This is a genomic window from Streptomyces geranii (genome assembly GCF_002954775.1).
Taxonomy (GTDB): domain Bacteria; phylum Actinomycetota; class Actinomycetes; order Streptomycetales; family Streptomycetaceae; genus Streptomyces; species Streptomyces geranii.
Window position 1 is genome coordinate 114,000 of sequence record NZ_KZ672952.1, and the last position, 57,671, is coordinate 171,670.

At 70.9% G+C, this 57,671-nt stretch carries 39 protein-coding genes and 2 pseudogenes (3 of these 41 running past the window's edge); 12 read left to right on the forward strand and 29 right to left on the reverse strand.

The genetic code is table 11. The annotated features are described in order from the left end of the window. Window positions 1-252, forward strand: partial view of a hypothetical protein gene (locus CW359_RS00535; RefSeq protein WP_105967663.1) — the final stretch only. The gene continues 732 nt to the left of window position 1, outside the view; the window shows 252 of its 984 coding nt (coding positions 733-984); the start codon falls outside the window, past its left edge; the stop codon is at window positions 250-252. 56 nt (window positions 253-308) lie between these two features. On the opposite strand, the gene CW359_RS00540 is transcribed toward CW359_RS00535, so the two are convergent. Continuing rightward, window positions 309-476 carry a hypothetical protein gene (locus tag CW359_RS00540; RefSeq protein ID WP_232838137.1) on the reverse strand — a complete coding sequence of 56 codons (168 nt, stop codon included), beginning with the start codon at window positions 474-476 and terminating at the stop codon, window positions 309-311. A 229-nt stretch (window positions 477-705) separates the two neighbouring features. Between CW359_RS00540 and CW359_RS00545 the strand changes: the two genes are divergently transcribed. Further along, complete coding sequence (locus tag CW359_RS00545; protein ID WP_105967665.1) at window positions 706-1,170, forward strand: Crp/Fnr family transcriptional regulator; 465 nt, start codon at window positions 706-708, stop codon at window positions 1,168-1,170. Window positions 1,171-1,242: 72 nt separating this feature from the next. Continuing rightward, on the forward strand, window positions 1,243-1,971 hold the full coding sequence (locus CW359_RS00550; protein ID WP_105967666.1) for a CBS domain-containing protein: 729 nt from the start codon (window positions 1,243-1,245) through the stop codon (window positions 1,969-1,971). A 212-nt stretch (window positions 1,972-2,183) separates the two neighbouring features. On the opposite strand, the gene CW359_RS00555 is transcribed toward CW359_RS00550, so the two are convergent. Continuing rightward, the gene (locus CW359_RS00555; RefSeq protein ID WP_105967667.1) at window positions 2,184-2,825 is read right to left on the reverse strand and encodes an AlbA family DNA-binding domain-containing protein; all 642 of its coding nucleotides are present in this window, start codon (window positions 2,823-2,825) and stop codon (window positions 2,184-2,186) included. A 396-nt stretch (window positions 2,826-3,221) separates the two neighbouring features. On the opposite strand from CW359_RS00555, the gene CW359_RS00560 reads away from it, so the two are divergent. The 5 genes and pseudogenes from CW359_RS00560 to CW359_RS00585 all read left to right on the forward strand — a co-directional run. Further along, on the forward strand, window positions 3,222-3,923 hold the full coding sequence (locus tag CW359_RS00560; protein ID WP_105967668.1) for a response regulator: 702 nt from the start codon (window positions 3,222-3,224) through the stop codon (window positions 3,921-3,923). 133 nt (window positions 3,924-4,056) lie between these two features. After that, a complete protein-coding gene (locus CW359_RS47260; RefSeq protein WP_332874951.1) occupies window positions 4,057-4,614 on the forward strand; it encodes a nitroreductase family protein in 558 nt (185 codons plus the stop codon). Between the two features lie 41 nt (window positions 4,615-4,655). Then, window positions 4,656-6,464, forward strand: coding sequence for a hypothetical protein (locus CW359_RS47265; protein WP_332874952.1), 1,809 nt, complete (start codon window positions 4,656-4,658; stop codon window positions 6,462-6,464). Between the two features lie 46 nt (window positions 6,465-6,510). Further along, a complete protein-coding gene (locus tag CW359_RS00575; protein WP_232838138.1) occupies window positions 6,511-7,020 on the forward strand; it encodes a hypothetical protein in 510 nt (169 codons plus the stop codon). 372 nt (window positions 7,021-7,392) lie between these two features. Further along, window positions 7,393-7,659 (forward strand): annotated as a pseudogene (locus tag CW359_RS00585) (short-chain dehydrogenase/reductase); the annotation flags it as partial. A gap of 234 nt (window positions 7,660-7,893) precedes the next feature. On the opposite strand, the gene CW359_RS00590 reads toward CW359_RS00585, so the two are convergent. The 13 genes and pseudogenes from CW359_RS00590 to CW359_RS00655 form a co-directional block, all read right to left on the reverse strand. Continuing rightward, window positions 7,894-9,078, reverse strand: coding sequence for a 3-deoxy-7-phosphoheptulonate synthase (locus CW359_RS00590; protein ID WP_105967670.1), 1,185 nt, complete (start codon window positions 9,076-9,078; stop codon window positions 7,894-7,896). A 34-nt stretch (window positions 9,079-9,112) separates the two neighbouring features. Next, window positions 9,113-9,601: a PhzA/PhzB family protein gene (locus CW359_RS00595; RefSeq protein WP_105967671.1), complete on the reverse strand. Its 489-nt coding sequence runs from the start codon at window positions 9,599-9,601 to the stop codon at window positions 9,113-9,115. A 140-nt stretch (window positions 9,602-9,741) separates the two neighbouring features. Then, entirely contained in the window at window positions 9,742-11,598 is a 1,857-nt protein-coding gene (gene asnB / locus CW359_RS00600; RefSeq protein WP_105967672.1) for an asparagine synthase (glutamine-hydrolyzing), read from the reverse strand. Window positions 11,599-11,778: 180 nt separating this feature from the next. After that, on the reverse strand, window positions 11,779-12,417 hold the full coding sequence (gene phzG, locus CW359_RS00605; protein WP_105967673.1) for a phenazine biosynthesis FMN-dependent oxidase PhzG: 639 nt from the start codon (window positions 12,415-12,417) through the stop codon (window positions 11,779-11,781). Window positions 12,418-12,438: 21 nt separating this feature from the next. Next, on the reverse strand, window positions 12,439-13,269 hold the full coding sequence (locus CW359_RS00610; RefSeq protein WP_105967674.1) for a PhzF family phenazine biosynthesis protein: 831 nt from the start codon (window positions 13,267-13,269) through the stop codon (window positions 12,439-12,441). A 28-nt stretch (window positions 13,270-13,297) separates the two neighbouring features. After that, window positions 13,298-13,627, reverse strand: a complete 330-nt coding sequence (locus CW359_RS00615) for a hypothetical protein (RefSeq protein ID WP_105967675.1) — start codon at window positions 13,625-13,627, stop codon at window positions 13,298-13,300. Next, window positions 13,617-15,536, reverse strand: a complete 1,920-nt coding sequence (locus CW359_RS00620) for an anthranilate synthase family protein (protein WP_105967676.1) — start codon at window positions 15,534-15,536, stop codon at window positions 13,617-13,619. The genes CW359_RS00615 and CW359_RS00620 overlap by 11 nt, the downstream gene beginning before the upstream one ends. Then, window positions 15,533-16,159, reverse strand: coding sequence for an isochorismatase family protein (locus CW359_RS00625; RefSeq protein WP_105967677.1), 627 nt, complete (start codon window positions 16,157-16,159; stop codon window positions 15,533-15,535). Before CW359_RS00625 ends, CW359_RS00620 begins: the two co-directional genes overlap by 4 nt. Before the next feature lie 356 nt (window positions 16,160-16,515). Continuing rightward, complete coding sequence (locus CW359_RS00630) at window positions 16,516-17,523, reverse strand: methyltransferase (protein WP_105967678.1); 1,008 nt, start codon at window positions 17,521-17,523, stop codon at window positions 16,516-16,518. 567 nt (window positions 17,524-18,090) lie between these two features. Next, window positions 18,091-18,825 (reverse strand): 4'-phosphopantetheinyl transferase family protein, encoded by a 735-nt coding sequence (locus CW359_RS00640; protein WP_105967680.1) that lies wholly within the window; start codon window positions 18,823-18,825, stop codon window positions 18,091-18,093. Beyond that, complete coding sequence (locus tag CW359_RS47460; RefSeq protein ID WP_107503100.1) at window positions 18,773-19,336, reverse strand: FAD-dependent monooxygenase; 564 nt, start codon at window positions 19,334-19,336, stop codon at window positions 18,773-18,775. The genes CW359_RS00640 and CW359_RS47460 overlap by 53 nt, the downstream gene beginning before the upstream one ends. 883 nt (window positions 19,337-20,219) lie before the next feature. Continuing rightward, window positions 20,220-20,526: pseudogene (locus tag CW359_RS47785) on the reverse strand (acyltransferase domain-containing protein); the annotation flags it as partial. A 531-nt stretch (window positions 20,527-21,057) separates the two neighbouring features. Continuing rightward, window positions 21,058-21,663: an acyl carrier protein gene (locus CW359_RS00655; RefSeq protein ID WP_105967682.1), complete on the reverse strand. Its 606-nt coding sequence runs from the start codon at window positions 21,661-21,663 to the stop codon at window positions 21,058-21,060. A gap of 672 nt (window positions 21,664-22,335) precedes the next feature. Between CW359_RS00655 and CW359_RS45065 the strand changes: the two genes are divergently transcribed. Together CW359_RS45065 and CW359_RS00660 are read left to right on the forward strand one after the other, a co-directional pair. After that, window positions 22,336-22,551 (forward strand): hypothetical protein, encoded by a 216-nt coding sequence (locus CW359_RS45065; protein WP_157968443.1) that lies wholly within the window; start codon window positions 22,336-22,338, stop codon window positions 22,549-22,551. Between the two features lie 287 nt (window positions 22,552-22,838). Continuing rightward, complete coding sequence (locus CW359_RS00660; RefSeq protein ID WP_105967683.1) at window positions 22,839-23,816, forward strand: aldo/keto reductase; 978 nt, start codon at window positions 22,839-22,841, stop codon at window positions 23,814-23,816. Between the two features lies 1 nt (window position 23,817). On the opposite strand, the gene CW359_RS00665 is transcribed toward CW359_RS00660, so the two are convergent. The 3 genes from CW359_RS00665 to CW359_RS00675 form a co-directional block, all read right to left on the reverse strand. After that, window positions 23,818-24,492, reverse strand: a complete 675-nt coding sequence (locus tag CW359_RS00665; protein WP_232838139.1) for a response regulator — start codon at window positions 24,490-24,492, stop codon at window positions 23,818-23,820. Between the two features lie 29 nt (window positions 24,493-24,521). Further along, window positions 24,522-25,622 carry a sensor histidine kinase gene (locus CW359_RS00670; protein ID WP_105967684.1) on the reverse strand — a complete coding sequence of 367 codons (1,101 nt, stop codon included), beginning with the start codon at window positions 25,620-25,622 and terminating at the stop codon, window positions 24,522-24,524. Window positions 25,623-25,813: 191 nt separating this feature from the next. After that, window positions 25,814-26,683: a UbiA family prenyltransferase gene (locus CW359_RS00675; protein ID WP_105967685.1), complete on the reverse strand. Its 870-nt coding sequence runs from the start codon at window positions 26,681-26,683 to the stop codon at window positions 25,814-25,816. A gap of 382 nt (window positions 26,684-27,065) precedes the next feature. Between CW359_RS00675 and CW359_RS46180 the strand changes: the two genes are divergently transcribed. After that, window positions 27,066-27,335: a response regulator transcription factor gene (locus CW359_RS46180; RefSeq protein WP_232838140.1), complete on the forward strand. Its 270-nt coding sequence runs from the start codon at window positions 27,066-27,068 to the stop codon at window positions 27,333-27,335. Between the two features lie 196 nt (window positions 27,336-27,531). On the opposite strand, the gene CW359_RS00685 is transcribed toward CW359_RS46180, so the two are convergent. From CW359_RS00685 to CW359_RS47270, 6 genes are read right to left on the reverse strand one after another with little or no spacing between them, the layout of a single operon-like run. Beyond that, window positions 27,532-32,178 carry a type I polyketide synthase gene (locus CW359_RS00685; RefSeq protein WP_232838141.1) on the reverse strand — a complete coding sequence of 1,549 codons (4,647 nt, stop codon included), beginning with the start codon at window positions 32,176-32,178 and terminating at the stop codon, window positions 27,532-27,534. A gap of 5 nt (window positions 32,179-32,183) precedes the next feature. Beyond that, complete coding sequence (locus tag CW359_RS00690; protein WP_105967687.1) at window positions 32,184-47,420, reverse strand: type I polyketide synthase; 15,237 nt, start codon at window positions 47,418-47,420, stop codon at window positions 32,184-32,186. Further along, a complete protein-coding gene (locus tag CW359_RS00695; protein WP_105967688.1) occupies window positions 47,417-48,700 on the reverse strand; it encodes a methylaspartate mutase in 1,284 nt (427 codons plus the stop codon). Before CW359_RS00695 ends, CW359_RS00690 begins: the two co-directional genes overlap by 4 nt. Further along, entirely contained in the window at window positions 48,687-49,154 is a 468-nt protein-coding gene (locus tag CW359_RS00700) for a cobalamin B12-binding domain-containing protein (RefSeq protein ID WP_105967689.1), read from the reverse strand. The genes CW359_RS00695 and CW359_RS00700 overlap by 14 nt, the downstream gene beginning before the upstream one ends. Next, window positions 49,151-50,389, reverse strand: coding sequence for a type III PLP-dependent enzyme domain-containing protein (locus CW359_RS00705; protein WP_105967690.1), 1,239 nt, complete (start codon window positions 50,387-50,389; stop codon window positions 49,151-49,153). The genes CW359_RS00700 and CW359_RS00705 overlap by 4 nt, the downstream gene beginning before the upstream one ends. Continuing rightward, window positions 50,386-53,391 carry an AMP-binding protein gene (locus CW359_RS47270; RefSeq protein ID WP_105967691.1) on the reverse strand — a complete coding sequence of 1,002 codons (3,006 nt, stop codon included), beginning with the start codon at window positions 53,389-53,391 and terminating at the stop codon, window positions 50,386-50,388. The genes CW359_RS00705 and CW359_RS47270 overlap by 4 nt, the downstream gene beginning before the upstream one ends. A 75-nt stretch (window positions 53,392-53,466) precedes the next feature. Between CW359_RS47270 and CW359_RS00715 the strand changes: the two genes are divergently transcribed. After that, the gene (locus CW359_RS00715; protein WP_105968179.1) at window positions 53,467-53,721 is read left to right on the forward strand and encodes an acyl carrier protein; all 255 of its coding nucleotides are present in this window, start codon (window positions 53,467-53,469) and stop codon (window positions 53,719-53,721) included. Here CW359_RS00715 and CW359_RS00720 read toward each other — a convergent pair. Next, window positions 53,707-54,639, reverse strand: a complete 933-nt coding sequence (locus CW359_RS00720) for an ACP S-malonyltransferase (RefSeq protein WP_105967692.1) — start codon at window positions 54,637-54,639, stop codon at window positions 53,707-53,709. The two genes, CW359_RS00715 and CW359_RS00720, sit on opposite strands and share 15 nt — an antisense overlap. Window positions 54,640-54,643: 4 nt before the next feature. Continuing rightward, window positions 54,644-55,546, reverse strand: a complete 903-nt coding sequence (locus tag CW359_RS00725; protein ID WP_105967693.1) for a proline iminopeptidase-family hydrolase — start codon at window positions 55,544-55,546, stop codon at window positions 54,644-54,646. 43 nt (window positions 55,547-55,589) lie between these two features. Further along, window positions 55,590-56,348 carry a thioesterase II family protein gene (locus tag CW359_RS00730; protein ID WP_105967694.1) on the reverse strand — a complete coding sequence of 253 codons (759 nt, stop codon included), beginning with the start codon at window positions 56,346-56,348 and terminating at the stop codon, window positions 55,590-55,592. 78 nt (window positions 56,349-56,426) lie between these two features. Then, a protein-coding gene (locus CW359_RS00735) for a cytochrome P450 (protein ID WP_105967695.1) crosses the window boundary here: on the reverse strand, window positions 56,427-57,671 show its 3' portion. It continues 9 nt past the right edge of the window; only the last 1,245 of its 1,254 coding nucleotides appear in the window; its start codon lies beyond the right edge, outside the window — the gene reads right to left on this strand; its stop codon occupies window positions 56,427-56,429. Then, window positions 57,670-57,671, reverse strand: partial view of an FAD-dependent oxidoreductase gene (locus CW359_RS00740; RefSeq protein ID WP_105967696.1) — a 2-nt sliver only. It continues 1,528 nt past the right edge of the window; only 2 of the gene's 1,530 nt are visible here; its start codon lies off the right edge, out of view; the stop codon is cut by the window's right edge — 2 of its three bases fall inside, at window positions 57,670-57,671. The genes CW359_RS00735 and CW359_RS00740 overlap by 11 nt, the downstream gene beginning before the upstream one ends.

Below are 57,671 nucleotides of genomic sequence, written 5' to 3' on the forward strand. Positions count from 1 at the left end.
AGGCAGGCTGCCGGTGCCACCGCCGAGATCGGCACCTTCGTCGAGGATCTCGGCGAGCCCGGACCCGCCCTCATCAAGGCGACCGACCTGCTCCTCACCCGTGTGGGACGCCGATTCGGTCAGGTGGAATCGCCCTACACGGCCTCCGACGGAACGGTGATCAGGGACGAGCGGACCCCGCACTTCCCCGGCGAGCTGTACCGGTGGGCCGAGCAGCTGGGCCTCCCCGTGCAAGCGCGCAGCCCCCGCTGACCGGGAGCGGAGCGACGCGGCCCCCTGGAAGCAGGGGGCCGCGTCGCTCCGTGCCCTCAGTGGTGCAGCAGGGGCCGGCGGGACTCGCGAGGCGCCGTGGCTGTCCGGCCGGTGGACACCGGGCGCCGCCGACGGCGTTGCCGCAGCCGTACGACGAGCGTGTCCAGCACGGCACTCACCACGAAGGTGGCCGCGGCGGAGATCACCAGTAGGACAGCGAACATCCTCCAGAAGTCGGGCGTCAGTGAGGTACCCACAGTGCTCACCCCCTCCGACGGGCTGGTCGTCTCACACCTTCAGAAAACAGCAGGCCAGGCGTGACCGCAGGGTGCCGGAGGTCTCCTCGTGGGAGCCGAGCGGCCCGGCGGGAGGACCGAACGGCCCATGGCCCGCCGCCGGGCATCGGGCACACGCTGGTGATGGCAGTTCCCACACCCGTCAGGGAGGCCCGCCGTGATCACCACCCCCACCCCCAGCATGCTGCGAGCCCTGCCCGCGGAGCACCGGCAGCGGCTCCTGCGCCTCGCCCGAGAGGTCTCCGTCCCCCAGGGGACGCGCCTGTTCGAGGAGGGAGCCAAGGCCGACCGGTTCTGGATCATCCGCACCGGCACCGTCGAACTCGACATGCACGTGCCCGGCCGCCGCGCAGCGGTCGTCGAGACCCTCCACCACAACGAACTCGTCGGCTGGTCCTGGCTGTTCGGGCCGCACGTCTGGCACATGGGTGCCGAGGCGACGACCCCGGTGCGGGCATACGAGTTCGACGCCACGGCCGTCCGGCTGATGTGCCAGGAGGATCCGGCCCTGGGCAGCACCATCGCCCAGTGGGTCGGCGACGTGCTCGCCCACCGCCTGCGCTCCGCCCGGACCCGGCTCCTGGACCTGTACGCCCCCTACGGCGCCGGCCCCCACACCTGAGACCGGCAAAGCACCAAGCACCAAGCACCGAGAGCCGGGGACCGAGAAACGAGAAACGAGGAGGGAGCCACGATGCACGGCACCCCGCACATCGTCAGCGACGTCATGACCCACATGGTCACCGCGGTCGGCCGCGAGGACACCTTCAAGGAGATCGTGCGGATCATGCAGGACTGGAAGGTGAGCGCCCTGCCCGTCCTGGAGGGTGATGGCCGCGTCGTGGGCCTCGTCTCCGAGGCCGACCTGCTGCCCAAGGAGGAGTTCCGCGACAGCGACCCCAACCGGTACACCCAGCTGCGCCGCCTGTCCGACCTGGCGAAGGCCGGAGGCGTGCGGGCGGAGGATCTGATGACCGCCCCCGCACTCACCACCCGCCCCGGCGCCACGCTCGCCGAAGCCGCGCGGACCATGGCACGGGCCAGGGTCAAGCGACTGCCGGTGGTCAACGAACTGGGCATGCTGGAGGGCATCGTCAGCAGGTCCGACCTCCTCAAGGTCTTCCTGCGCGACGACGAGGACCTCGCCGAGGAGGTCCGCCGCGAGGTCGTGTCCTACCTCTTCCCGCTGCCGGAATCGTCGGTCCGTGTCCAGGTGCACGACGGCGTGGTGAAGCTGGCCGGCCGGGTCCGGGACACCTCGCTGGTCCCCGTGGCGGCCCGCCTGGCGCGCGCCGTCGAAGGCGTGGTGGACGTGGACTTCGAGTTGGAGGACCGGGAGGGATCGGAGAACTCGCCAGCTCCGAATCCGAACCCGGGAACCACGACCACAGGGGTCAGGGATTCGGCGTCGGGTGCTCGGTGAGCCAGCGGCGTGCCACGGTCAGACGGGGAGCCAGTACGTCGTACTCGAAGGTGTAGGTCGGGGCCGACTGGCCGTCTCCGTTCCAGGGGGCGGGGTGCCGTGGCCCGGAGGGCTTCCAGTGGCGCCAGGGGTCGTGCCGGGGAGGTGGGCGACGAAGGCGTCGGCCACGTCGTAGACGACCTGGACGAGCGCCATCCCGACTCCGCCAGGGATCAGCGCGCGGTGGTCGGTGCGTTTGCGCGGGTCGCGAGCCCGCATCCCGGTGCCGGGCAGGAACAGCAGACAGTGCGGATCCAATGGGAGCAGGATGTCGGCGTGCGCGGCGGCGGCCAGCTGGTCGTCGGCATCGGGAACATTGCTCGCAGTCCGCTGTTCACCAACTGGTACACGGTGTCCGGAGGCAGATACCGCGTGTCGTCGCCGTGGCGCTTCGGGATCGCGACCCCGCCATTGGCGAGCTTTCCGTCCTGGTTCAGGGTCTTGGTGACCAGCGCCCAGCGGGCGTTCTCCGGGAGCGCCGGCACTTCGATCACCAGACAGCCGAGGCCAGGGTCATCGGGATCGTCGTGCCAGGAGAACTCGACGCCGATGGACGGGCGCACGAGATCGGCGATGACCGCCTTGTACCGCTCGGTGTTGACCAGCCTCTTCGCGAAGGGGGTCTTCTTCACCACGGCCTCGTGGAGGTCGGTCGGCCGCCTAGTCGCCTTGAACCCGCACACCAGAAGACCACCAGCCGCGTTGGCGAACGCCGCGACGTCCTTGGCCAGTTCGTACTTCTTCGACTCGAGGCTGAGGTCGTACGGTCCCTCGCGCCCCACGCCCTTGAAATCCACCCACTCGGACTCCCGCATCCCCACGATGGCTCCGGGCCGCTGCTACCGAGCGTTCAAGCCGGTCACCGATGCCCGATCTCGCGGCCGGACCCGCACCGGGTGCCGGACGGTCCCGACACCGGCCATTCCGACGCCTGCCGTGACTCCCGCCGAATTGCCGGTACCGGCCTCACCGTGGCCCCGTCCGTCCGCTGCCGTACCGGCGCCACTGTCGTGTGGCCGGTCCGAGGGAAGCCGCCCGCGGCTTGGCACGAGAGCCCGGCAGAGGCCACTCGCCCCTGACCACACCGGCGACAGGGGCCCATCCAGAAGCCCAGTAGGGCCGGTCGGCCCTAGTGCATCCGGCCCCGGCGAGCGATGATCGTCGGCACGGGCGACCCGCAGCCCGTACGCCACCGGGGACGAGGGGCCGTCATGACCGAGACACGCACCTTCACGGAACAGAACCCGATCCGTGTCTTCCTGCTCGACGACCACGAGGTCGTACGACGCGGCATCACCGACCTCCTCGACGCCGAACCGGACATCTCCGTGATCGGCGACGCGGACTCCGTCGAGCACGCCCTCGTCCGCGCTCCGGCGCTGCGTCCGGACGTCGCGGTGCTGGACGTACGTCTCCCCGACGGCGACGGCATCACGGTCTGCCGGGAGCTGCGCAGCCGGATGCCGGAGCTGGCCTGTCTGATGCTGACGTCGTTCGACGAGGAAGACGCCCTGCTGGACGCGATCATGGCCGGGGCCTCCGGTTACGTCCTCAAGCAGATCAGGGGCTCGGACCTGGTCTCGGCGGTCCGCACGGTCGCCTCGGGCCAGTCGATGCTGGACCCGGCGACGACGGCCCGGCTGATGCGCTCGCTGCGCGCCGATCCCGTGGAGACACCGGCGCTGTCGCCCGAGCTGGCGAGCCTGTCGCCCCGCGAGCGGGACATCCTGGCCCTGATCGGCGACGGCCTCACCAACCGCGAGATCGGCAAGAAGCTCTACCTCTCCGAGAAAACCGTCAAGAACCACATCTCCCGCCTGCTGGCCAAGCTCGGCGTCCAGCGCCGCGTCCAGGCCGCGGTCCTCGCCTCCCAGCTGGAGCAGCCGGACACCGGCGGACACCCCGCGAGGTGAGCGGCGGCGAGGGCCGTCCGGAGCCGTGGTGGGGCCGTACGGCCCCTGCCCCGCCTCTCGCGCCGGAAGCCACCCTGGTCCGGTCACCCAATGCCCCGCCACACCATGGACGCGGGGCGGGCAGGAGGCTCCGATGCGCACCGCGGTCCTCGACGGCACCACCCTGGAAACGCTGCTCTCCGCGGCCGTGGCCGCCCCGTCGATCCACAACACCCAGCCCTGGCGCTTCCGGCTCGACCCGGACACGCTCACCCTGGAGATCCGAGCCGCCACACACCGCGGCCTGCGCCACACCGACCCCACCGGACGGGCCCTGCACCTGTCCGTCGGCTGCGCCGTCCTGAACCTGCGGATCGCGGTCGAACGCTTCGGCTGGACACCGGTGACCCGCCTGCTCCCGCGCCCCGACGAGCCGGACCTCCTCGCCACGGTCCGTCTCGCCGACACCACCCGACCGACCACCACCCACCCCGCCCTGTACGACACCGTCTGGCGCCGGCACAGCAGCCGCCTCCCCTTCCTGGAACGACCGCTGCCCACCCCCGTCCTCACCGAACTCACCGAGGCGGCCCACACCGAAGGCGCCCTGCTCCACCACCTTCCTCCCGCCCGCACCGACACCGTGCTGCGCCTCACCCGGGAAGCCGAGCACCACAACACCACCGAGCCGCGGAGAGCCGCCGCCGGCTGACCGGGCCGGACACCGGCACCGGCGTCAGCACCGGCCTGGGCATGCCGCCCGAGTCGCTCCGCCCCCAGGACTTCCTGGACCACATCCCGATGCGGGACTTCGGCGCCCACCGCCACCCGGACACGCTCCCCGCCCGCCCCTTCGAGAAACGGCCCTCCATCTCCGTACTGACCACCACGCACGACCGCCGCACCGACTGGCTCCGCGCGGGCCAGGCCCTCGAACATGTCCTGCTGACCGCCACGGCCCACAGCGTCCGCATCTCCCTCCTGCACCAAGCGCTCGAATGGCCCGACCTGCGCGAACGCCTCATGCCCCCGACCGGCCCCCGCACCTGCCACCCACAGATGGTGCTCCGCCTCGCATATGGCCCCGAGGGCCCGGCCACGCCCCGCAGCGGCCACACCTGCGCCGGCTGCCTCCGCGGCCGGTCTCTGAAGTGGGGATACTGCCGTCTGTGCCGGTGCCAGGCTCGGATCAACGGAAGAACCGCCGAGGCCGACGTGAGGGCCCGACTGGGCGCCATCCGACACCATCAGCTGTTCTTCATGGGTCTGCACTACCGCAGAGGATCTGCACCCGTCGTCGCGCGACGCGGAGGAGGGCGGGGAGCCATCCGGAAGCCGCCACCCGCGCCGGCCTGGCGGCCGAGTCCCGGCTGGAGGCAACTGCCGCTGTTCGGGCAGGTCCCGCGTGATTACGGCCGCCTCGACCCGACCGCCGCCGATCTGGCCAGCCCGTGGTTGGCCTGGGCGAAGTACCTCGCCTACCAACTCGCCGAGGCGCGGGGCTGGGGACGCGGCATCCGCATCGCCGTCAACCGTGGCCTGGCCATCGTGTTCACCGAGTACGTCGATGGCGACGTCATCCGCCATAGCGAGATCTTCACCCCGCTCAGGGCCCTCGATCTGCGGTTCGGACACACCGCCACGGTCCTTGAGGAGATGGGGATCTTCCTGGACGACAGCAAGCCCTCCTCCGAACGCTGGTTTGCCGAGCGCCTGGAGGGCCTCGTCCCGGGCATCGCGGCGGAGGCCGAGCGCTGGATCCGGGTTCTGCATGGCGGAAGCCCACGCAGCCTGCCCCGGCAGCAGAGCACGGTCTGGTTCTACCTCAACGGGGCCCGCCCGGCACTGCTGGGCTGGTCGGACCGATACGACCACCTGCGGGAGGTGACCCGCGAGGACGTCCTCACCCACCTGAAGACCCTGCACGGCCACCACCGCCGACACCAACTCGGGTCCCTGCGTTTGTTGTTCGCCTGGGCCAAGCGTTCCGGCCTGATCTTCCGCAACCCCACCAGTCGCATCAAGGTCGGCCAGAACGAGTACAGCGTGCTCCAACCGCTCGCGCCTGCCCAGATCGACCGCTCCGTCGCAGCGACCGCTACCTCCGCCGCGCGACTGATCCTCGCCCTCGCCGCGGTTCACGCCGCCCGGGTCGCCCAGATAGGAACCCTCCTGCTCGACGACCTCGACATCGGCAACCGTCGGCTGACGATCGCCGGACGAGCACGCCCGCTCGATGACCTCACCCTGAAACTGCTGCTGGCCCGGCTGGAACACCGGCGACGCCGGTGGCCGAACACGGCCAACCTCCACCTGCTGATCAACAACCAGACTGCGACGAAGACCAACCGCGCCGGCAACCACTGGATCAGCGCGCCCCTGCGCGGACAGGACGCGACGCTGGAGCGGCTCCGCGTCGACCGGCAGCTCGAAGAGGCCCTCACCCACGGGCCCGGCCCCCTCCACCTCGCCGAGGTGTTCGGACTCGACGAGAAGACCGCCATGCGCTACGCGGACTCCGCACGAGCCCTGCTGGAACAGAGCGCTGAACAGCAACTTTGATGAAACCGGCTCGACCGGGACGCACCATGAAGGGAATCATGGGCGAGTGACGTCGACCGAAACAGCAGCACTCGCCCTACAGGACCATGCCGCCCTCTGGAGCATGGGCGAGATCCGTGCAACCGATGTCGTCTCTGGCGCCTGCAATGCGCTCGTCGCCGGCCTCGACAGTCCCGCCCTGCGGATGCTGGCCGCATGCACACGCGCGGAGGCGGACTACGACGTCCACGACCTCCTTCCCCCAGCACTCGACGAACTGGGCCTCACCTTCTACCCGGTGGGCAGCGTTGCCGGACAGGAAGCCGCCGCACGAGCACTTGCCGCCCGGATGCTGGCCGGCGAACTGACGTCACGCGAGCTGGTCTTTCGGATCCACCAGCGCTTCGGGCACGAACTGCCCTTGGCCGAGCGACTCGCCAACCTGGACGACGAGTACGACATCCTCGAATACGGCGACAGGACATCGGCACAGGTCGACGCCGACGTTCTGGCCGAAGCTCTTCGGCTCACTCAGCATCCTCGTGTTCCACCCGAACCCACGGATCCACTGAGTTGAAGCACACTGGTGGACCCGTCGGCTCGCACTGAAGAGACTTCGGTTTCCGTGAATCCACGGGGCTCTCGGGGGTCGAGGAACATCGGAACGAAAACCGGCGCTCAGGATCTGTCGGCCCTGGTGGGCGGCTGACGGAGTGTCGGCGGTCGGACCCGTCTGAAGTCGTCCCGCAGATAACGCCCTAATTATCTGCGGCATCGCTTATCACGGCCTGCGGCGACGTTCTCGGGGCTGTGCATGAAGCGGCCCCGTTATCTGTGGCAAGGGGGGAAGTGGTGCCCGCCGTCGTACGACTTCCTGCCGGGAGGGCGTTGACCGTCCGCGCGGCAACCGACGTGTTCCTCGACTCGCTCGACAACGCGAACACGCTCCGGTGTGCGGGCGAAGACGGTCGAACCGGGCGCCTGCCTGACGACGAACTTCGCGGACAACGCGACGAAGGGCGCCTCGCTGGACGAGCTGGTCCCGGCGCCCTACGCACCATGGGCGAAGAAGGCCATGGGTGACTTCACGGGCCAGGACCTGTTCACCAAGGAGAGCGACCTCGCCGAGACAGTGTGGCGAGCCGTGCACGACACGACCGGCCAGCTGCGATTCCCCGCCGGTCCCGACGCGGTCTCGCTCTCCCAGGCGAAGTGATCAGCCAGCAGGCAAGGTCACGCCGCACTGATGCCAGGAGCCGGCCCCGCGCCCACGCACCGGGGCGGTTCAGTCCGCGTTCTTCGTCGCTCATATCGCCCGCCTGCGCGGTACAGCGGGCCGGGATGCCGAGTTCGGCGTAAGGATATGCCAGTCAAGGCTCCTGTTCCTGGTTGATGCGCGGGTGCCTCGTACACAGGAGAGCGGGGAGAAAGAGGCGGAGAAGCCGCCGGTTCAGGCGGTGCCGGCGGTCCAGGACGAGACCACCGCGAGGGCCTGCGACGGGTTGAGGCGAGGGTCGCAGAAGGATGTGTAGCGGTCCCCGACGGAGTCGAGATCGGCCTCGGTGAAGGCGCACTCGGTGACGTCGTCCGGCGTCGTCTCCAGGTGCAGTCCGCCGGCCACGCCGCCCGCGGCGCGCACTGCGTGGACGAAGCGGGAGACCTCCAGCGAGACGGTCTCCACGAGCCGTGTCTTGTAACCGCCTGGCGCGGTCACGGTGTTGCCGTGCACGGGGTCGCTGAGCCAGACGACGGGGTGACCCGCGCCGCGTACGGCTTCCACCAGGCGGGGCAGCCGGTCGCCGACGGCGTCGGCTCCCATTCGCGCGATGAGGGTGAGCCGTCCGGGGTCGCGCCACGGGTCGAGCTTCTCGCACAGGGCGAGCAGTTCGCCGGGTTCCATCGTGGGGCCGACCTTGCACGCCACGGGGTTGCTCACCTCGGCGAGCAGGGCGACGTGGGCGCCGTCGACCTGGCGGGTGCGCTCGCCGATCCACGGCCAGTGGGTCGAGCCCAAGAACATCCGGCCCTTGTCGTCCATGCGCAGCATGGGTATCTCGTAGTCGAGCAGCAGTGCCTCGTGGCTGGTCCACACCAGCGGCTCCGCGAACTCGCGTCCCGTGGCGCGGTCGCGCCAGCCCAGGTGCTCGACGATGTCGCAGGCGGCCATGTAGCCGGTGAGGATGCGCAGTGGATCGGGCCGGCGCCTTTCGGGGTCGGGCTCCGGGCCGTTGACCATGTGCCCCCGGAAGACCGGGAGTTCGGCGCCGTCGATCACTTCGGTGGGCTTGGAACGGGGCTTGGCGAACTGCCCCCCGATACGTCCTGCCCGCAGGACGGGTTTGCCGGTGATCAGGCCGAGCGACCCGGCGAGCAGGTCGAGCAGTGCGATCTTCCGTGCGACATGGTGGCGTGTGCATTCCCGCGGGTCTTCGGCGCAGTCACCGGACTGCAGCACCATGGCTTCGCCGAGCGCCACCCTGCCCAGCAGAGTCCGCAGCGTGGCAAGGTCGTCGGCCTGTACGAGAGTGGGGCGTGTGGCGAGTGACTCGCCTACCCGGCCGGCCTGTGCGAGGTCGCTCCATTCGGGTTGCTGCAATGCCCCGCGTATACGAATATCCCGCTTCACGTCTTCCAAGACGTACTCCGATCCAGCGGTGTTGTTGTACCTGTCAGGCCGGTATTCCGGTGCGCTTGATTTCCGGAACCGGAATACCCAGAGCCCGCAACTGCTGGAACGGATTCATGAACTCCCGCTCCCGCTTGATCTTGCCGTTCTCCAGCTCGAACGAGTGCAGGAAGTGATTCTCGTAGTACCCCTCCGGGTAGTCGCCGAAGAGAATTTTGCCGCGTCCGTCGCACTCCACCCAGAAATGGTTGGGGTCCTGGGTCCCGAAGATCCGGATGTTGTACCACTCCCAGTCCGGGAAGCACTTCAGCGACCAGACGGCGTGCTCGGCCAGCCGGTCCCTGCCCCGGGTGGCGACGGGTTCACCGGTGTCGGTGGTCCACAGACCGCCGATGCCGTCCTCGGTGAACAGCTCGTACCGACGCAGCCGGTCCTGGCCTTTGGTGTTCATGTACCGCTCGACGGTGGCGCGGTTGATGCGACGCAGTTCGGCCTCGTCGCTGAATCCCTGAGAATTGACGGATTCGGACACAACGTTCCTCCTGTAGTGGCTGTGGATACTGACGCGGTGAATGCGGCCGGCCGGCCGCTGCCTGCGATCGTGTCCGTGTCCGTTCGCAGACAGCGGCGGCGCTGTCCCCTGGGCCGTCCGCAGTCGACCGGAACCCGGTGTCAGATGCGGAGTTCGGGGCGGTAGATGTCCAGCCAGGTGCTCAGGTCGAGCACGCGCTCCATGCCGTTGCGGACGTGGACCGGCATGGAGGCCGAGTCCTGCTGTGTGATGTCCTGCAGCCAGCCGCGGTCGACCAGGCCGAAGACCGGGTCGTCGGTCGTGAGCAGTTCCTTGGACTGCTGCAGCAGCGCGCTGTTGTAGTGCGGGTCCAGGGTGGCGGGGTAGGAGCTCTTCACCCGGTTCAGCACCGATTCGGGCAGCAGGTCGGCCGTCGCGGCGCGGAGCAGGCTCTTCTCCCGGCCGTCGAAGGTCTTGAACGACCACGGGGTGTTGTAGACGTACTCCACGAGGCGGTGGTCGCAGAACGGGACCCGGACCTCAAGACCGACGGCCATGCTGATCCGGTCCTTGCGCTCCAGGAGCATCCGGACGAACCGCGTCAGGTGCAGGTGGCACATCACCCGCATCCGCATCTCGTGGTCGCTCTCGCCCTCGGCCCTCTCGACCTCGCCGACCGCGTCGGAGTAGCAGTCACGTATGTAGGCGGGCAGGTCGAGGGCGGCGGTGATGTCGGCGTTGAACCGGTCCGACGACTGGGCCTGCGGGCCGGTGACGAAGACGTCCATCCAGGGGAAGGTCTGCGCGGCCTGGACCTCCGGCTGATGGAACCACTGGTACCCGCCGAAGACTTCGTCGGCGGACTCGCCGGACAGGGCGACCGTGGACTGCTGCCGGACGGCCTGGAACAGCTGGTAGAGCGAGGTGTCCACGTTCCCGAAGCTGAACGGACTGTCCCGTGCGGTGATGACGGCGCGGCGCACGTCCGGGTCGGCGATCGAGGCGTGGTCGAGCGCGATGGTCTCGTGCTGCGAGCCGACGTGCGCGGCCACCTCGAGCGCGTACGGGGCGTCCATCGTGCCACGCGATACCTCGGCGACGAAGTGGTCCTTCCGCCCGACGAAGTCCACCGAGAAGCTGCGCACCTTCTCACCGGGCTCGCCGTGCTCCCCCGGCCGGCCCAGCTTGGCGGCGGCCAGCGCGGTGATCGCGCTGGAGTCCAGACCGCCGGAGAGCAGGGTGCAGCGCGGGACGTCGGAGACCAGCTGGCGGCTGACGATGTCCTCGAGCAGTTCGCGCACGGTGGCGACGGTGGTCTTTAGGTCGTCGGTGTGCGGACGGGTGGGCAGCGTCCAGTAGCGGTGCTCTCGCAGACCGGAGCGGTCGACGGTGACCAGGCCGCCCGGGAGCACCTCGCGCATTCCGCACCACAACGCGCTGCCCGGCGTCTGGGTGAGGCTGATCAGCTCCCGCAGGCCGGCGAGGTCGACGGCGCGGTCCGACAGCGGGTTGGCGAGGATCGTCTTCGGCTCGGAGCCGAACATCACCCCGTCGTCGGTGCTGGAGTAGTAGAGCGGCTTGACGCCCATCCGGTCGCGGATCATCACGAGCTTCTCGACCCTGGAGTCCCAGACGGCGAACGCGAACATGCCGTTGAGGCGTTCGGCGACCGCTTCGCCCCACTCCAGGTAGCCGTAGAGCACGACCTCGGTGTCGCTGCGGGTCTCGAACCGGTGGCCCCGGCGGATCAACTCGTTCCTGAGTTCGGTGTAGTTGTAGACCTCACCGCTGTAGGTGAGCGCCACCGGGCCGTCATCGGTGGGCACCACCATGGGCTGGATGCCGCCTTCGAGGTCGATGACCGCCAGCCTCCGATGACCGAGCGCCGCGTGCCGGTCGAGCCAGACGCCTCCGGCGTCCGGGCCCCGGCAGGCCATGGGCTCCGTCATCGCGTCCAGCTGCGTGCGCTGCTGAGTCAGATCCCGGTCGAACGAGACCCAGCCGGTAATTCCACACATCGACTTGCCCTTCTTCCTCTTGAGTACATGGTCCGGAGCACGGTCAGGGTTGGAGCTGGTCCGCACGCCTGCCGGAACCGTCACGCTCGTAAGAGTCCGGCGCAGCCGGTGCCTTCGTGGCGTGGTCCCTCACGGGCTACTCCTGGGCCGTCGGCGGCCCGGGTCTTGTCGTCGAACTCCCTAGGGCTGCAGCCTGCTTGTGCGCCAGCCGTCGCCGTGACGGTCGTAGCGCAGCCGGTGGTGCAGCCTGTCCGGGTCCGCGTTCCAGAACTCGACGGCCGCCGGGCAGAGCCGGTATCCGACGAACCGAGCCGGGCGGGGCAGCGCCGTACCCGTGGCCGACAGCCGCTCGGCCTCGGCGCGCAGGGCCGCGGCGTCCGCGAGCGGCTCGCTCTGCCGGGACGCCGCCGACATGGCGTGCAGGGGGATCGGGCGGCCGAACCACAGGGCGTTCGACTCGGCGTCGGACATCCGCGCCACGGGGCCGGAGAGAATCAGCTGCCGGCCCGTCTCCCGCCAGTAGAGGACTCCGGACGCCCAGCCCGTGGCGGACAGCTCGCGGCCCTTGCGGCTGGTGCTGTGGCTGGCGAACACCAGGCCCTGCCCGGTCGTTTCGAGGACGGCGACGATCCGGTTGGAGGCGCGGCCCTCGGCGTCCGCGGTGGCCAGCGCCAGCGCGAGCGGTTCCCGGACACCGTGCGCGACGGCCTGGTCGATCCATTGCGTCACGAGCGCCATCGGCTCCGGTGGTGGTGCCTCGTATTCGGGGAAGTCGACACCGGTCTCACCGGTGAGACTCTCCAGCCTGCTGGTACCCATCACAACCTCGCTCTCGCGCTTTCACACGTGGATGACGCCGCGGGCGACGACCACGCCGTGGCCGCCCACCCGGACGTCGTCGACGCGGTCCTGCGACCCGTGGGCGGTCGCGAACATGTAGGAGGGGCGGCCCATGTCGGCCCCCTGGAGGATCTCGATCTCCTGCCCGTACTCGGCGAGCCCGTGCCGGGCGAGGTGGATGGCGAGCGGTCCGGCCGCGGAGCCCGTGGCCGCGTCCTCGACCACGCCGTAGGCAGGCGAGAACATCCGCGTACGCCAGTGCGTGCCGCTGCCGGCGAAGCAGTTGGCGGCCATGTCGGGGAACCGGGCCAGGGCGCGGTGGTCGGGGTCGAGAGCGGACAGCGCGGCCACGCTCGGCAGTCCCACGAAGATGTGGCGGGGCCCGTTGTGGTAGATCTCCACCGGTACGGTCGAGGACTCGACGCCCAGCGCCTGGATGAGTTCCTTGACGCGCTCGTACGGCTTCCACGTCGGGACCGGCTGCCGCATCCGGACGGCTGTGCCCCCGTCGTCGTAGAACTCGAACGGGATGATGCCCATGGCTGTCTCCAGCCGCAGGGTGTCCGTCTTCTTGATCTCGCCGAGGGCCACGGCCGTTCCGAGCAGCGGATGACCGGCGAACGGCAGCTCGTTGACCGGTGTGAAGATCCGGATCCGGGCGTCCGCGCCCTGCCGGGCGGAGAGCACGAAGGTGACCTCCGACAGGTTCATCTCCTTGGCTATGCGCTGCATCTGGTCGCTGGTCAGGTCGTCGGCGTCGAAGAAGACGGCCACGGGGTTGCCTTCGAGCGGAGTGCGCGAGAAGGCGTCCACGACCACGTAGTCGTGCATGAGGTTCTCCGTAATGTGTGAGTCGGCCCTACGCCGTGAAGACCGGGCCGGTCCCGTGGAGGGCGGCCACCGTGTACGCGCCCTCCACGACGGCTTCGGCGGTGAAGACCGAGCGGTGGGTCGGCGGACAGCCGATCAGTTCGGACGCCCGGTTCGGCGGGAGTACCTGGGGCCGGTCGCCCTCCCACACCATCACCGCGCCCCACCGGTTGCGGTCCCGGTCCGCGATCCAGAACTTCAGCCGCAGCCCGCGGACTTCGGCCCACTGCTCGACCGCGTCCTGACGCAGGTGCTCCCGGAGCGAGTCGATGGTCGCGGAGGACTGGTCCAGGTCCCACCACACGATGTCAAGCCTCATGACCCAGCGCCCTCCGGATCGAGTCGGCCACGATGCGGGGTCCGTCGACGGTGAGCACCGACTCGGCGTGGAACTGCATCGAGGCGAAGTGGGGGCCGTGCAGGGCGTGCACCTCACCGGTCAGCGGGTCGCGGCTCACCTCCACCGGTCCGACGCCGTCGACGTGGTGCCGGTCGTCGGTACCGCGGGCCGCGAAGGTGTTGTAGAACCCCACCCGCTCCCGCGCGCCGAACAGGTCGATCTCCCGCTGCACGCCCTGGTTGGGCGTGTCACGACGTACGAGGTCCAGTCCCAGCCTCCTGCTGAGCACCTGGTGGCTCAGGCAGACGGCGACGAAGGGCAGGCGTTCGGCCAGGAGTTGGTCGACCACCGACCGCAGGCGGACGATCTTCGGATCGTCGTCCGCGCGGGGGTCACCGGGGCCCGGGCCCATGACCACGAGGTCGTACCCGTCGAGCGTGGCGTCGTCGAAGCGCTGGATCGCCACCTGCAGTCCCAGCGCGTCCAACTGCAGTCCCAGCATCGCGGTGAAGGAGTCCTCCGCGTCGATCACCAGCGTCTTCAGCCCCCTCAGCCCCGCCGGCCGTACCGACTCGGCCACCGCCGCCGGGTGCGAGGCGTGGTCCTTCAGCCAGAAGCCCGCGATGTCCGCGTTGCGGCGCCGCAACGCGGACACCACCTCCGGGTGTTGTCCGAAACGGGAGGTGCCGCCGGACTGCAGAGCGGAGACGAGCCCGGAGACCTTGGCGTGGGTCTCGGCCACCTCCGAGAACGGATCGGAGTGGCGTACGACGGTGGCACCGACGCCGATCCGCACCCGGCCGCCCGCGTCGATGTCGGCGGTGCGGATGAGGATGGCGGAGTCGAGGGTGCGTTCGCCGTCCGCGTCCGTACCGATCAGCGCGGCGATCCCGCTGTAGTATCCCCGCCCCTGCGGCTCGTACCGGCTGATCACACGCGCGGCGCTCTCCAGCGGGCTGCCGGTGACCGTGGGGGCGAACATCGACTCGCGGAGGATGTCGCGTACGTCGTGGTCGGTCGTGCCGTCGATGAAGTACTCGGTGTGGGCCAGCCGCCCCATCTCCTTGAGGTGGGGTCCGGTCACCCGGCCCCCGCGCTCGCAGATCCGCGCCATCATCTTGAGTTCCTCGTCGAGCACCATGTAGAGCTCCTCGGTCTCCTTGCGGTCGGCGAGGAAGTCCGTGACGCCCTGCAGGGTGGGCCCGGCGGGCGGGTAGCGGTAGGTGCCGCTGATGGGGTTCATCACGGCCGTTCCGCCGTTGAGCGAGACGTGGCGCTCCGGGGTGGCACCCACGAAGGTGCGCTCCCCGGTGTGGATGACGAAGGTCCAGTACGTGCCCGGCTCCCGGGCCAGCAGGGCGCAGAAGGCGGACAGCGCATGGCGCGGCGAGTAGTCGCTGAGGCAGGCCAGGAAGGACCGCCTGATGACGAAGTTGGCGCCCTCTCCGGTGCCTATCTCGTCCGTGACGATCCGGCGTACGGTCTCGGCGTACTCGTCGTCCGACGTGTCGAAGTGCTGGTCGACCAGCCGGAGCGGTGTCTGTGGGATGCGGGCCAGGAGTTCGGGCACCGTGGTCGTCGCTTGCGCGGTGACGGTCATGGCGAGCAGCGGTTCCCCGTCGTCGGGGGCGGCGAACCCGCGTTCGGCGAGCTGCCGGTAGGGCACCAGCACCAGGACTTCCTGCCGTGGCACGGGCACCTTCGCACCGCTGTCGTGGAGCGGGATGTCGGCCAACGACTGAAGTCGGGCCATGTCCCCCACCAAGACGTCGACGGTGTCCGGCGCGGCATGCGCTCCGGGCCTGTGGAGCAGGGCGAACGCGGTCGGTTCCAGGGCGAGAACGCGGTCGAGCGGGGTGCGGTCGGGGTTCTCGGTCGGCGCGCTCATGCCCGGAACACCTCGTCGGTCAGGACGACCGTCCCGCAGCGCCGCGCCGTGTAGTCCAGGGCCAGTCGGTGGTCGGCCTCGCAGAAGTCACCGGTGGCGTCGGCGACCAGGAACGGTTGGATGTCGTTGGTGAACGCCTCCAGCGCGGTGGCCAGCACACCGACGTGCGCGTAGACACCGCAGAGCACGAGCTGGTCGCGGCCGGCCGCCCGCATGCGCTCCAGCAGGTCCGAGCGGAAGAAGGCGCTGTAGCGCCATTTGGTCAGGCGCCAGTCGCCGGCGGCGGGCGCGAGCTCGGGCACGACCGCCCGGTCCTCCGGATCCGTGCGCATGCCCGGTCCCCAGAAGTCCTTGAGCAGACCGCGCTCCTGCTCGGTCATCCCGCCGGACTGCGCCGTGTAGGCCACCGGCACCCCCTCGGCCGTACAGCGCTTGCGGAGGGTTGCGGCATTGTCGATGATCTCGGCGCGCAGCGGGTCGGGGAAGTTCCTGAGGAAGTAGTGCTGCATGTCGTGGATGAGAAGGACCGCCCGTCGGGGGTCGGCAGTCCACTGGGTGACGTTCTCGGGAAGGCTCGCGGTGGTGGGCAGGGGGTACGAACGGATGGGGGGTATGCCCTTCATGGTCGGCTTCTTCCGGGAGGGGGAGGATCATCCGGGCGTGGTGGAGAGGAACTCCGGGACATGGGGAGGGGGCTCGGGAACGTGGGGAGGGGATACGCCGGGGAGGCCCCGTGCCGCCGGGCCGTCGCCGGAGCGCGCACGCCCTGCTCGGGTGCGTGGGCGGGCTGGTTCACCGGGAACGGGGAACCGGCAGGGAGGAGAAGCCGGCGGTGGACGGGCCTGCCGACGAGGTCACGGCGTGCGTGGCCGGGTGGCCGCGTGGTGCGGCGCGGACCGTGCCGTCGGCCCGGCGGAAGCGGTGCGGGAAGGCGCGGACCGGTGGGTGGAGCGGTGCCGCCGCGGACCACTCCGGGGAGTCAGGCGCGTGGTGCGGCGATGAGCGCGGTGGTCTCCATCGGGAGCCCCGCGATCCGTTCGATGTCCAGGCCCGCCCGGTCCAGCAGGGACCGGAACCGGTCGACGGAACGGTGTCCGCCACCGGTCGTCATCAGCAGGTGCAGGTCCCACAGGGCGGGCAGCATCGTGGAGTTGTCGTCCACCACCATGCGGTCCATGACCAGCAGCCGGGAGGAAGGGCTGGTCATACTGCGGCGGCAGTGCTCGAACGCCGCGACGGCGTCGTCGTCGGACCAGCCGGCCAGCACCCGGCAGAAGATGTAGACGTCGCCGCCCTCCGGTACCGACGTGAACATGTCTCCACCGAAGAGTTCGACCCGGTCCAGGCCGACCGTTCCGGCCAGGTACTCGCGGGCGATCGGGACGACGTGTTCGCGGTCGATCAGTTTCCCGCGGGCGTCGGGGGCCGCTTCGAGGATCACCGAGAGCAGGTGCCCGTTGCCGCCGCCGCAGTCCACCACCGTCTTGCCGGAGAAGTCGAAGATCTCCGGTACGTGGTCGAAGAAGAGGTTGCCCGCCTTCATGGTCCGCTGGAACCGGTCGGCCAGGTCCGGGTGACTGTCGAGGTGGCGATAGAGCGGCTCACCGTAGGCCAGCTCGAACCCGGCGGTCGATGTGCGGAAGCACTCCGCGGCATGGCCCCAGGCGGTGTAGAACTCCTCGCCGTACAGCAGGCACATGTCCCGCATCGTCCCGGGCCGATCGAGCAGTGCGGTGCTCACCGGGGTGTTGCGGTAACCCGTCTCCGGGCTCCAGTCGAACACCCCCATCGCCACCAGCAGCCGCATCAGGCGGTGAATGCCCTGTTCCTCCGCCCCCGCCGCCTCGGCGAGTTCGCCGTCGCGAGACAGTCCGGCTTCGATGTGATCGGGCAGCCTGAACTTCGCTGCCGCGTGGACGGCCTGTGCGCGCCACCCACCGGTGACGAGTTCGACCACTTCCTGAACTGCCTTCAGATCGTGTTTCATTTGTGAACTCTCCAGGCTGTCGGAACCCTTATGACTGGCCCTGTTCATCGCTTTGCGCGAATTTCACCGCTCACCGCCTCGTGATGAATTCACTGGCTTGGAGCACGCATCCAAATCATGTGAGCACCGCACCCGGGCGACAACCCCAGAAGTTTTCGCAAGAGACCTGGGGTTGCGGAGTTGGGCATGGACGGCCGCGTGCTGTTCCGTCTCGCCAGATCACTTCGGCAGCGGGACGGCAGGCGAGTCACCGGGCCACCGTCGTCGTGGTCAGGTCCGGCAGCCGCCAACCGCATTGCTCGCGAGCCGGCGTACGTACCGGCTGTGAACCCGGGACGACAGCGTCCCGTACGCGTGGACACGCGGCCTGCTCGGAGCACCCAGCACTGGCGGCAGGCACGCCCCGGGGCACCCGATCCGACGGCGGACGGCACCTCCCCCGCGTGCCCGGACCCCGGACCCGGCCCGGGCACGCCGGACGCGGAGCGAACGCGGTCGCCCCGAACGCCCAGCACCGTGCGGGGCGTTCGGCTGCGCATGGGCCCTGGCCACAGGGCTCGCTCCCGCTCAGTCGCTGCGAACGGTGAGAGGACTCACGAGGATGATCGGATCCCCCTCCGGCCGCCGGACGTCATGGGGTACATGGGGAACGGTGACCGCGGTCAAGAGCAAGCCGTGTTCCGCCAGCCAGCCCCCGTGGAAGTGGGTGACCCGGTTGCCGGCGACGAACGGCCCCGGCACCAGGAGGCGCGCGGTGAACGTTCCTGCCGCGGGATGCATCTCGATGGTCGCTTCGTGGAAGTCCAGCCAGCTGCCGGCGAGCGGGTACCACGCTTTGTAGACGCTCTCCTTGGCGCTGAAGATGAGTCGGTCCCAGCACACCTCGGGCCGGGTGGCGGCCAGTCGGCGCAGCCGTACCCGTTCCTCCGGAAGTGTGACGAGCTTCAGCACCGAGTGGTTCGCCAACGGGGCGTTGGGCTCGGCGTCCACGCCGAGCGACACCATGTCGACCGCCCTTGCCACGGCTGCCGCACGGTAGCCCCGGCAGTGCGTCATGCTGCCGACGACGGCGGTGGGCCACACCGGTGCCCCACGCGGACCTCGAAGGATGGGAACGGGTGGCACGCCGAGACCGGCCAGGGCACGCCGGGCGCATGCGCGTGCGGTGGTGAACTCCCGGCGGCGCTCGGCCACGGCTTTGGCCACCAGCTGCTCCTCCTCGGGAAACAGCGGCGGTAGGGGGTCTGGATCACCGAACGACTGGGCCGTCACGATGGGTGCGGCCAGCAGGTTCTCGATCATGGGTACCCGATTCGGTTGGCGAGGGTGGACGGGAATCGCCCGTGCTGATCCGGATCCCGGGCGTACCGTCGCCCCACCGACCGGGCCCGGACGACGACATCCGGCGCACGTTCCCGGTACCGCCTCCGTACGGCTCCCCAGCGCGCCCGTCGGAGAGCCGTACGGGGAGAACGGCATGGCGGCGGACAACGAACCGTTCGAGCCCGCGCGGACCACGACGACCGAACGAACCAAGCCCGGAGCTGAACCGCGCCCCAGTCCTCGTGGCTCCGAGGTCGAGCCCCTGTCCACCGACCGGGGAACGGGTCTGGGCCGCGTCGCCGACGAGGAGGAGACGCCCCAGGCACAGATCGGTGGCGATGCGCTCCTGACTTCCGAAGGTGATGACGCCGGGCCTCGGCACGAACACCACCGATCCGCTCCGGCCGAGGACGTGGTGGGCGCTCGTGCGACTGCAGTCCCTGTCCACCTGCCCCTCGGCGAACAGGAAGGTGACCGGCCCCCCGCTCACCGGGGAAGTCGATGCGCAGCCGTTGTCGCGCCTCGCTGCGGACGCCGTACGCGTCGAGCAGCCAGTCGGTCTCGATCAGTTCTGTCCCGCCGGGCCCGTGCGCCTCGATGGTGACGAGGCCTAGGGCGGCGCCCACTTGGACGACTCTCGTGGAGCGATCCACAACGCCGCGCAGCCGTGCAAGGGCTCGTACGGGGACGCCGAGCCGGAGCAGTTCACAGGCAGCGGCCAGACCGCACGGGTCGGCTCCGACGATCACTACCGGTGTGATCGCGTTCGTAGACACGGGTGATACGGCTGACACGGCAAGTCGATTCCCTAGGCGGTGAGCAGGACACGAGACGTCGGAGCGGAGACTGCGTGCTCAGGTGAGCCGTGATGGCAGCGGGGACGGATGGTCATGGACAAGCGCGGGGTTCAGCCGCAGTGCGCTGATCTGCTGGAGTCGCTTGCGGAGTTCAAGGGCGGCAACGGAGGCGGGACCCCGCTCCGCGAAAACGCTGCCCGTCGGCGTGAGGCCCCCGGACACATCGCCCGGGCAGCCACGGGTGTGCAGCGGGAGCGAGGAGAGCCGGAGGGCAATACGCCGCCGGTACCGGTCGGCGGGACGACGGCGCCCCGCAGAGGATGGCCGGCGGCATCCCTGCCCACCGACGCGGCGTCGCCCGCCTTTCGGAGCCTCCAGCCGGTGACGGCGCCGCTGATCGGCGTATGTGGGCAGGTCTGCGCGCCGGGTACCACGGCCCTCCGAGGCCGCTGCCCAGTCCACTGAAGCGCCATGGACGACCGCCTCGGCGAGGTCAGCCCTCAGCCGCACGGACAATCCGTCCATTGTCTCCGGGTCGCCGCCGACCTCCACGACGGCTGGCGACAGCCTGTCCAGCCACGGCGACAGTCGTCGCAGCGCCCGCCCCACCGGGAGAGAGACGGCCAACATGCCTCCGTGTCCGGCCAGTTCGTCGGCGGTGGCCCGGCTGCGCAGCGCCACCGCCCCGTCCTCCAGGGCCAGCGCGCCCGCGACGCACGCGGGCGACCTCGCCCTGTGAATGCCCGACCACGGCGGCGGGTTCCACGCCGTGCGAGCACCACAGCTCGGCCAGGGACACCGTGACAGCCGGCAGTTCCCAGTCCGTGAAGGGCACGAGCGCGTGGGCGCACTCCCGCATGCGCCGGGCGAACACGTCGGAGGAACCCGCCCTTGTACGTGTCGCTCTTGCCTGGCTCGCCGGGCACCGGATCGTGGAGATCGACGGGCCACTGACTGTCCACGGAAAAGTCCGAGGTCCCGTCACCACCGGCCTCCAGCACCGCCACAGGTCCTCGGGGCTCGCGATGTCGGCTGGGAGCCGGCAGCCCATTCCGACCATCGAGATCGACTCGGACTCCAGCTTCTCGGCTTCGGCCGACCGCCGTCGGACCTCACGCGGATCCGCCGTGGTCCTCGCGAGACAGGTGAGCGGTCTTTCTTCGTTGTCCATGGGGGTCACCTCGGTGAATCTGTCGGGCAGGTCCAGGGCGGAACGCGCTGCGGACGGTTGAGCCCGGTCACCGGTGCGAAGAGAATCCGGACGCCGCTTCAGGTTCCGCTGTGCGGGCACGGGCCACGCAGCAGCACCCGGCACGGGCAGCGGAAGTGCGCCATGGAAAGGAAGTACGGCCAGGGGCCGGCCGCACTCGGGTTGAGCCGCGTTGGCGGAGTCCACGTCGGCGAGGAGCGCCTCCTAGCGGAACCCGCCCTTCTGGACAAAGCTCTTTCCCGGCTTGCTGCGGTCCGAGTCGTAGAGGCCGCCGAGGTCCCACCCGCGGTCCGCCGGGAAGTCGACGAGCGCTTCCCTGCCGTCGAACACCAACTGCCGATGATGGCCCGGGGACTCGACGGAACCTGAATACCGGCAGCCGGCACCGATGATGGCGAAGGGTTGGTCATGGGGCACCGTGACGGGCGCCGGTGCCTCCTGCGCCGCGGTCGGCAGTCCGAGCACCCCCCGCAGATACCGCGCCAGCGCGGCAGGAGTCGGAAGGTTGAACGCCATGGCGAGGGGGAACTCCAGGCCGATGGCGGCGGTGAGCCTGGCGTGCAGGTCGATCGCCGCCAGAGACCCGAATCCGAGGTCCTTGAAGGTCTGTCCCTCGGCCACCGCGTCAGGGGCCCCCGAGTCGATGCTCCGCGCGACCTCGACGGTCTCCGCAAGCACCAGGGCGAGCAGGGAACGGTACTGCTCCGAGGACCGCATTCCCTCCAGCCGACGCACCAGCGACGACCGGACTCCGTCGGCCTCGTCCGGTGTGTCCATGAAACCGGGAGGGAAGTCGTTGAACTCGCTCATTTGTGAACTCCATAGGTTCAGGTTGGCATCCGGTTGGCGTCAGCAGATGTTGTCGAGAATCGATTTCGGCCCGTCCAGGATCAGCTGAACGCGATGAGCAGAGCTTTCCCGATGTCTTCGTCCAGATTGGGTACGGCTTCGACGAAGGCGCGCGCCTCGGCGTGGACCTGCGCCGGCCCGGCGGGCACAGTTGACTCACGGGTCCGGCGGAAAACCGTTGTCCAATGCACTTCTCCCTCTTTCCGGGGGAACGCTTCTGTCCGAAGACTACGAAGTGCCGGTCGTCCGAAAAACCCTGCAGCTACCCCAGTACCCCCTGCTTCAAGGCCCCGACCAGTGCCTTCGCCCGGGACATCGGGCACACGCTCGTAGTGCCGGTGTCCGTCGTGGATCACCAGCGGGCGGAGACGGTGATGGTCAGCTCGGTGGGGCCGCTGAGGGTGTCGAACGTCTGGGAGAGCACGTCCTGCGCGGTGAAGTCGTACCGGGTATTCAGGAGTTCGAACGGGCGGAGCAGTGGGGAACGTTTCGGCGTCGGCCGTGCGCCCCTGCGTCAACACCGTCAGGTCGGGGTGGTGCGCTACCAGTTCCGGCAACAGACAACGGCTCCGGTCGTCGACGAGAAGGGTTGCCGCACCCGCCGCGGCGGCACCACGACATTGGATTTGCCATGTGGGACGCCCAGTTCGAGACGCTTTCTCCGCCGAGACCACCGACAGGCGTGCCGCCGCCGAGGACGTCCTGCTCGGAGCTGACCGGTATTTTCAGCTCGGCGAACTCCAGCGGGCCGAACACTCCGCCCTGCCATGCCAGTTCGTGGACCGCCGCCAGCCGTTCGCCGTCGGCCGAAGCGGCAACGGCGAACAGATAGCCATACGGAAACCGTGAAGGGAAACGGTTCCTTTTGTGAACGTTCCTTGCATCACGCGAGCAGGTCAGGTGAGAGCCCTCAAACAATCCTCCCCTGCTTCCCCTATCGGCCCTGTGGCGTCACAAGAGGCCTCGAGGCCCGGCTCACGGCGCACAGGCAAGGCGTGAGAGCGTGGGGGAATAGGGGGCGGGCTGGGGTCGTTTTCCCAATGTCCCAGAGCCGAGCATGGGCGCGGGGAAGCCTGTCTCGGATCGCGAAGACTGGTTCCCTGACCAGGATGACCACACATTGAGGGCTGGAAGACATGCGCTTGGGAGGATCGTCCTCGCCGTTCACGGGAGTTCGCAGGCTTGGTCTGGGCGGCATGGCACTCGGTGGGGCCTATGGCCCGATCGACCACGCGGAAGCCGTCCGTCTGGTCCAACAGGCCCTGGACGCGGGCGTCGTCCTGCTCGACACGGCAGATGCCTCTCGTGGAGGGAGGGTGCGGCGGATAGTCGGACAGGCCGTTGCCTCCCGGCGCGACGAGGCGCTGATCGCCGTCCACAGCCGGCCGTTCGGCGCGGGAGCTGTGACACGGGTTGACTCCCGAGGGCTGGTGGACGACTGCGAAGAGGCCCTCCGGCAACTCGGTGTCGATCACATCGATCTGTATGTCGTGCATTTACGTGGTCTGCGGGTGCCGATCGAGGAGCAGATGGGCGAGCTGGCCGGACTCCTGGAAGCAGGCAAGATCCGTCGTATCGGGGTGGGTGGTGTGTCCGGGGACGAACTGGTCCGCGCCCATGCCATCCACCCCGTCGCCGTCGTCGCCGCCGAGTATTCCCTGTGGCAGCGTCAGGCAGAGCGCGATCTCCTCCCGCTGGCCCGCCGACGGGGTATCGGTCTGATGGCCTGCCAACCTCTCGGCCGAGGCTTGCTCACCGGCCGGATCACCGACCCGACGCAGCTCAGCGCGGAGGATTTACGGCACACCGACCCCTGTTTCTCAGTCGAGAAGCTTTCGGCTGTCAGAAGTTCGCTGCGTGTCCTGGAGGCGGTCGCGGCCGACATGAGCATCGGAGCAGGCCGACTGGCCTTGGCCTGGTTGCTCTCCTGCGGAGAGGACATCATTCCGGTGCCGAGCACGCGAGACCGCGTCCATCTGGAGATGAACCTGTCAGCCCGTGACCTTCGGCTCACTCGGGAGACACAGCACAGGTTGAGCACGATCTTCTCCGCTTCCTCCGAGGCACGGGAGGAGGAACAAATGGACCTCACATCGTGCCCCGGTCTCAACTGACTCAGCCGTGCCGGTCACGACGGCTCGGCCGGTCGTGCTGCGGTGAGATGAGTGACGCGTTGATGGCCTTGTTGACAGCGTCGATACGCGAGTTGGCGTCCAGCTTGACGAATATGTTGCGCAGATGGCGTTTGACGGTCGCCTCGGAGATGAGGAGGCGGTGAGCGATCTGGCTGTTGCTCAGCGCCTGGGCGACCAGCTCGAGGATCTCCAGTTCCCGGGGGGAGAGCGCCACATCGTCCGCCCCCTGGATGTGGGCAAGAGAGTCCCGGGAGACCGCGAGCACCATGCGGTCGGGGCCATGGTGAACACTGCGGATCGCCGACACCAGTTCACGCCGGTCCACGCTCTTGAGCAGATAGCCACGGATACCGGCAGCGATCAGCCGGCGCAGCAACTGGGGGCCGTCGTACATGCTGACGATGACGATCTGCGACTTCGGCGAGAGGGCGCGCATCCGGATCACGGTGTCGGTGGGTTCTCCCCCGGGAATCTCGATATCGAGCAGAACCACGTCCGGGCGGAGACGCGCCACCCGGTCGACCGCCTCTTCACTGTGGTCCGCCTCGCCCACCACGGTCATGTCGTCATGGGAGTCGATGATCTCCCTCAGTCCTTCGCGGACGAGGGCGTGATCGTCAACCAGGACGATGGTGATTCTCGTGTCGTCCGCCACCGTGCCTGCGTCGTTGTTTTCGTATCGGTTCACGAAGCGGGCGCCGCCTTCTCGAGGGGTATCAGGAACTCGACCTGAGTTCCCAGGCCTATCCGACTGTTGACCAGCATCAGTCCCTTGAGCAGCCCTGCGCGCTCACGCATGGAGGACAGACCGACACCACCGGATTCAGGGCGCTGCCGCGGGTCGAAGCCGCAGCCGTCGTCCTCCACCGAAGCACGGAACTCATGCGGAGTGATGGTCACACTGATGAGCAACACAGAGGCGTCCGCATGGCGGAGCGCATTGTGCGAGGCTTCCCGGATCATGAGGAAGGCCTCGTCCAGCACCTCCGGCTGCGCCCACCGTTCGTCCCCACTCGTCTGCAGGCGGACGTCGACACCCTCGCAGTCGGCTGTTTCCAAGTAATGAAGCAGGGCCTTCTCCAGGTTTTTCAGCGTCTCCTTGGAGTGGAGGTCCGAGGTCACGGCACGCAGGTTCTGCATGGTCTCCCGGATGGCCTTCTCCGCGGTCTCCGCTCTGGCCGCGGCTTTCGCCGGGTCACTGTCCTGGTAGAGCCCGAAAAGTTCGAGATTTCGATAGGCGACGCTGATTCCGTGCCCAATACGGTCGTGGAGGTCACGGGCTATCCGGCGCCGCTCCTCCAACTGCACATCTTGCATTTTTTCGAGCAGAAACGCGGTGTAGCTGCCCATTGCCTCACGTATCCGCATGGAGATGCTCCGCTCCAGCGTCAGCGCGATCGCGGAGAACAGACCCACCGGATCAGTGAATGCGGTGAGGAGCCGTGACACCGTGGCGAGAACCGCTCCGTAGAAGAACGAGGCAGCCATGATGGACTCATGGGGATGGACTCCGTTGGCGGCCCGGCTGACACCAATGGTCCGGGCCAGGATTCCGTGACGCCTGTCGACCTGAACCTGGCCCGCCCGAAGACTGGTGAGGATGTCGGCGAGTATCTGGTCGGCGTGCGCGAGGGCCTGACGCAGCGCTACCGGGTCGCCGACGATGACGTGGTCGGCAGCGCGGAGTTCCGCTTCGTACAGCGCCAGAATCTCATAGGAATGCGCTTCGATCAGGTCGGCCGCTCGGCCCAGATCCGCCAGGAACGCTTCGTCACTCTCCGTCACCCTTGCGCCCCTTTCTGTGTTTACAGCGCATAGGGTACTTGAAATTTAATCTTGGCCTATCGGCAAATGACGACCATCATTGCTAGGAATGCGTCAAGATCCAAAATGGTGGACTATGCCGCCTTGACCGGTTCCGCACCGTCTTCGTGCCAGTCCGTCGGGCTCGGCTACGAAATGACTTGATTTCCACTTCACAGGGACGCGATCAGGACGATATGAGCTGCGAGTTGAGTGGCCATGAAGGCCCGATAGGGCCTTCTGCGTGACGCCCGGTCCTCGCCCGGCGTCGCACGCAGGCCGGCGACGGTGACGCCGAGGGCTCCGAGAAGTACGGTGACGGCGCACCAGATCAGCTGCGCCGAGTACAGCAGCGCCGCGACCGTGAGGCCCGTCGCTATTCCACCGGCGACCACGGCCAGCAGCCACCGGGCCCCGGCGTTCCCGAGCACCATCGGCCAGGTGCACCGGCCCGCCGCCCGGTCGCCCTCGACGTCGGAGAACTCCTTGGCGATGCCACCGACACAGCCCATCCAGAGGGTCATCGTCCCGGCGAAAATCACCAGGCCGGCATCCGGCCGGCGGTCACCGGCGAGGATGCCGGCCGCATAGGTGGCCAGACCGAGTCCTATTCCGGCCCCGGTGCAGGTGTAGTAGGTCCGCTTGAGCGGGAACGGCGGCCCGGAATAGGCGTATCCGACCAGCAGATATCCCACGGCCAGCAGGCCGGGGCCGATCCCGACCGAGAACACGCACAACAAACCGGTGACGGTGAGCGCACCCACGGCGGCCACGGCGGACCGGACGGGCAGTCGGCCTGAGGCGATCGGCCGGGTCGAGGCGTTCGCGATGTCCTCCTGTCGGTCCGCGACGCCGTTGAAGAGATAGATGGCCATCGTGCAGCACGTCCAACCGGCCGCCACGACCACGACGTTGCCGGACCGGGCCGGGCCCGCGGCCACACCGAGCAGTGAGCCTGCCAGGAAGCGCAGAAGAAAGACCAGTTGGACACTGGGCCGGCTCTCGACAAGGCAGGCACCCGCCTGTCGCACAAGGGATCGCATGGAACCTCCTCGGGGGCCTGCCTGGACGCGCCCCGGTTGTCGTGGTCTTCCCTGCTGCCGTGCTCTTTCCCGGACCTGAGCATGGCAAGGCAATCTCGGGATCCACGAGCGGTTGTCCGCGATAGTGGCTGGAGGTGGAAGGGGGCCCTACTCCTTTCGATACCGGTCGTCAGCCTGTCGGTCATCTCTGCTGACACAACCGCATAGTTCACCTTGTTCGCTGTTCATGGCACTCGTTAGCGTGAGTTCCGGAAAGCCAAGCAGAATTCCCTCCCGGTTTTCTCCCGGAGATCGCTTTCTCCGTCACCCGCCCATGCCATGCGCCCGTACGTCCCGGGCTCTCCGTATGTGTTCCACGACGCGAAAACGAAAGGTCTATGCCATGAAGCACGAAGGCAACCACCGGCGTGTCATAGCCCGCAACCGGAAGGAGAACAGCACGGCCGACTGGTGGGCGAAGCTGACGCCGGCCGAGTTCAGGGTGGCTCAGCTCACTACTCAGGGCTTCACCAATCGCGAGATCAGCGAGGCGCTCTACATCACGGTAAGCACCGTGGAACAGCACCTGACGCGCACCTACCGCAAACTGAGGATCGAGGGCCGGGCGAGGCTCGCGGCGGAATACGGCACGATGGATGCCGACGACGCCTGACACATGGGCCACCGAAAACAGGTCACCCGAGGTCCGGGACTGAGCCTCGGCCGCAGACCGCGTACGGCGGCACCTCCTCGAACGACCGGGTACGACGATCCGTCAGGAGCACGGTGCCGCGACGACTGAGGTCGTTTCGCGACCGCAGTGTGTGGTCGCGTGCTTGAGAGGGCGCATCGATCGTGGTGACGCCGCCTCACCTCGTCAGCTCCTCGTCCAGGAGGTCGAACAGTTCGTCGGCACTGCTCTGTTCGAGGTCGACGGAAGCGGAGAAGGACCGCGAACCGCGTACGGAGAGAGCCGCGGCCAGGGAACGCAGGCGGGTGACGATACGGCCCCGGTCCGCGTCGTCGGGGTGGGCGGAGGCGAGTGCCGACTCCAGAACGGTGAGTTGCTCGTCCACCGACCGCGGCGCGGTCTCGGCCAGGGCCTCGGCACGGAGAAAGCCGGTCAGCGCGGTGGCGGACGGGTAGTCGAAGACGAGGGTTGCGGGCAGGGAGCGGCCGGTCGCCGCCGCGAGGCGGTTTCGGAACTCGATCGCGGTGAGCGAGTCGAAACCGATGTCCAGGAAGCCGTGGTCGGGGTCGATCGCCTCGCCTCGGTCATGTCCGAGTACGAACGCGGCGGTGGAACGGACGAGTTCGAGGATCGCGGCGTCGAGTTCCTTTCCGGTCAGTCGGGTCAGCCGGTCCCAGGCAGTGACCGGGGCGCTGGTGTCGGCACCCTGTTGCGGCCGGTCGGCGACCAGGCCTCGCAGGATCGCCGGGACGCCCTCCGGCCCCGGTTGGATGGCGTCGGGGTCCATGTGCATCGGCACCAGCACCGGACGGCCGGCGGCCAGGGCACGGTCGAACAGGGTGAGGCCCTCCTCGACCGACAGACCGCGCACGCCGGAGCGCGCCATCCGGATGACGTCCTTTTCCGTGAGTCTGCCGGCCAGCCCTCCGGAGGCCCACATGCCCCAGGCCAGTGTCGTGGCCGGGAGGCCGCTCGCGACGCGGTGTTCCGCCAGGGCATCGACGAACACGCTGGCCGCCGCCCAGTTGGCCTGGCCGGGGGCGCCGAACGTACCGCCGCCGGAGCCGAAGAGGACGAACGCCGACAGGTCGAGGCCGGCGGTGAGTTCGTGGAGGTGCCATGCCGCGTCGGCCTTGGGGCGAAGGACGGCGTCGAGGCGTGCGGGGGTGAGTGCCGTCAGGATGCCGTCGTCGACCACACCGGCGGCGTGGATCACCGCGCGCAACGGCGCTGTCGCCGGAATGTCGGCGAGCACCTGTCGTAGCGCTTCGCGGTCGGACACGTCGCACGCGGCAATGGTGACCCGCGCGCCCGACTCGGTCAGGTCGGCTCCCAGTTCGGCGGCGCCGGGGGCGGCGATGCCTCGGCGGCCGACGAGCACCAGGTGCCGTACACCGTGCTCGGTCACCAGGTGCCGCGCGACGTGTCCGCCGAGTTCGCCGGTACCTCCGGTGATCAGGACGGTGCCCGTCGCGTCGAATGTCGCTGTTGGCGCAGTCGGGGCGGCAGGGGCGGAGTGAGGTGACAGGGACTTCGCCAGCCGGGGGACGAAGATCCGGCCGTCGCGTACGGCCATGGTCGGTTCCCCGGCGTTCAGCGCGGCGTGAATCGTGGCGGCGGGGAGGTCGGTGAGGTCCGGAGCATCGATGTCGACGAGTCCGAAGCGGCCGGGGTACTCCAGCAGCGCGGTGCGGACGAGCCCCCAGACCGGCGACTGCGCGAGGTCCGCGACCCCCTCGGCAGGGGACGTGGCGATCGCTCCCCTGGTCACTAACACGAGGCGGGTGGAGGCCAGGCGTTCGTCCGTGCCCCAGGACTGGGCGAGGGCGAGGGCGCGGTCGGCGGCGGCGCGGGCGGCAGTGGGAATGTCCGCGGAGTGATCGGTCCGGGTGATGAACGGGGCGAACACGAGGTCCGGCACAGCGCCGGAGGTGGCATGCCTGACGGCTTCGAGGCCGTCGGCGGTTTCGAGGTCGTCGGCGGTGAGGACGACATGGTCGGGCGCCGTGGGCGGCAGCGCGCCGTTCGTGGTCCAGGGGCACCAGTCGACGTGGAGGAGGTGCTCCTGGTGCGCCGGCCGCGTCGCCGGGGCAGCGGACACCGCGTCGATCCAGTACCGCTGCCGCTGGAAGGCGTAGGTGGGAAGGCCGATACGCCGTGCGCCGGTGCCGTCGAAGAACGCCGGCCAACTCACCTCGGCGCCGTGCGCGTGGGCACCGCAGACGGCGGCGGTCACCTGCCGCGCCTCCGGGCGGTCGCGGTGGAGCACCGGAATGAAGGCGGCGGGGCGGTCCCCGAGCAGGCACTCCTGGCCCAGCGAGGAGAGGGAACCGTCCGGGCCGAGTTCGACGAACCGGGATACGCCCAGGGCTTCGAGAGTGCGCACGCCCTCGCGGAACCGGACGGTCTCGCGTACGTGCCGTACCCAGTACTCGGGGGTGCACAGTTGATCGGCGTCGGCGGGCTTTCCGGTCACGTTCGAGACGATCGGGATGCCGGGCGGCGAGTAGGTCAGCTTCTGGGCGACGTTGCGGAACTCGTCGAGCATCGGCTCCATCAGCGGTGAGTGGAAGGCGTGCGACACGCGCAGGCGCTTGGTCCGGTGGCCGCCACGGCGTGCGAGTCGGTCCCCGATGGCGAGCACCGCCCCCTGCTCACCTGCGATGACGACGGAGCGGGGGCCGTTGATCGCCGCGATGGCGACGCCGGACGGCAGTTCGGGAATGACTTCGTCCTCCGAGGCGGCGATCGCGAGCATCGCACCGCCGGACGGCAGAGCCTGCATCAAGCGGCCCCGTGCGGCGACGAGTGCACAGGCGTCGGGCAGCGACCACACGCCGGCGACGTACGCGGCGGCGAGTTCGCCGATCGAGTGGCCGATGAGGATGTCCGCCTTCAGACCCCAGGATTCGAGCAGCCGGAAGAGCGCGACGTGGATCGCGAAGAGTGCGGGCTGGGTGTACTCGGTCTCGTTGAGCGCTTCCGGGTCGGTGTCGACGACCTCGCGCAGTGGACGCTCCAGATGCCGGTCCAGCTCCGTGCACACCGCGTCGTACGCCTGGGCGAACACCGGGAACGACGCGGCGAGTTCGCGGCCCATGCCGGGGCGCTGCGATCCCTGCCCGGAGAACATGAACGCGGTGAGCCCGTCCGGTCGGGCCGCCCCGCGTACCACGGCCGGGTGGTCCGCGCCCTCGCTCACCGCGCGCAGCCCGGCTCGCCACTCGCTCTCGTCCGCGCCGAGGATCACGGCGCGGTGCTGGAACGCCGAGCGCGTGGTCGCGAGGGAGAAGCCGATGTCCAGCGGTGAGGGCGAGCCGCCGTCGTGGAACGACGCGAGCCGGGCCGCCTGTGCCTGGAGTGCTTCGGGGTTGTGTGCCGAGAGCGTCCACGGCACGGTCCGGCCGCCGGTGAGCCCCGTGGGCGACGTCTCCTTCCCCGCGTCAGGAGCCGGCGCCGCTTCGAGGATGATGTGCGCGTTGGTGCCGCTGATCCCGAAGGACGAGACGCCGGCCCGGCGCGGCCGACCGGTGTCCGGCCAGGCGACCGGCTCGGTGAGCAGCCGGACCGTCCCGTCCGACCAGTCGACCTGCGGCGAGGGCTCGTCGACGTGCAGCGTCCTGGGGAGTACGCCGTGCCGCAGCGCGAGTACCGTCTTGATCACGCCGCCGACGCCCGCCGCCGCCTGGGTGTGCCCGACGTTGGACTTCAACGAACCGAGCCAGAGGGGGTGTTCGGGGGTGTGCTCACGGCCGTAGACGGTGAGCAGTGCCTGCGCCTCGATCGGGTCACCGAGCTTCGTCCCGGTCCCGTGGGCCTCGACCGCGTCCACGTCGCCGGCGTTCAGACCCGCCGCGGCGAGCGCGTCTCGGATCACCCGCTGCTGGGCGGGTCCGTTGGGCACGGTGAGGCCGCTGCTCGCGCCGTCCTGGTTCACCGCCGAACCGCGGACGACCGCGAGGACGTCGTGGCCGTTGCGTCGCGCGTCCGACAGCCGTTCCAGCAGCAGGATTCCGGCGCCCTCGGAGCAGCCCACGCCGTCCGCCGCCCCGGCGAAGGACTTGCAGCGGCCGTCCGGGGCCAGGCCGCGCTGTTCGCTGAAGTACACGAACATGTCCGGCGCGGCCATCACCGTCACACCGCCCGCCAGCGCCAGCGAGCACTCGCCCCGACGCAGCGACTCGACGGCCAGATGGAGTGCGACGAGGGACGACGAGCACGCGGTGTCGATACTCACCGCGGGGCCCTCCAGGCCCAGCGTGTAGGCGATCCGCCCGGACACGAGGCTTCCGTCGCTGGTACCGGCCCCGTAGTCGTGGTACATGACGCCCGTGAACACCCCGGTCCGGCTGCCGCGCAGCAGGCCCGGCACCATGCCCGCGCGCTCCACGGCCTCCCACGCGGTCTCCAGCAGCAGCCGCTGCTGCGGATCCATGGCCAGGGCCTCGCGCGGGGATATCCCGAAGAACGCGGGGTCGAAGTCGGCCATGCCGTCGAGGAATCCGCCATGGGTGGAGTAGGTCTTGCCGGCGGCCGAGGACTGTGGATTCGGCTCGTGGAGTCCGGCGATGTCCCAGCCGCGGTCCGCCGGGAACTCCGTGATCGCGTCCGCGCCGTCGGACACCAGCCGCCACAGGTCCTCCGGCGAGGCGACCCCGCCCGGATAGCGGCAGGCCATGGCCACGACGGCGATGGGCTCGTCGAGCCGGTCCGTCCTCCGGCGCAGCAGCGCGTTCTCCTCACGAATCCGCTCAGCGTCCAGCATGCTCCGGCGCAGCGCCTCGACGATCTTGTTCATGCCAGGGGTGGTGTCGCTCGTGGCCACGTCCGTCATTCCTTTCCGCCGTCGGCGAGGGCCGCTCGCACCAGGGCGTCGATGTCCATGTCCTCGATCGCGGACCGCTCCGGTTCCGTGGCCGCCTCGGGCTGCTCGGGGAACAGCTCGGCCAGGAGCTGCTCGGCCAGGCTCACTGGGGTCGGGTAGTCGAAGATCAGCGTGGCGGGCAGGCGCACGCCGACGACCGGAGCGAGGCTGTTGCGCAGTTGCAGTGCCGACAGTGAGTCGAGTCCGAGGTCGGTGAAGCCCGTAGTGCTCCGTACCTGCGTGCCGTCCTCGTAGCCGAGTACGGCGGCCGTGTGGGCTCGGACGAGGTCCAGCAGGGCCTGCTGCTGTTCCTTGCGGGAGAGCGCGGCGATCCGCTGCGCGAGGGTTTCCGGTTCCGGCTCGGTCGCCTTCGCCACGGGGGTTCGGGGTGCGGCGTAGGCGCGCAGCAACGCGGGCAGGTCGGCACGTTCCCACAGCGCCCGCTCGTCGAGCCGCGCCGGGACGACCACTGCGGCGTCCGCCCCGAGTGCGGCGTCGAACAGTTCCATGCCCTCCTCGGGGGTGAGGGCGCCAAGACCTTCGCGTGCGATCCGGTCGAGGTCGACCGCGTCCTCGCTGCCCTGCCAGGGTCCCCAGGCCAGGGATGTGGCGGGCAGGCCTCGGGCGTGCCGGTGTTCGGCCAGCGCGTCGAGGAACGTGTTCGCAGCCGCGTAGTTCGCCTGACCGGCCGTCAGCACCAGGCCGCCGACCGATGAGTAGAGGACGAACGCGGTCAGGGGCAGGTCGGCGGTCAGCTCGTGCAGGTGCCACGCCGCGTCCGCCTTGGCCCTCAGTACCCGTTCGATCTGCTCCGGGGTCAGTGCCTGCAGCACCGCGCTGTCCATGATCCCGGCGGCGTGTACGACGGCGGTGAGCGGATGCCGCTCCGGGATCTGCTTGAGCACCTGGCCGAGTGCCTCCCGGTCGGACGCGTCGCAGGCGGCGAACGTGACACTTGCGCCGAGTTCGCCCAGCTCGGCGGCGAGTTCCTCGGCTCCTGGGGCGTCGGTGCCCCGTCGGCTGACGAGGAGCAGGTGGCGCGTTCCGTGGACGGCCACCAGGTGCCGGGCCAGCACCGCGCCGAGCAGTCCCGTCCCGCCGGTGATCAGTACGGTGCCGTCCGTGTCCCAGCTCGGCGCCTTGTCACCGGGCGTGCCGCGCCGCAGCCTCGGCACGTTCACCTGCCCACGGCGGATCGCGGCCTCGGGCTCGCCGGTGGCCACGGCGGCGGCCAGCGCGCTGCGGGACGCCTCGGTTCCGTCGAGGTCGATGAGCTGGATCCGGTCCGGGTGTTCGGCCTGGGCGGCGCGGATCAGACCCCACAGGGGCGCCTGCGTCAGATCGGGGCTCTGACCGGTCTCCGTGACGACGGCGTCGCGGGTCAGGACGACGAGGCGCTCGCCGGCGGGTCGCGGTTCCGCCAGCCAGGACCGCAGCTCGTCCAGGGTGTCCAGCAGGGTGCGGTGTACGGCGCCGGGCAGGTCTGCGGGCGTCGCCTGCGCGCATTCGAGCAGGGTGACGCCGTCCGGGAGCGCGGCCTGGGACCCGGCCTCGATCGGCAGCGGGTTCCACGTGATCCGATACAGGTGCCTCGCCCCGGCCCCGCCGTGCGCCGGAACGGGCCGGGTCACCAGCGCCCCGACGTGCGCCACAGCCGTGCCCGAGGAGTCCGCGACCCACAGCTCGGCGCTGTTCGCGTCCCGCGCCGCCTTTCGTACCCGCACGCGCAGCGCCGTGGCGCCCTTGCGGTACAGGGTGACGTCGTTCCAGACGAACGGGATCGTGGTCTCGGTGAGTGCGGCGGGGCCTCCCGCGAGGAAGTCCATCGCGCCCAGCGCCGAGTCCAGCAGGGCCGGGTGCACGCCGTACGAGGCGGCGTCACGGAGCGCCCCCGCGGGTGGCGAGATCTCCGCGAACACCTCGTCGCCGCGCCGCCACACCGACCGCAGGCCCTGGAAGGCGGGGCCGTAGTCGAAGCCGAGCGCGGCCAGGTCCGTATAGACGCCGGACAGTTCGCACGGTTCGGCGTCCGACGGAGGCCACGCGGCCAGGTCGAAGGGGACGGGGGCCGCGCCGGCGTGCACGGTGCCGCTCGCGTGCAGGGTCCACGGCGCGGTGCGTGGTGCGTCGTCCGGGCGGGCGTACACCGACACCGCACGCCGTCCGTCGCGGTCCGGGCTCGCGAGGACGACACGCACGTTCGTCGCGCCGCGCTCGGGCAGGGGCATCGGCGTGTGCTGGGTCAGTTCCTCCAGCGCGTCGCAGCCGACCTCCGCGCCTGCCCGGAGCGCGAGTTCGACGAACGCGGTTCCGGGCAGCAGGATGCGGCCGAGCAGCACGTGATCGCCGAGCCATGGCTGCCGGTCGGTCGAGAGGCTCGCCGTGAAGACGACGTCGTCGCCGCCCGGCACGTCGATGACGGCACCGAGCAGGGGGTGCTCCGCAGAGGTGAGCCCTGCGGCCACGACGTCGTCCTGTGCGGGAGCCGCGTCCAGCCAGTACTCCCGGTTCTGGAAGGCGTACGTAGGCAGGTCGGCCGGTACAGCGCCGACGCAGAACGGGGTCCAGTCGACGGCGACGCCATGCACGTGCAGTGTCGCGGCGGCCTCGGCGAGCGGAAGGGCACCGGTGACGACGGCCTGGTGTTCCAGCTCGTCGAGCGTTCGCCGGATGCTTGTCGTCAGCCCTGCCTGCGGGGCGAGTTCGACGAACACGCCGTATCCGGCCTCCGCGAGCCCGCGCACGGACTCCTCGAAGGCGACCGATTCCTGCGGCCGGTCGGGCGACGTGATGAGGCGCGCTCCGTCCGCCAGCGAGAGGGTTCCGTCGACGCACGCGGCGGCCACCTCTCCCTCCGCGTGGCCCAGAACCGCGTCGGGGCGTACGCCGTGCTCCTCCCACAGAGCGGCCAGCGAGACCATGACCGCCCACCGCACCGCCGCCCGGTCGATCAGCGCGGCATCGCCACCGCGCAGCAGGTCGGCGACCGGCCGGTCCACGAACGGGGCCAGCGCGGCGTCGCACTGGGCGAGCCGGGCCGCGAACGCACTTGAGGCTTCGAGGAGTTCGGCCGCCACGCCGCTCCAGTCGCCCCGGCCGGGGAAGACGAACACCGTGCCGCCCAGCGTCTCCACCGTCCCTGTCGTGCACCGGCCGCCGGTGCCGCCCTCGGCCAGGGCACGGAGGCCCGCGACGAGTTCGGCCCGGCCGGTCCCCAGGATCACCGCGCGGTTCTCGAAGTGCGTGCGGCCCGCGGCGAGGGTGAGCGCGATGTCGAGATCGCGTACGGCGGTGTTCGCGGCCAGGTGCTCGACGTGTTCGAGGAGACGGCCGGCCTGGTCGCGCAGAGCCTCCTCCGAGCGTGCCGACACGAGCCAGGGGACGGTACCGGGACGCTGATCGCCGCGCTCGGGCGCCGGAACGGCGGGCGCCTGTTCCAGGACGACGTGCGCGTTGGTGCCGCTGATCCCGAAGGACGAGACGCCGGCCCGGCGCGGCCGTCCGGTGGCCGGCCACGGCTGACGCTCGGTCAGCAGCGAGACCTCCCCCACCGACCAGTCCACGTGCGGCGACGGCTCCTCGGCGTGCAGGCTGCGCGGCAGTACGCCGTGCTCCATCGCCTGCACCATCTTGATCACCCCGGCGACACCGCCCGCCGCCTGCGCGTGGCCGATGTTGGACTTGACCGAGCCGAGCCGGAGGGGGCGCCCGGGTTCGCGTCCCTGGCCGTAGGTGGCAAGCAGCGCCTGTGCCTCGATCGGGTCGCCGAGGCGGGTGCCGGAGCCGTGCGCCTCGACCGCGTCCACCTCCCAGGTCTCCAGGCCGGCGGCGGCGAGCGCGGCGCGGATCACGCGTTCCTGCGAGGGGCCGTTGGGGGCGGTGAGTCCGTTGGAGGCGCCGTCCTGGTTCACCGCGCTGCCGCGTACGACCGCCAGCACCGGGTGGCCGTTGCGGCGCGCGTCCGAGAGCCGTTCGAGCAGGACCACGCCCGCGCCCTCGGCCCAGCCCACGCCGTCGGCGACGGAGGAGAAGGACTTCGAGCGGCCGTTGGGTGAGAGCACGCCCTGCCTGCTGGAGTCGACGAACAGGTCAGGGGCGGACAGCACGGTGACACCGCCGGCCAGCGCGAGCGTGCACTCCCCCGCGCGCAGCGCCTGGGCGGCCAGGTGGATCGTCACCAGGGACGAGGAGCACGCGGTGTCCACGGTGATCGACGGGCCTTCGAGGCCGAGCAGATAGGAGACGCGGCCGGAGACGACGGATCCGGAGGAGCCGTTGGCCAGGTACGGCAGCACGTCCAGGGAGGGCTGCTTCACCCGGCTGCCGTAGTCGTCGTACATGCAGCCCGCGAAGACGCCGGTGAGGGTGGAGCGCAGTGAGCGCGGGTTGATGCGCGCTCGCTCGATCGCCTCCCAGGCGACTTCGAGGAGCAGTCGCTGCTGGGGGTCCATCGCGAGGGCCTCGCGCGGGCCGATGCCGAAGAACGCGGGGTCGAAGTCGGCGGCGCGGTGCAGGAATCCGCCCTCGTGCGCGTAGGACTTGCCGAGGCGGCCGGGTTCGGGGTCGTAGATGCCGGCGATGTCCCAGCCTCGGTTGGCCGGAAACCCGCTGACGGCGTCGGTCTCGTCGAGGAGCAACTGCCAGAGCGCTTCCGGGGTTTCGGCGTCGCCGGGATAGCGGCAGGCCATGCCGATGACGGCGATCGGCTCGTCGCGGGCGGTCACCGTCGCGGCGGTCGTGCGGGCCGGGGTCGCCGCGGCGGCGCCGAGCAGTCCGGCCTTGATGAACTCGGCTACGGAGCTGGTGGTCGGGTGGTCGAAGACGAGGGTGGCCGGGAGGCTGAGCCCGGTCGCCGCGTTGAGCGCGTTGCGCAGTTCGACGGCGGTCAGTGAGTCGAAGCCGAGTTCGCGGAACGCCCGGTCCTTGTCGATGGCGCCGGCGGCGTGGCCGAGGGTGGCGGCGACGTGCGCGCGGACCAGGTCGAGGAGCAGGCGGTCGCGGTCGGCCTCGCCGAGCCCCGCCAGACGGCTCGTCAGATCGGTGGTGGGCGCGGCCGATGTGGCGGTGCGGCGGGCCGGTGCGGCGAGGAATCCGCGCAGCAGCGCGGGGACCGGGCCGGTGCGGGCGCGCAGTGCGGCGGTGTCGATCGGCAGCGGCGCGAGCACGGCTTCGGTGCCGGTCGCGAGCGCCGCGTCCAGGGCCCTCAGCCCCTGGTGGACGGTGATCGCCGGAAGGCCGAGGCGGGACATGCGGTGCAGGTCCTCCTCGCCCAGCGCGCCGCCGAGGCCCGTGTCGTACGCCCACAGGCCCCAGGCCAGCGCGGTCGCCGGCAGGCCGCGACGGCGGCGGTGCAGGGCCAGGCCGTCGAGGTAGGCGTTGGCGGCGGCGTAGTCGCCCTGCCCTGCGGCGAGGACCATGCCGCCGGCGGAGGAGAAGAGCACGAAGGCGGCCAGGTCCAGTTCGGCGGTGAGTTCGTGCAGGTGCCGTGCCGCGTCGGCCTTCGCGCGCAGCACCTCGTCGAGCCGGTCGGCCTGGATCGAGCCGATGAGCCCGCCTCCGGCGAGGCCCGCCGCGTGCAGTACGGCGGTCAGCGGGTGCTCGGTGGGGATGCCCGCCAGGAGTTCGGCGAGCGCGGTGCGGTCGGCGACGTCGCACGCGGCGATCGTCACCTGGGCGCCGAGGGCTTCGAGGTCGCGGCGCAGTTCGTCGGCGCCGGGGGCGTCCGGGCCGCGCCTGCTGACGAGCAGCAGGTGCCGTACGCCGTGCTCGGCCACCAGGTGACGGGCCGTCAGTGCGCCGAGTCCGCCGGTGCCGCCGGTGATCAGCACGGTTCCGGTGGGGTTCCAGGGTCGCTGCGCGTCCTGCTCGGGTGTCGCCGGGGCGAGTCGGGGCACGCGAACCGTGCCGCCGTGGAGGGAGACCTCGGGCTCGCCGGACGCGAGGACGGCGGGCAGCGTTCCGCGCCACGTCTCGTCGTCGCCACCACGGTCCACGAGCACGAAGCGGCCCGGGTTCTCCGCCTCGGCGGCCCGGACAAGGCCCCAGACGGCGGCCTGCTCGGGGCGTACGTCCTCGGCGAGGGCGGTGCCGTTCCGGGTGAGCACGACCAGGCGTTCGTCGGCCGGCCGCCCCTGGAGCGCGGCGAGCACGGCGCCGACCACGGCGTGTACGTCGTCGCCCTCGGGGCAGACCAGTACCTCGGGTTCGCCTTCGTCGACGGCCTGTTGGAGGGGAAGGTCCTGCCAGGTGACGCCGAGCAGCGGGACGTCACGCTCGGCCGCCGAGCCGAGGCCGGCCTCGGTGACGGGGCGGGAGACGAGGGAGTCCACGGACGCGACCGGGTTTCCGGCGGCGTCGGCGACCTGGATGAGGCTCTGCTCGTCGCCGGAGATCCGCAGGATCCTGACCCGCAGCTCGCGGGCGCCGGTCGCGTACAAGGTCACGCCGGACCACACGAACGGCAGCAGGGTCGGTGCGTCCGGGCCGGAGAGCAGCAGGTCGGCGTGCATGGCGGCGTCGAGCAGCGCGGGATGCAGACCGAACTCGGCCGGGCCCGCCGCCTCGGGCAGCACGACCTCGGCGAACACCTCGTCGCCGCGACGCCATGCCGCGCGCAGGCCCTGGAAGGCGGCTCCGTAGTCGTAGCCGCGCGCTGCCAACTGCGCGTACGCGTCGGTGGCGGCGAGGGGTTCGGCGCCGGACGGCGGCCAGTGGGCGAGATCGAAGTCCGCGGGCCGGACCGCCGTGCTCAGGACGGCGCTGGCGTGGCGGGTCCACTCCTCGGTGTCGTCGGCCCGCGTGTGGATCGTCACCCGGCGCCGGCCGCCTTCCGGCGGGCCCACGACGAGTTGCAGGGCGACGCCGCCGTGCTCCGGCAGTATCAGCGGGCTCTGGAGGGTGAGTTCCTCGACGCCCGCGCAGCCCGCCCGGTCGGCGGCCCACAGCGCGAGATCGAGAAAACCGGTGCCCGGCAGCAGGATCGCGCCGCGTACGACATGGTCGGCGAGCCACGGCTGGGTCCCGGCCGAGAGCCGGCCGGTGCAGACGAGCTCCCCGGTCCCGGCCAGGGTGATCACGGCGCCGAGCATCGGGTGCCCGGCCTCCTGCTGGCCGACTTCGGCGGCGTCCAGCGCGGGTACGGCGTCGATCCAGTAGCGGGTGTGTTCGAACGCGTACGTCGGCAGGTCGACCGGCGTGGCGGTGCCGAGCACCGTGGCCCAGTCGACGGGGACTCCGAGGGCGTGCAGTTGCGCGAGGGCGCCGACCGCCTCGGCGACCTCCTCGCGGTTGCGGCGCATCAGTGACGCGAACACGGCGTGCTTCGTGACCGTGTCCGGAAGCCCGCGCTCGGCCATGTTGGCCAGCACCCGGTCCGGGCCGATCTCGACGAACGTGTCGACACCGTGCTCCGCCAACACGGCGAGCGCGTCGGCGAAGCGGACCGCCCCGCGGGCGTGGCCGACCCAGTACGCGGGGTCGGCGATCTCCGCCGGGGTCGCGAGACGGCCGGTGACCGCCGAGACGAACGGTATGCGCGCCGGGCGGAACTCCAGGCCCGCGCAGACCCGCGCGAACTCGGCCAGCATCGGCTCCATCAACGGCGAGTGGAAGGCGTGGCTCACCGGCAGGCGGTGCGTGGCGGCGCCGCGCTCGTCGACGACGTCCGTGATCTCCAGTACGGCGGCCTCGACGCCGGAGACGACCACCGCTGTCGGCCCGTTGACCGCGGCGATGTCGACCTCGTGCTCGCGTCCGGCGATCAGTTCCCTGGCGTCGTGCTCGGTGACGCCGAGGGCGACCATGGCGCCGCCGTCGGGCAGCGCGTCCATCAGCGCGCCGCGCGCGGCGATCAGCCTGGCCGCGTCGTCGAGCGAGAGGACGCCCGCGACGTGCGCCGCCGCGATCTCACCGATCGAGTGGCCCGCCAGCAGATCGGGCCGCAGGCCCCAGGACTCGGTGAGGCGGAAGAGCGCGACCTCGACGGCGAACAGCGCGGGCTGGGTCAGCCGGGTGCGGTTGAGGCGCGCGGGGTCCTCGTCCTCGAACACGGCCTGGTGCAGCGGCTCGCCGAGCAGCGGATCGAGGGCCCGCGCGACCTCGTCGAAGGCCTGTGCGAAGACGGGGAACGCCGCGTGGAGGGCACGGCCCATCCCGACGCGCTGGGCGCCCTGGCCGGAGAAGAGGAAGGCGGTCTTGCCGGCCCGGGTGCGGGCGGTTCCCCGCCGTACGTTCGGCAGCGTTTCGCCCGACACGAGGGCGTCCAGACCGAGCAGGAACTCCTCGTGGTCGCCCGCGACGATCGTGGCCCGGTGCTCGAACGCGGAGCGCTCGGTCGCGAGGGAGCGGGCCAGCGCGTCGAGCGGCTGGTCCGTGACGTGGGCGCGCAGTCGTGCCGCCTGCGCCGCGAGCGCGGTAGGGGTGCGCGCCGAGAGCAGGAACGGCAGCGGCGTGAGCCGGGGCGTGGTCTCCGGCTGGGGTTCGGGGTCGCTCGGCGCCTCCGAGATGATCACGTGTGCGTTGGTGCCGCTGATGCCGAACGAGGACACCCCGGCCCGGCGGGTGCGCTCACCGCGCGACCACGGACGCGCCTCGGTCAGCAGCTCTACCGCTCCGGCCGACCAGTCCGCCTGTGGCGTCGGCGCGTCCACGTGCAGGGTCGCGGGCAGTCGCTCGGCACGGAGGGCGAGGACCGTCTTGATGACCCCGGCGACACCCGCGGCGGCCTGCGGGTGGCCGAGGTTGGACTTGACCGAGCCGAGCCACAGGGGTGCGCCCGCGGCCTCGCGTTCCGGGCCGTAGACCGCTTGCAGGGCGCCGATCTCGATCGGGTCGCCGAGCGTGGTGCCGGTGCCGTGGCCCTCGACGGCGTCGATGTCGGCCGGGTGCAGTCCGGCGCCGGCCAGCGCCTGGCGGATCACCCGCTGCTGGGCGAGCCCGTTGGGCGCGGTCAGCCCGTTGCTGGCGCCGTCGTGGTTGACGGCGGAACCGGAGACGACGGCCAGGACCCGGTGTCCGTGGCGGTGTGCCTCGGCGAGCGTCTCGACGGCGAGTACACCGACGCCCTCGCCCCAGCCGGTGCCGTCCGCCGCTGCGGCGAAGGACTTGCAGCGCCCGTCGGCGGCGAGGCCGCGCTGTCGGCTGAAGTCGACGAACGTGTCGGGGGTCGCCATCACGGTGACGCCGCCGACCAGGGCGAGCGTGCACTCCCCCGCCCGCAGCGCCTGGATCGCCCAGTGCAGCGCGACGAGCGAGGAGGAGCAGGCCGTGTCGACGGTGACCGTCGGGCCCTCAAGACCGAGCGCGTAGGCGACGCGGCCGGAGACGACGCTGGCGAGGCTGCCGTTGCCCAGGTGCCCGGCGAGTTCCTCGGGCACCTTCGGGCCCAGCCGCGTGGCCCAGTCGTGGTACATCACGCCGGCGAACACGCCGGTCCGGCTGCCGCGCAGCGCGTGCGGATCGATTCCGGCGCGCTCCAGGGCCTCCCAGGAGGTTTCGAGCAGCAGGCGTTGCTGCGGGTCCATGGCCCGGGCCTCGCGGGGGCTGATGTCGAAGAAACCCGCGTCGAACTCGGCGGCGGTGTGCAGGAAGCCGCCTTCGCCCGCGTAACTGGTGCCCGGGCGCACCCGGTCCGGGTCGTAGAGGGAGGCGAGGTCCCAGCCCCGGTCGGCCGGGAACGCGCCGACCGCGTCCACCTCGTCGGACAGCAGGGTCCAGAGGTCCTCGGGCGAGGCGACCCCGCCGGGGAAGCGGCAGGCCATCCCGACGATCGCGATCGGTTCGTCGGGACGGGCGACCACCGTGGTGCCGGCCTTGGCCGGGGCGGGAGCGGTGGAGAACCGTTCTGCCAGGTACTCGGCGAGGGCGCGCGGGTTCGGGTAGTCGAACACGAGTGTGGCCGGGAGACTGAGCCCGAGCCGTTTCTGCAGGCTGTTGCGCAGATCGACGGCGGCGAGCGAGTCGAAGCCGAGGTCGGTGAAGGACCGGGTCGCGCCGACCGTCGCCGCGTCCTCGTGTCCGAGCACGGCCGCGACGAGTGAGCGGGTGAGGTCGAGCAGGGCGCCGACACGGTCGGTCTCGGACAGGTCGGCCAGGTGCCGCGCCTCGGCGCCGCGGATCACGGACGGGGCCGGGGACTGCGGCGTCGGTACGAGTTCGCGGAGCAGGGCGGGTACGCCGTCCGGCCTGGCCCGCAGCGCGGCCCGGTCGATCGCGAGGGGCGCGAGTGAGGCCGTACCGGTGGCGAGCGCGGCGTCGAGAGCGGCGAGGCTCGCTTCCGGGGTGAGCGGTGCGATGCCCTGGCGGGTGACGCGGTGGCGCGATACGGCGTCGAGCCGGGCGCCCATGCCCTGCTCGCCGGACCACAGTCCCCACGAGAGGGAGGTGGCGCGCAGCCCCGCGGCGACGCGCTCGGCGGCGAGGGCGTCCAGGTAGGCGTTGGCGGCGGCGTAGTTGCCCTGACCCGCGCCATCCACGAGGGCGGCGGCGGAGGAGAAGAGCACGAAGGCGCTCAGATCGAGGCCGAGGGTCAGCTCGTGCAGATTGCGCGCGCCGACGGCCTTGGGGCGGCAGACCGCGTCGAACCGCTCGCGGGTCAGGTCGCCGGTCAGCGCGTCGTCGACGGTTCCGGCCGCGTGGACGACCGCGGTCAGCGGCTGATCGGCCGGGATCCCGTCCAGTACGGCGGCGAGCGCGGCGCGGTCGGAGACGTCGCAGGCCGCGATCGTCACGTGTGCGCCGAGTTCGCGCACCTCGTCGGCCAGTGCTTCGGCTCCGGGGGCCGCCGAGCCGCTGCGGCTGACCAGCAGCAGGTGACGTACGCCGTGGACGTCGACGAGGTGACGGGCGGTCAGGAGGCCGAGGCCTCCGGTGCCGCCGGTGATCAGGACGGTGCCGTCCGCGAGCCGGTTCGAGTCTGTCCGCCGCTCCGCACGCGAGCGCACCAGGCGCGGCACGAACCATTCGCCACCGTGTACCCGCAGCTCCGGTTCTCCGGAGGAAGCCGCCCGCCGGGCTGTCTCCAGGGTCGGCGTGTCCGTGTCGAGGACGTCGAGGAGCACGAGGCTGCCGGGGTTCTCCGCCTGTGCCGACCGGACCAGGCCGCGCACCGCGGCGGCGATCGGGTCGGCGCCGGGGATCGCGAGGACGAGGGTCGTCCCGGCGTCGTGGCGTCGCAGCAGGTCGGCCGTGTGGCAGAGCGCGTCGGTGAGGTCGTCGGGCAGTTCGACGTTCAGGAGCGACGCGTCCGCCGTGGCGGCGGGTGCGGTGACGGGGCGCCAGACCGTCTCGTAGAGCGGCTCGGAGCGCGCGGCGGAGAGTGAACCGGGCGGGACGAGCCGCGTCCGGTAGTCGTCGGCCGAGGCCACGGAAGCCCCGGACTCGTCGGCCAGGTCCAGGCGTACGCCGCCCTGCGGATGGGAGGTGATCCGCACGCGCAGCGCGGTGGCGCCCGGAACGTCCACGCGTACGCCCCGCCAGGCGAAGGGGAGGCGGATCTCGCCGGGCTCGCGAGCCTCGCCCTCGGCGAAGTCGGTCGCGTGCAGTACGGCGTCCAGCAGGGCGGGATGCAGCAAGTGCGTTCCCGGATCGGCGTCTTCGGGCAGTACTGCCTCGGCGAAGATCTCGCCGCCGCGCTTCCAGACGCCGCGCAGGCTCTGGAAGGTCGGACCGTAGTGGTAGCCCTCGTCGGCGAGGTTCTCGTACAGGTCCGCGATGTCGACCGGCTCCGCGTGGGCGGGAGGCCACTCGGCGAGACCGGTGTGCGCCGTCGTGCCGCTCGCGCCCGGGGTGAGGACGGCGCCGGCGTGACGCGTCCAGGGACTGTCGTCGTCGGCGCGGGCGTGGAAGTCGACACTCGCGCGGCCGTCGTCCCCGGGCGTCACGACGACCTGCAGAGCGAGGCCGCCCACCGGCGGAAGCACCAGCGGCGCGTGCAGCGTGAGTTCCTCGACCGCCGTGAAGCCCGTGAGCCGGCCCGCGTGCAGCGCCATGTCGAGAAACGCCGTACCCGGCAGGACACGCTCTCCCGCGATGACGTGCTCGGCGAGCCAGGGCACCGTGTCGACCGCCAGCCGTCCCGTCAGCACCGTCGCGCCGCCGTCCGCGAGTCCGATGGCCGCGGTCAGCAGCGGGTGCCGGGACTCGGCCTGTCCGAAGCTCGGGGCGTCGACGCGGCCATGGATCGTGGGCGCGAGCCAGTAACGCCGCCGCTGGAAGGGGTACGTCGGCAGGTCCACCCGGCGGACGCCGGACCCCGCGAACCAGGTGCTCCAGTCGACCGCGGTCCCGCGCACGTACGCGGTGGCCACGGCCGTGCGAACGGTCTCCGGCTCCGGCCGGTCGCGCCGGACCATCGGGACGAAGACGATGTCCTGGCCGTCGGCCGACTCCTGGGCCATCGCCGACAGGACCGGGTCGGGACCGAGTTCGAGAACCGTGCGGACCCCGGTCGCGGACAGCGACCGTACTCCGTCGGCGAATCGGACGGTCTCGCGGACCTGCCGCACCCAGTACTCGGGGGTGAGCAGGTCGTCGCCGGTCGCCGGGGCACCGGTCAGGTCGGAGACGACCTGGATGCGCGGCGGGTGGTACTCGACGACGCTCAGCACGCGGCGGAACTCGTCGAGCATCGGCTCCATCAGCGCGGAGTGGAAGGCGTGGGACACGCGCAGCCGGCTGGTCTTGCGCCCGTCGGCCTCCAACTGACCCAGAATCGGGTCGAGTTCGGCCTCGGGACCGGAGAGTACGACCGACTCCGGGCCGTTGACCGCGGCGATGCCCACCTGCCCGGTCAGCAGGGGCCGCACCACACCCTCGGGGGCCGTGACTGCGGCCATCGCGCCGCCCGTCGGCAGCGCCTGCATCAGCCGCGCGCGGGCACCCACCACCGCGCAGGCGTCCTCGACCGACCACACCCCCGCCACGTGCGCGGCGGCGAGCCCGCCGATCGAGTGACCGAGCAGGACGTCCGGGCGCACGCCCCAGGACTCGACCAGCCGGTAGAGAGCGACCTCGAAGGCGAACAGGGCACACTGCGCGTAGCCCGTCTGCCGCAGCAGCCCGGCGTCGTCGCCGTGCAGCACCTCGCGCAGCGGGCGCTCCAGTTGGAGGTCGAGGTGGCCGACGATCTCGTCGTACGCGTCGGCGAACACGGGGAACTCCTCGTACAGCGCGTCGCCCATGCCGAGGCGCTGCGCTCCCTGCCCGGTGAAGAGCAGGCCCAGGCCACCGTGTTCGGCGGAGCCTTCGACGACTCCGGGCGCGGAACCGCCCGCCGCCAGGGTTTCGAGGGCGCGCTGCGCCTGGCTTCGGTCCTGGGCGAGCACGACGGCCCGGTGCGGGAGTGAGGCGCGGGTGGTCGCCAACGAGAATCCGGCATCCGCCAGTCCGGTCGCGTCATCGGCTACGACAGCTGCCAGCGCGCGAGCCTGGGCCCGTAGCGCGGCGTCGCTGCGGGCGGACAGGGCCAGCGGAACGGCGGGCAACCGCGTCGGCGTCCCGGTCCGGTCCGGCGCGGCCTCGGGTGTCGGCGTTTCCGCCTCGTCCCACGCGTCCGCGGGCGCCTGCTCGACGATGACGTGGGCGTTGGTGCCGCTGATCCCGAAGGAGGAGACGGCGGCCCGGCGCGGCCGGTCGGCGCCCGGCCACGACCGCGGCTCGGTCAGCAGCCGCACTCCCCCGGCCGACCAGTCCACGTGCGCGGTCGGCTCGTCGACGTGCAGGGTCGCGGGAAGCTCCCCGTGCCGGAGAGCCATGATCATCTTGGTCAGGCCCGCGGCGCCGGCGGCGGCCTGGGCGTGACCGATGTTCGACTTGACCGACCCGAGCCAGAGCGGGTTGTCGGCGTCACGGTCCCGGCCGTACGTCGCCAGCAGCGCCTGCGCCTCGATCGGGTCGCCGAGCCGTGTCCCGGTGCCGTGCGCCTCGACCGCGTCCACCTCGGCCGCGAGCAGCCCGGCGTCCGCCAGCGCGGCCCGGATGACCTTCTGCTGGGCCAGGCCGTTCGGCGCCGTCAGCCCGTTCGACGCACCGTCCTGGTTCACCGCGCTGCCGCGGAGCACGGCGAGCACCGGATGCCCGGCCCGGCGGGCGTCGGAGAGCCGTTCGAGGACGAAGACGCCCACGCCCTCGGCGAAGCCGGTGCCGTCGGCGGCGGTGGCGAACGCCTTGCACCGGCCGTCCGGCGCGAGCCCGCGCTGCCGGGAGAACGCGGTGAAGGTGCCGGGCCCGCCCATCACCGCGACACCGCCGGCCAGGGCCAGCGTGGACTCGCCCCGGCGCAGCGACTGGGCCGCGAGATGTACGGCGACCAGTGATCCGGAGCACGCCGTGTCCACGGTCAGTGCGGGGCCTTCGAGCCCGAAGGTGTAGGCGACCCGGCCCGAGACGACGCTGGGTGCAGCGCCCGCCAGCAGATAGCCGTCCAGGCCGTCCGGCGCCTCGTGGAGCCGGGGCCCGTACTCCTGCGGCTCGGCGCCGATGAACACGCCCGTGGCCGAACCGCGCAGCGTGCCCGGATCGATGCCCGCGCGCTCCAGGGCCTCCCAGGACGTCTCCAGGACCAGCCGCTGCTGCGGGTCCATCGCGACGGCCTCGCGCGGCGAGATGCCGAAGAAGTCGGCGTCGAACTCGGCCGCGTCCGCCAGGAAGCCGCCGGTGCGTACGTAGGTGCTGCCGGGGGTCTCCGGGTCCGGGTCGTAGAGCGCGTCGAGATCCCAGCCGCGGTCCGCGGGAAAGTCGGCGCTGGTGTGCCGCCCGTCCGCGACCAGCCGCCACAGCGCGTCCGGCGAGGTCGCGCCGCCGGGGAAGCGGCAGCCGATGCCGACGACGGCCACCGGCTCGTCCGACGCCGACGGGAACGGCGCGGGCACCGGGGCGCTCTCGGTCTCCTCACCGGAGAGCAGCGCCAGCAGGTGCCGGGCCAGGGCTCGTGGCGTCGGGTGGTCGAAGGCGACGGTGACGGGGAGCGCCAGGCCGGTCTCGGCGCCGAGCCTGCCGTGCAGCGCCACGGTGCCAAGGGAGTCGAGCCCGAGACTGCGGAACGCGGCGTCGGCCTCGATCCGTACGGGGGCACCGGGCCGGATCTCGTTCAGCACGGCGGCGGCGTGCTCGCACACCAGGCCGACCAGGTGCCGCTCCCGCTCGGCTGCGGGCAGCGCGGTCAGTGACTCTGCCAGGGGGCTGTGGATGGGGTCAGGTGCATTCATCGCCGTACTCCACTGTTCGCTTCGATGGAACGGGGACCGGTCGCAAGGGCCGACGTGTCATGGGTGTGCTGGACATGGGAGAGGGACGCCAGGAAGCCGGACGCGGTCAACGCCGTCCCGGCCGACGTGTTGACGAGGCCTTTGAGCGGCATGGCACCCGTGGCGGCCCAGCCGAGCCGACTGTCCGGGCCGATCCGGCCGCGTGTCCGGCCCGCGTTGTCGGGGTGCAGGCAGAACGGGACGTCGAGTTGTCCGCGCGCGAAGGCGCGCAGCAGCGCGTCACCGAGATCGGCGCACTGGTCGAGGACGGCCTCGACCAGGACGCGCGCCTCTCGGTAGACCTGGCCGCCGTCCCGCTCGTGCTCCGGCGGCTCGGCCGCGCCCGCCCGCCGGGCGACCGTGTCCGCGTGTTCGAGGGCCGCCACGTTCTCCGCGACGGTGGGTATCCGTACCGCCTCGGCAACCGTCTTGACGATCAACCGCTGCGCGCCCCCGCGCACAGCGAGCTCGGCGGAGGCACCGAGCAGGCTCAGGGCGCCTTCCTCCGTACGGGGGAAGGCACCCATGTAGGTGTAGACGACGACGTGCCAGGTCCCGGACAGCAGCTCGCCGCACAGCCTCCGCAGGGCGGTCACGGCTTCGAGGTCCTGCCCGGGATCCGTCTGCTGCGCATAGCTGACCGAGACGTCGTCGATCCCGTTCTGCTGGAAGAACATCGCCTCCAGCACGCTGATCGCGACCAGCAGGCTCGGTGGGCACAGCTGCCCGAGCATGCAGCCGCCGAAGCTCTCCAGGTGCGGGCGTTCTTCGTCGGCGTCGGCGAGCAGTTCGCAGGCCTCACGCCAGTTGCGCACGGAGTCGGCGAGCGGGGTACGGCCGTAGGGCAGGCAGTAGGAGACCGGTCCGCCCTCGGTTGCGTGCAGACCGGCCTTCGTCAGCGCCCTGATGATCCGCTGCGGCCGTGCGGAGCCGTGCCGCACCTGCACCGGGAACTGCTCGTCCCACAGGCCGTCGAGCAGGGCGCGGGTCGTCTGGGCCGGATGGCTCGCGATCGGATAGCCGTTGAGCGGCTTCCCGTCGCGCAGAGCCTCGGCGATCGCCGCCAGGTCGTCCTGCCTCGTGTAGCTGTCCACCGTGATCGTGCCGACGGTGCTGGCCTCCGCCTTGCGGGTCGCCAGGAGGCCGGCGCGCATGGTCTCGGGGTCGCTCATGCCCATGCGCGGCTGCACGACCAGCCGTCCGCCCGCGTGCCGTCGACGCACGAGGTCACCGAAGTTCACGGCGTCCTCCCGAGTCGAGTCCGCGCGCGAAGCGCCGGAGCAGCACGGGGCCGTCCGAGTTGTCGTCGAAGACCGCGTCGAACCCGGCGGCGGCCAGCTCCGCGACGATCCGCGGATCGGCCCCGCCGATGCCGAGCTTGCCGCCGATCACGATCGGCAGATCGCGCAGTTCACCGACCGCGCGCAGCCTGCGGATCAGCCGGAGACCGTCCTGGCCGCCGTGCCCGTTGACGCTGCTGAGCACGACGAAGGCCGGCCGGATCCGGGCACAGGCCGCGATCAGCTCCTCCTCGGGCACGCACGGCCCGAGGTTCACGACCTGGTATCCGAGCTCCTCGATGAGCAGCTGCAGATAGACGAGGTTCCAGGTGTGCGCGTCGGACACGGTGCTGCTGACTATTACGGGGCGGGCGTCGGGGGCGGGCCGCCGGTCTTCCTCGACAACGACGTTCACCGCTGACCGGCCTCCACAGCTGTGCGGCGCGGTTCGAGACGGGTGGCCGAGACGACCTCGCCACCGCGCAGCGTGACCTCGGCCGGGGCGGGACGGCTCAGGAAGTGCACCAGGCTCGCGGTCAGGCCGTACGCCCCGACGTTCGGGATCGTCACCAGGTCGCCCGGTGCCAGGTCCGGCAGCTGGACGTTCCGGCCGAGGCTGTCGCCCGGTGTGCACAGCGGGCCGACCAGGGTGCCGCGTCCGGCCGGTGGACGGCCGGATTCCAACTCGACGGCGGCCGGCAGCAGGCGCCCGATCCCGGAGAGTCCCCCGAGCACGTTGATGCCCGCGTCGAGCACGACGAACGGCCCGCCGCTGCCCTCCTTGACGTTCACCACGCGGCTGACCAGGCTCCCGCACTCGGCCGCGAGGTAGCGCCCCGATTCGCAGGCGAGCCGCGGCTGCCCGGCACGCCACCGCGGCAGGTGCAGGTCGAGCAGAGCGGTGAGACCGGCGCGCAGCTTCGGGTACGGCGTGCGGCTGCCCGGCACCGCGTACGGCGCGGCGAATCCGCCGCCGATGTCCAGCAGCCCCAGCGGCAGGCCGAGGTCGCTGCCGAGACCGGCCGCGGTCTCGATGACGTGCTCGTACTCGCCGAGCAGGCTCTCCTCGTCGCCGGCGTTGCTCATCGTAAAGAAGTGCGCGCCGATGACGGAGGTGCCGGGCACGGACAGCAGCTGCGGCAGCGTCTCGGCGAGGGTGTCGCCGTCGATCCCGAACTGGGAGGGCCGTCCCATCATCCTGATTCCGGTCGCCGCGCCCGCCGACGCGATGTTCAGCCGCAGGATGCAGCCGACGACCACCCCGTGGCGGGATGCGACGTGCCCGATGTGCCGCAGGTCGGAGGGGGACTCGGCGGAGAACTCCCGCACGCCGAGGCCGATCGCCCGGTCGATCTCGGTGTCGGTCTTGCCCGGCCCGGTGTACAGGCAGTTCCCGGCCGGGTGTCCGGCGGCCAGCGCCGCGTCCAGTTCACCGAGCGAACTCACTTCGGGCCGGCACACCTGCTCGGCCCCCTCACGGACGGCCCGCACCACCTCGGGATGCGGATTGGCCTTCAGCGCGTAGTAGAGGTCGAATCCCTCGGGCAGCGTGGCGAGCAGGTCGTCGCGGGCCTCGGTGACCCGGTCGAGGTCGTAGACGTACAGCGGTGTGCCGTAGCGTTCGGCCAACTCGGCGGTGGTCGGGCTCACTTGCGGGCTCCGTCCACCAGGCGGGCCAGTTCGGCCGTCGCGTTCTTGCCGTGCGCGGTGAGCGGGAACTCGTCCACGACGTGGCAGATCGCGGGCACCTTGGCCGGTTCGAGACGACGGGCCAGCTCACGCAGCACGGTGTGCGAGGGCAGGTCGGTCTCCACGCACAGCCCGAGGTCGCGCTCCCCGTCCGGTGGGATGGCTCCCGCCGCGCGGACGCCGGGGATGTCCATCGTCGCGGCCTCGATCTCCAGGGTGCTCATGCGGATCCCCTTGCGTTTGAACATGTCGTCGCGGCGGCCCTCGAAGTACAGGTAGCCGTCGTCGTCGAGGTGCCCGTAGTCACCGGTGTGCAGACGGGCCTCGCCGGTCTGCGGATCGCGGCGGAAGGCGCGCTCGGTCAGCTCCGGGGACCGCCAGTAGCCGGGCATCACATGGGGTCCGGCCGCGACGATCTCGCCGCTCCCGCCGGGCGGCAGCGGGTTGCCTTCGTCGTCGAGGATCAGGACCCTGGTGCCGGGCAGCGGCAGGCCCACCGCGCCGGGGCGCTCTCCGTCCTCGTCGGGGGGCATGACCGTGATGCGTTTGCACTCGGTCTGCCCGAACTGCCGCACCACGCGCGCGCCGGGGAAGGCCTCGCGCAGCGCCTCCGTCGTGGACGCGGGCAGCGCGGCGCCGGTGTTGGTGAACAGCCGTACCGGGGCACGGCCGGCCGACGCGTCCTCGCGTGCGGCGAGGGTGGTGAGCATCGCGGCGAGCGAGGGCACGATCGGTACGACCGTCGCGCCGACCTCGCGCATCCGGCGCAGCAGCGCGAGGTCGGACTCCTCTCCGGCCAGGACGATCTCGCTCCGGCCCAGGCAGGCAAGCAGCACCTTGTACAGGCCGTAGTCCCAGGAGAGCGGGAACCGGCAGAAGACCACGTCGTCGCGCCGGTACCGGAGTACCGCCTGGATGGCGCGGGCAGCGAAGGTGATCTGGGCGTGCGGTTCGATCACGCCCTTCGGCTCGGCGGTGCTGCCGGAGGTGTAGACGAGCACGGCCACGTCCTGTGGGCTCACCTCGGCGGGCTCGGTCCGCGCGCCCCGCTCGCGCAGCTTCTCGACCTGCTGCCACACGTCCTCGAAGTCGTACACGGGCGTCTCGGTGAGCTCACGCAGCGGTTCGGCCTCGGTAGCGATGATCAGCCGCGGTTCCGCGCTGTCGATGACCGACCTGAGGTGGAAGGGCTTCATCGCCGGGTTGACCGGGACGAACACCGCGCCGTGCCGCGAGGTGCCGTAGAGCATGGCGGTCTGCGGGCGCCGGGTGGGCAGCTGGACCACGATCCGTTCGCCGGCCCCGACCCCGCGTTCGGCCAGCCACTGGGCGAACGCGTGGCTGTACTCGCCGACCTCGCGATAGGTCCATACGCCGGCCGCGTCACGTACCGCCGAGGCCTCGGGAACCTCGGCCACGGCCTCGTCGAGGAGCCCGTGCACCAGGGCCGACGGGGTGTGCAGGGCACGCGCGCGCTCCGCGAGCGACGCGCGGTCGATCTTCCGGTTGGTGTTCAGCGGGAACTCCTCGACGTGGTGGAAGTGACGCGGAACCACCGTCTCGGGCAGCGTCTCGCGCAGGCGTGCGGCGAGTTCGACCGGACGTATCGCCCGCTCGGCGGTGTAGAAGACGACGAGCTCGGTGGTGCCGTCCTTGGGGATGCCGACCGTGACCGCGTCGTGCACGGAGGTGTCCGTCCGCAGCGCGTGCTCGACCTCGGCGAGTTCGATCCGCCAGCCGTGCACCTGGACCTGTGCGTCGGCGCGGCCGAGGTAGGCGAGTTCGCCGCCGTCGATCCGGCGGACGCGGTCGCCGGTGCGGTACCAGCGGCGTCCCTCGCGGCGTACGAACCGTCCGGACTCGTCGGCCGGGTCGAGATAGCCGGGGCTCAACTGCGGGCCGCTGACGCAGAGTTCGCCCTCGTCCTCGACGGCCTGGCCGTCCTCGTCGAGCAGGAGGTGTTCGTGCCCGGCGTGCACGGCCCCGATCGGCACGACGCCGTTGACGGCCAGCGCCTGCGAACGCGGCTGCGACCAGCGGTGCGCTGCGACGGTGACGGTCAGTTCGGTCGGCCCGTACAGGTTCTCCAGGGTCGAGTTGGGGGCGGCGCTCTGCCAGTCGGCGGCGTCGTGGCACTGCAGCGCCTCGCCCGCGAACAGGCTCCAGCGCAGGCCCGGCATCGCGTGGGGCGCGAGAGCGCCGGTGCGCCGGGTCAGCGCGATCGCGCCGGGGGTGGAGAACCAGACGCTCACGCCCCGCTCGTTGAGGAAGGCGGGCAGGTCGCGGTAGGCGTACGGCGGGACGGTCTGGAGCGTCGCGCCCGCGCCCCAGGCGTTGAAGAGGTCGAAGAAGGCGCAGTCGAAGTTGAGGTCGAAGGTCTGTGAGAAGACGTCGGCGGCGGTGAAGTCGTAGCGCGCGTCGAGCAGTCCGAAGTAGTGGGCGGTGGCGCCGTGCGTGACGGTCACGCCCTTGGGCCGGCCGGTGGAACCGGAGGTGAACAGGACGCAGGCCGGGTCGCCGGGTGCCACGGTCACGGGCTCGTCGAGGACGGCCGAGGGCTGGGCGAATCCCGGCCCGAACACGGCGACTTCGGCCGGCCCGGGGACCAGCTCGGCAGCCAGGCCGGCGCCTTTCTCGTCGACGATCAACGCCGTGACGCCGGAGGCCTCGATCATCCGCCGGGTGCGCGCGGCCGGGAAGTCGGGGCGCAGCGGGACGACCGCGGCCCCCGCGTAGAGCGCCGCCAGGATGCCGACGTACGCGGCGGGCTTCTTCTCGGCGAGCACCCCCACGCTCCGGGCGCCGGCCTCGGCCAGTGCTCCGGCCTGGCGCAGCGCCAGCTCGTGCAACTCCTCATAGGTGAGGGCCTCGTCCGCGCAGCGCACCGCGACCCCGTGCGGTGCCCGTGCGAGCCCGCGCTGAAAACGCCCGTGCAGAGCGATGTCCGCCATTCCTTCCGTCATTCTCCCCACACCCTCAATTCAGAATTCCGTCGAGACTCCATTGAATAACTCCGAATTTTCGCTATGCTCCACACCATGACCAACTGGGACTCGAAATTCGAGCAAATCATCCGCAGTTACCTGCCATTCCTTCCGCCCGAAGAGAAATTGGACGAGGAAACTCCGCTCCGTGAATACGGTCTCGATTCACTGGGCATAGTGGAACTCCTCTCCACGCTCGAATCCGAATACAACCTCCGTTTCTCGGAGGAGGATCTGATGTTGGAGACCTTCGCCAATCCGGGGGTTCTGTGGCGGTCGCTGACCAGGCTGCTCTCAGCGACCGGCTGAGGACGTCCGGCGCCGCGGCTGCACGGCGAGCCACGGGGTGGCGGAAACCACCTCGAAAGCGCTCGTCGTGCAGCCGACCCGGCCGAACAGACTGTCCGGTCCCGCCACGCAGACCCGCTCGACCCCGAGCCCTCGCAGCCCGCCGACCACCGCGGGCCAGTGCATCGGGCGTACGAAACTGTCGAGCAGCATCGAGCGCACCCCGGCGCCGTCCTCGACCAGCGAGCCGTCCTGGTCGGCGAGCAGCGGCAGCTGCGGCGCGGCGAACTCCAGTTCCCCGATGGCCTCTTCGGCGGCCTTGCGGCGCAGCCCGTCGAACACCGACGCGTGCATCGGCGGGCGCATCGTGTACAGCGAGAGCCCGCCGAGCGAGCGCACCGAGCGCTTCAGCCAGTCCAGCTCCGGCTCCCGCAGCGAGACCATGAACAGGTCGCGGTCGACGAAGCAGGAGATCTCCGACCAGCCGCCGCGTCCGGCGAGTTCGTCCACCAGCTCCCTGACCCGTTCCTCGGGAACCCGGGCGAAGGAGTGGGTCACCACGTCGCGGTGCTCGACCGCGAAGTACTCCTCCAGGCAGCGGGCCAGCCGGGCCGTCAGCCACACCCCGTCCTCGAAGGAGAGCGATCCGGCCCGCACCGCCGCGGGCTTCTCCCCGAAGCTCGGCCCGGCGCAGGCGACCGGCTCGACGCCGAGTTCCGCCTCGGCCCACTCGGCGAGGGCGAGGCAGGCCACGAAGAAGGCCACCTGCGCGTACTCGGAGTAGTCGCCCTCGGCCTCGGCGAACCGGTCGGCCAGCGGGTAGCCCAGGCGCGTGTCGGCGGCGGCGACCAGCTGCCGGGCCTGCGGGTTGAGCAGCAGGAACCGGCCGAGGTCGGCGAACTTCGTCGGCCCCATCCCGGGAAAGACCAAGGCGTCCATCGGATCACTTCTCCAGACCGGTGAGGAAGTCGGAGACGACCGCGTGGAAGCGTGTCGGCTCCTCAAGGTGGGGCACGTGGCTGGAGTTCTCGAAGATCTCCCAGCGCGCGTCCGGAATCAGGTCCCGGAACGGACGGACCGTCACGGGCGTGGCCTCGTCGTGGCGGCCGGAGAGGACCAGCGTCGGCACGGAGATCTCGGGCAGCCGGTCCTCGACCGACCAGTCCTTCAGCGTGCCGATGACGTGGAACTCGCTCGGGCCGTTCATCGCCGAGTAGACGGTCGGGTTGTCGGCGGTCTCCATGAAGGAGGCGAGGTAGTCGCGGGGCCACGGGTCGAGCCGGCAGACGTGCCGGCCGTAGAAGACGCGCATCGCCTCGAAGTACTCGGCGGAGTCGGTGGTGCCGGCCGCCTCGTGCGCGCGCAGCGCCTCGTCCACCCCCGGGGGCAGGGCGGCCCTGAGCACCTCCATCTCGCTGCGCCAGAGCCGGTACGAAGCGGGGGCGTTCGCGATGATCAGGCCTCGCAGCCCGGTCGGCCTGTCCGCGGCGTGCCGCGCGACGAGCATGCCGCCCCAGGACTGGCCGAACAGCACGTACCGGTCGGAGACGCCGAGGCTTTCGAGGAGGTTGGCCAGCTCGTCGAGGAACAGCTCGGGCGTCCAGAAGTCGGCGCCGCGCTCCGGCAGCCGGGTGGAGCCGCCGTTGCCGAGCTGGTCGTAGTGCACGACCGCGCGGCCGTCCTTTGCCAGCGAGGTCATGTTGAGCAGGTAGTCGTGGGTACTTCCGGGGCCGCCGTGGACGACGACCAGCGGCGGCAGATCACCGTCCGGCGTTCCGGTGACCCGGTACCAGGTACGGAATTCTCCGAATCGCAACCAGCCCGTGGAGTCAGCGGGCACCGCCATGTTCGTTCTCCCATTTCCTAGGGGTGATCTGGTGCTAAGAAACTCACAGCCGGTCGGCGATGTGGCGGATTACTTCCGGTGCCCGGTCGGAGAGGAAGAAATGACCTCCGGAATACACCGTCAGGCCGAATTCGCCCGACGTGTGCTCGCGCCACGCGCGGGTTTCCGGCAACGGCGTCCTCGGGTCGGCGTCCCCGATCAGGACTTCGATCGGACAGCCGAGCCGGTGCGTGTGCGCGGGCCGATAGGTCTCGGCGGCCTTGAGGTCGGCGCGCAGCGCGGGCAGGATGAGCGCGCGCAGCTCCGGGTCGTCGAGGATCCGTGCGTCGGTGCCGCCGAGGCGCTGCATCTCGGCGATGATCTGCTCGTCGCCGCGCAGGTGCACACCCTCGTCGTCCGCGTGCGAGGGGGCGCGTCGGCCGGAGGCGAACAGCACGGTCGGCTTGACGTTCGCCTCCCGCTCCAGCAACCCGGCCAGCTCGAAGCCCACCAGGGCGCCCATGCTGTGCCCGAACAGGGCCAACGGCCGGTCCAGCCACCCGGCGAGCGCGTCCAGCAGCCGGTCCGCCAGCTCCGGAACGTTGTCGACGCAACTCTCGCCGCGTCGGTCCTGCCGGCCCGGGTACTGCACGGCCAGTACTTCGATGTCCGGCGCCAGCGCGTGGGCGACGGGCAGGAAGAACGATGCCGAGCCCCCGGCGTGCGGCAGGCACAGCAGCCGGGCCCGGGCGTCCGGCAGGGGTCGGAACCGGCGGATCCACAGGCCGCGGTCCGTGTCGGCTGTGGTCGGGACTGTCGGCATGCACGTCTCCAGTCGGTAGCGGTAGAGCGGTAGCGATAGGGCGATCGGGACGGGGTGTTCGCCGGCCTCGGGCCGCCGCTACGGCACCAGGTGGACAGGTACGTCCAGCAGCACGCAGTGCTTGTTGTTCGGCCCCCAGGTCACCGGTCCCGCGGGGCGGATCTCCTCGACCCGGTCGAGGAGGGTTTCCAGGACCAGGCGGACCTGCATCCGGCCGATCTCGTCGCCCGCGCAGAAGTGGGGGCCGTAGCCGAACGAGAGATGGGGGTTCGGATCCCGCCGGATGTCGAATCGCATGGGGTCCTCGAAGACCGACTCGTCACGATTCGCCGACGCCCACCACAGCGTCACCTTGTCCCCCCGCCGGATCAGCTGCCCGGAGATCTCCAGATCACGGGTGGCGGTACGGCGGTTGTAGGGGTTGGCCGGCGTCCATCGCAGCACCTCCTCGACCGCGCCGGGCAGCAGGGACCGGTCGGCGCGCAGCGCCTGCCACTGGTCCGGGTGCTGTGCGAAGGCGGCGACACCGCCCGCGATGATGTTGCGCGGCTGTTCCAGGCCGGTGATCTGCAGGAGGGTGAGATTCTCCGCGCGTTCGATGTCGGAGAGCGGCTCCTGCCCCTGGTCGGCGGGGATGTCGCCGCCGATCAGCAGATCGCCGAGGTTGGATACGGGACAGCCCTTCCGCGCGGCCACCGCCTCGTAGCAGTACCCGCTCAGGGCCAGCATGTTCGCCCAGGATGCCTCGTCCATCACGCCGGTGCGGCGGTCCACCATGCCCAGCGTCTCGCGCCCCCAGCGGGCCAGCAGTTCCCGGTCACGCTCGGGGATGCCGAGGAGGAGCGCCATGGCGTGCAGCGCCAGCGTCTCGGTGACGTCCGTCACGAAGTCGCAGCGTTCCCGGCCGATCGCGTCGTCGACGAGGCCTTCGGCGTACGGCCGCAGTCGCTCCTGGAGGTCCGTCACCGCGGCTCCGGTCATCGCCGGAGCCAGGGTCCGCTTGATCAGCTCGTGCCGCGGATCGTCCATCATGGCGAGCACGACGCCGGCGGCGTCCTCGAACGGCATGTCGTCCAGATGGGTGCCGCCCCCCTTGCGGTCGCCGCCCGTCTGCGAGGAGAGGGCCGGGTTCGCCGCCGCCGCCGCGATGTCCTCGTAGCGGCTCAGTACCCAGAAGTCCTCGCCGTCGGCCGTGCGTCCCGGCGGGTGCAGAAGGACCGGAGCCTCACGACGCAGCCGGGCGAAGAGCTCGTACGGGAAACCCGCGAACCCCGCCTGATCCGTCAGGTCGAACCCGCCGAGGACCTCCGGCAGTTCGCGCTC

Bases quoted from the DNA above. Each gene is read 5' to 3' on its own strand.
- CW359_RS00540 (WP_232838137.1), bottom strand. From the start codon at position 476: ATGTTCGCTGTCCTACTGGTGATCTCCGCCGCGGCCACCTTCGTGGTG.
- CW359_RS00550 (WP_105967666.1), top strand. From the start codon at position 1,243: ATGCACGGCACCCCGCACATCGTCAGCGACGTCATGACCCACATGGTC.
- CW359_RS00555 (WP_105967667.1), bottom strand. From the start codon at position 2,825: ATGCGGGAGTCCGAGTGGGTGGATTTCAAGGGCGTGGGGCGCGAGGGA.
- CW359_RS00560 (WP_105967668.1), top strand. From the start codon at position 3,222: ATGACCGAGACACGCACCTTCACGGAACAGAACCCGATCCGTGTCTTC.
- CW359_RS47260 (WP_332874951.1), top strand. From the start codon at position 4,057: ATGCGCACCGCGGTCCTCGACGGCACCACCCTGGAAACGCTGCTCTCC.
- CW359_RS47265 (WP_332874952.1), top strand. From the start codon at position 4,656: ATGCCGCCCGAGTCGCTCCGCCCCCAGGACTTCCTGGACCACATCCCG.
- asnB (WP_105967672.1), bottom strand. From the start codon at position 11,598: ATGTGTGGAATTACCGGCTGGGTCTCGTTCGACCGGGATCTGACTCAG.
- phzG (WP_105967673.1), bottom strand. From the start codon at position 12,417: ATGGGTACCAGCAGGCTGGAGAGTCTCACCGGTGAGACCGGTGTCGAC.
- CW359_RS00610 (WP_105967674.1), bottom strand. From the start codon at position 13,269: ATGCACGACTACGTGGTCGTGGACGCCTTCTCGCGCACTCCGCTCGAA.
- CW359_RS00615 (WP_105967675.1), bottom strand. From the start codon at position 13,627: ATGAGGCTTGACATCGTGTGGTGGGACCTGGACCAGTCCTCCGCGACC.
- CW359_RS00620 (WP_105967676.1), bottom strand. From the start codon at position 15,536: ATGAGCGCGCCGACCGAGAACCCCGACCGCACCCCGCTCGACCGCGTT.
- CW359_RS00625 (WP_105967677.1), bottom strand. From the start codon at position 16,159: ATGAAGGGCATACCCCCCATCCGTTCGTACCCCCTGCCCACCACCGCG.
- CW359_RS00630 (WP_105967678.1), bottom strand. From the start codon at position 17,523: ATGAAACACGATCTGAAGGCAGTTCAGGAAGTGGTCGAACTCGTCACC.
- CW359_RS00640 (WP_105967680.1), bottom strand. From the start codon at position 18,825: ATGATCGAGAACCTGCTGGCCGCACCCATCGTGACGGCCCAGTCGTTC.
- CW359_RS00655 (WP_105967682.1), bottom strand. From the start codon at position 21,663: ATGAGCGAGTTCAACGACTTCCCTCCCGGTTTCATGGACACACCGGAC.
- CW359_RS00660 (WP_105967683.1), top strand. From the start codon at position 22,839: ATGCGCTTGGGAGGATCGTCCTCGCCGTTCACGGGAGTTCGCAGGCTT.
- CW359_RS00675 (WP_105967685.1), bottom strand. From the start codon at position 26,683: ATGCGATCCCTTGTGCGACAGGCGGGTGCCTGCCTTGTCGAGAGCCGG.
- CW359_RS46180 (WP_232838140.1), top strand. From the start codon at position 27,066: ATGAAGCACGAAGGCAACCACCGGCGTGTCATAGCCCGCAACCGGAAG.
- CW359_RS00690 (WP_105967687.1), bottom strand. From the start codon at position 47,420: ATGAATGCACCTGACCCCATCCACAGCCCCCTGGCAGAGTCACTGACC.
- CW359_RS47270 (WP_105967691.1), bottom strand. From the start codon at position 53,391: ATGACGGAAGGAATGGCGGACATCGCTCTGCACGGGCGTTTTCAGCGC.
- CW359_RS00715 (WP_105968179.1), top strand. From the start codon at position 53,467: ATGACCAACTGGGACTCGAAATTCGAGCAAATCATCCGCAGTTACCTG.
- CW359_RS00720 (WP_105967692.1), bottom strand. From the start codon at position 54,639: ATGGACGCCTTGGTCTTTCCCGGGATGGGGCCGACGAAGTTCGCCGAC.
- CW359_RS00725 (WP_105967693.1), bottom strand. From the start codon at position 55,546: ATGGCGGTGCCCGCTGACTCCACGGGCTGGTTGCGATTCGGAGAATTC.
- CW359_RS00730 (WP_105967694.1), bottom strand. From the start codon at position 56,348: ATGCCGACAGTCCCGACCACAGCCGACACGGACCGCGGCCTGTGGATC.